Source organism: Parabacteroides sp. AM08-6 (assembly GCF_003473295.1).
In the GTDB taxonomy this organism is placed as follows: Bacteria; Bacteroidota; Bacteroidia; order Bacteroidales; family Tannerellaceae; genus Parabacteroides.
Genome location: NZ_QRMP01000023.1, coordinates 1 through 57,671, shown reverse-complemented (window position 1 = coordinate 57,671; position 57,671 = coordinate 1). Strand labels below are relative to the sequence as shown.

Here is a 57,671-nt window from a genome sequence, read left to right as displayed (position 1 = left end):
TACTTTGATATCTGGGGTGTTTGGTATTATTCTGGCTTTAAAAGGATTTGGTTATTGGGCATTGGCTGTACAAACTCTGGTAGCATCTTCTATGGGGACTATTCTGCGTTGGTATTTTTCTCCTTGGCGTCCTTCTTTTTCTTTTAACTTTAGGCCAATTAAGGAAATGTTTAGCTTTAGTTTTAAAATGTTGATAGCGACAATTGTCTCTCAAGTACAAGCTAACATATATTCTGTGTTGTTAGGACGGTTTTATACACAGGCGGATGTCGGTTACTTTTCTCAAGGGGTTAAATGGGCTGGAATGGGTACTCAGTCTATAAATGGTATGATATATAGTGTTGCTCAACCTCTTTTTGTGAAAGTTCAAGGAGATAAGGAAAAAGAGATACAGGTTTTACGGAAAATGATGCGGTTTATATCTCTTGTCGGATTTCCATTATTATTAGGCTTATCATTCGTTTGTAGAGATTTTGTAACAATTATCAATGTAGACTTTCTTCCCTGCGTTCCTATTTTGCAAATATTTTGTGTTTGGGGGTGTGTTGCTTTGTTCTATACATTGTTTTTGCAAATCTTGATAGCCAAAGGAGACTCTAGCTTTTATTTCAAATATATATTATTCACTTCTATTGGGCAAATCATAGTAGCTGTATTGGTTTATCCATTAGGTATTTATTATCTTGCATTTATAAATTTACTTGTATTCTCATTTTTTTTTCTTGTACTAGTTATTTATATTACTCGTTTTATTTCAATTCCAATCTTGTTTTTCATATATGATATAGCTCCATTTTTGTTAATGGTTTTAGGTAGTATTTTATTCGCTTGGATTTTTGTGTTAAATATTGAGAATTCATATTTTAAAATATTTTCTAAAATATTGATAGTATCTTGCTCATATATCTTGCTGTTATGGTTGTCTTCTCCTGTTATATTTAAGGAAGTATTATGCTTTATTATAAAAAAGAATAAATGAAAAAGAATGTTGATAACTCATATAGAAGGACTGTGTGCCCAATATGTTCTTCAAAAAATATAAAGTCTATAGGTTTAATTAATTATGAGGCTCCTATTTATTATTCTTCTGTAGAGATAGAACTGTCTAATCAGCCAGAATTGTGGTGTTGTGATAATTGTAAATCATGGTTTGTTCAGAATATTGTTTCTCAAAAGGATAGTGTACAGTTATATACGGAGGGAGATGCTTCTGATAGATGGGGAGATAATTTATTTGAGTATAATCATGCGGAGGATACTGTTAAAATTATAAGTCGTTACTTAGGTAAAGGAAAAACACTTTTAGATATAGGTTGTTGTGATGGTTCTTTTCTAGATTATGCTCATAAAAAGGGTTGTATTACTTATGGCATAGAATATTCTGAAAATGCATGTAATAAATTGAGAGAAAAACATCACTCAGTTTTTACTTCATATGAAGAGATAGAAATGAAATTTGATATTGTTACTGCATTTGATTTAGCAGAGCATTTGTATGATTTTCCTAATTGGATTTCAACGGTCAGAAGTAAATTGAAGAAAGATGGAGTTTTGCTAATTATCACCGGTGATAATTGTTCAAAAGAAGCTTTTGAACAAAAGAATGATTGGTGGTATGTTTCTTTTCCTGAACATATTGTTTTTCCTTCTATTGATTCGTATAGAATTATAGGATTTAATATTGTATATTATAAAAAGATATCTCCTTGGTTCAATTCTAAATGGACGATAAGTAGGATATTTAGAAATCTTATTCTGACATTGAATTGGGTGAATTGTTCTGGTTGGCCTTTTGCTCAGCCAAATCATTATATAATTATATTAAAACTAGATTAAGGTTATGCTCTATTTGCTCTTTAGCCGTTTAAAGGCTTCTATAAATCGTTATATGTATTTACATTGGAATGTCTCTTTTTTTTGTTGGACAATTTTCTAATTTGCATTATAGAAAAATGCTCTCAGATTTGCAAGAATTAAAAGGTCAGGCTGAAAAATCAACATTTCAGTTTTTATAATGAAACTGTATCCGTGCTATCTGATATTGGAAGTCGTATAGATGGTTTTGTTGCCCATGTTGCTTCTTATAGAGTTATCGAAGTACTTGATATTCGTCCATTAAAAAATGAAATATCTAATGTCATTTTTAAACAGGCTGATTTGATGGATGAAAGTAATATAGAGTTAGAGATAACTGATTCTATTTCTTGTTTACATGCGTTAGAACATTTTGGTTTGGGGAGATACGGGGATCCAATAAATTTTGATGGGTTTTATATTGGTTTTAAGAATATAACCAAAATGTTGAAAGCTGGTGGTAAATTTTATTTTTCTGTTCCGTTAGGTCCTCAACGTATAGAATTTCATGCTCATCGAGTTTTCTCATTATCTTTTCTGAAGAAAATGTTATCTGAAAGTTACCGAGTAGATGTTTTTTCTTATGTAGATGATAATAACATCTTTCATCCCTCCGTGCAATTGACGGATGAGTTATTGGATAATAATTGTGGTTGTTCTCTTGGTTGTGCTATTTTTGAATTGACTAAAAAATGAAATGTATAAATTTGATATTGTTGTCAGGTGGATTGGGTAATCAAATGTTTCAGTATGCTCTTGCTATGGCTTTGAGTAAAATGGGAAAAGATGTCTATGTGAATGGTTTTATTGCTGATTATGAAAATGATCATAATGGCATGGAATTACATGATGTTTTTAATATAGATACTAGTAATGGGTTTTTGACAAACTTGTTTGTCAAATTTATATATAAATTTGTTGTTAAGTATCGAAAATATTCATCTTTAATGTCTGTAATTGGAGTTGAATGTCTTTTTGATGTGGATAATAATTTTGATTGGATTAAATCTTGTTCTAATTTAAAATTGTTTAATATTTGGTTTGGACGTTTTCAATCGGAATTGTTCTTTTTAAATTGTAAAGATGAGATTTTACGTACGTTTCAGTTTGATGGGAAAAAAGTTTCTTGTGATACTAGAAATGTTGTTGATAATATCATGAGAAATGAAAGTGTTTCAATACATATAAGAAAGGGCGATTATATGGATAGAAAGAATTATGATTTGTATGCAAATATATGTACTGATAAATATTATCAATATTGTGTTTCTATAATAAAAGATAAAATTGATAATCCTATTTTTTTTGTTTTTTCAGATGATAAAAAGTGGGTTTTAGAAAATCTTGAACTGCCAATAAATACTGTCTTTGTGGACTGGAATGTGGGTAGAGAATCTTGGAAAGATATGTATTTAATGAGTATTTGTAAACATAATATAATTGCAAATAGTACATTTTCTTGGTGGGCTGCTTAATTTGAATAAGAACCCTAATAAACTTGTATTATGTCCAAGAAAGTATACTAATGTTGATATTTCTGATTGTTTTTATCATAAAGAATGGATAAAAGTTTCTTCTTTTTAACTTATTAATGCTCTTTTATGCATAATATATATTTGTGTGTTTTTGCTGATACTCGAATGCTCCCTACTAAGAAACGTTTAGAAAAGCAGGTTTCTGAATTTGGAGAATTTAAAGATTGTTTCTTTTATAATGAACATGATTTTGATGATGAATTTCTAGGTAAATTTTCAAAATATCTCATAAAAGGATCTCGTGGATTTGGTTATTGGGTTTGGAAACCATATGTTATATTGAAATCTTTACAAAAATTATGTGATGATGATATTCTGATATATTTGGATGCAGGTTGTCATATTAATAAAAATGGGAAGTTGAAATTTTATGAATATATAAATACTCTTCAATCAGATGAATTAGGATTAATAGTCCAAGAATCTTCCAATTTTGTAGAACGTATGTGGTCAAAGGGTGATTTGTTGGATTATTTTAGTGTTAGAAATGATTTGTCGATAATTGATACTCCCCAGAGAGAAGCTAGTATTATTTTGATGAGAAAAAATAAATTTGTGATTTCATTTGTTGCTAAATGGCTTTCTGTTTTTGAGGAAAATTTTTCATTAGTGGATGATACTCCTTCTGTATCATCAAATTTATCTGGATTTGTGGAAAATAGGCATGATCAGAGCGTTTTTTCTATTTTAACTAAGAAAAATGACAAAATAAAAATAATATCAGAAAATGAATATTATTCTACAAATTGGGACTCTATGTACATTTACCCTTTTCTTTGTAAAAGGGATAAAGTGCTTTCATTGAGATATAGGTATTCTTTGAAACGATTTTTGAAAAAATGTTGTTATAAGCTTTTATTAATTGGGGATTAAATGTTGAGCATTATTACTGTTTGTTTTAATTCTGAGAAAACGATTACTCGCACATTGGAATCTGTGTTGAATCAAAAGATTCTTCCATATGAATATATTCTAATTGATGGAGGATCTGAAGATAATACAGTTGATATTATTAAAAAATATGAGGCTATTTTTTTAAGAAAAAATGTTTTATTTAAATGGATATCTGAAAAGGATAAGGGAATTTATGATGCTATGAATAAAGGCGTGAGTCTTGTCTCTGGAGATTGGGTTCACTTTCTTAATAGTGATGATTATTATGTAAATAATTATTCGATAGAATCTATTGTTTATTATTTGAATACTTCTAAGGCTGATGTAGTCTATGGCAATCTTATAAAGGGCGATTTGTATTATCAAAAAAGTATGTCTGGAATAAAGAAAAATCGACTGTCTTTGAATATGTTGATATCTTGTCCTGTACAACAACCTGTGACTTTTTATAAACGTTCTGTTTTTAATGCTGGATATTCTTTTGATATTAATTATAAAATTTCAGCTGATTATAAAATGTTTGTGCAATTGATCTTGAATAAAGTTTTATTTCAATATGTTCCTGTTTATATAACTTTTTTTACTTTAGGCGGAGTGTCAACAAAACGTCAGAATGATTTGGTAAAAGAGGAGGATTTAAAATTACTTAGGGAATGTAATGTTTCAACTTTTTTTATGCGTTTGAAACATATTCCAATATTTCGCAAATTTGTAATTGTTTTATTTGACTTGTTGTCTAAATGTTAATATGAAAGTTTCAATAATAATACCAATATATAATGTCTCTAACTATATAGAAGAATGTTTGTTGTCTGCTTTAAATCAGACTTATAATAGTATAGAGGTTTTGTTGATTGATGATGCTAGCACAGATGATAGTTTTATTAAAGCTAAAAATATAGTTTTGAGACATACCCGTGGAGAGAATGCTTTTTTTTTAGTGCATGAAAAAAATAAAGGATTGTCAGCAGCGCGAAATACAGGTATAAAAGCTTCAACAGGTGATTATTTGTTTTTTTTGGATAGTGATGATATATTGCCTTTAGATGCAATTGAGAACTTGGTCTATGCTGCGGGTAATGATAATCCAGATTTTGTTATTGGGGAATTTACTTTACAAGGTTCTAGGGATCGGGTTAAATATCCTGTTGTTAAATTGTGCGATGCAACTGTTTTAAGAAATAATAAAATTGCTGATAATCTTTATTTAAAAAAATGGCATGGGATGGCATGGAACAAATTAGTTCGGAAAGATGTTATATTCAATTATGCTTGTTTTTTTTATGAGGGATTGTTACATGAAGATATATTATGGTCATTTTATTTGGCTATAAATTCTTCAAAAATGATTGTGTGTAAAAAAAATACTTATATATATAGAATAAGAAATGGTTCCATAACTCATCAAGTGGAAGGTAAAAGATTTGATTCTTTGGAGATTGTCTTTTCGGAGATGTTAAGAATTTCAAAAGAAAAAGATATAATATCAAATCCATTGTTTTTTAAATATTTGATAGATTTAAAAATATATTTCTTTAAAGAACTGCTTAGAACTAACCAGTCTATATTTGAAATATCAAAAAGAATTACGAAGGTGAATCTAATATTTAGAGAGTATAATAAATGTTTTAATCCGTTGTGTAGTGTGAAATATAATATGAAATTATTGGCATATAAATTGCCTATAAAATTAGCTTGTATATATGTAAAACTTTCTATTTGAATCGTATGAAGAAGATAAAAATAAACTTTGTTGATTTTTGGGATGGTTTTAATTGTTTTGATAATTATTTTGTGAATATATTGACATGCTATTATGATGTGGAGATAGATGCGAAGCCAGATTATTTATTTTATTCTGTATTTGGAGATAATCATTTAGAATATAAGAATTGTATAAAAATATATTATACAGGTGAAAATGATTTTCCTGATTTTAATTTTTGTGATTATGCAATAGGGTTTCAATATTTTACTTTTGAAGATAGAAGTTTTAGATATCCAGAGTATTTATTATATGAAGGGTATAATAAACTTATGGATAAAGAAAAAACTATAGATAAGCTCTTGTCTAACCGTAAATTTTGCAATTTTGTATATTCAAACTCGAAATATGCAATCCCTCTTCGTGAAAAGTTTTTTCATCAACTATCCAAATATAAAAAGGTAGACTCTGGTGGACGTTTATTGAATAATGTAGGTGGTCCGGTTCAGAATAAATTGGATTTTATTAAAGATTACAAGTTTACTATTGCTTTTGAAAACAGTTCTTTGTCTGGATATACAACAGAGAAGTTGATGGAACCTATGGTGGTTAATTCGCTCCCAATATATTGGGGAAATCCAAATGTTCATTTGGATTTTAATGTGGCATCTATTATTAATTTACAGTCGTTCTCTTCTTTTGAAGAAGCTATTGAAGAGATTGTCCGATTGGATAATGATGATGACGCTTACTTACAAAAACTTTCTCAACCTTGGTTGACTCAAGATCAGGCTGAAAAAAATTGGGAGAAAGAACTGGCATTGTTTTTGTGTAATATTTTTGATCAACCAATAGAAAAGGCCCGTCGCCGTACAGATTTTGGCTTTGGTGTAATGAAGAAATTTCGCGAGGCTAGATTTTCAAGATTTTTATCATATTCCATTTTTCGTAGATTGTTGAACTTTTAGTATTCTTTTGTTTGATGTGAAAATTGCAATATTAATACCGATTTATAAAGAATTATTGTCTGATAATGAGGTTCTTTCTTTGTCGAAATGTTTGAAAATATTGTATCGGTATAAGATATTTTTAGTTGCTCCATATAATTTGGAAATAACTGAATATAAAACTATATTTGATAAATATAATATTCCTGTGAATGTTAAATACTTTGATAATTGTTTTTTTGAAAATATAGAGGGATATAATTCTCTTATGCTAAATATTTCTTTTTATACAACTTTTTCAAGTTATGAGTATATTCTTATATACCAGCTTGATGCGTATGTTTTTAGTGATCAACTTGAAATGTGGTGTAAAGAGGGGTATGACTATATTGGTGCCCCATGGTTTGATTCAAAAACGGCATTAAGTGCTTTTTGTGGTAATGGCGGTTTTTCTTTAAGAAAGGTTGATTCTTTTATTCTGTCATTATCTTCGAAAGAACATAATGTTTTAACTTGGAAAGGTGTTTTAACCCATATAAGGAATAGAGGAGTTTTGCATAAAGTAGTATATTTGTTTTATTTTTTATTTGGAGGGAATACTATTAGTGGACATATAAGAATTAATAAAAAAAATGAAGATTTATTTTTCTCCTCGCTGGCTTTTAAACGTCGTAACCCTTTTAGAATTCCGACAGTAGAAAAGGCTGCTTTATTTTCATTTGAAATGTATCCCTCATATTTGTTTGAACTAACTAATCATAATTTACCATTTGGTTGTCATGCTTGGGATAAATGGGAGTATGATATTTTTTGGAAGAAATATATTAAATAACTAAATCTATACGAAGATATGTGTAAGTGTGGAATTTGTGGTAATATAGAAAATAACACTCTATATGTTGTTAAAGAAATGATGTTTGGATATAAAGATCAGTTTAAATATTTTAAATGCCCGCTATGTGGATGTTTACAAATTTTGAATATACCTGAAAATTTGGATAAATATTATCCATCAAATTATTATTCTTATGGTATTTTTAGTGGTCACACTTCATTGCAATCTAAAATTACGGACTTCTTATTATCTCAAGTATTGAAGAGCAGAATTTCTCATTATTGTTTTTGGGGTGAAATAGCATGTTTGTATAAATCGTTATATGCAGATTATTTTTCTGGTGTATCAGGGGCTTATCTAAATTATAACTCAAAAGTTTTGGATATTGGTTGTGGTGCAGGAAAACTTTTGCTAAAAATGAAGAAATGTGGTTTTAAATATTTGGAAGGAATTGATCCATACTTAAAAGAAGATATCAAATATATAAATGGTGTTTGTGTGTATAAAAAAGATATATATCAGCTTGATAAAACGTATGATTTCATTATGTTACATCATTCGTTTGAACACATGCCTGAGCCTAAAAAAGTATTTGAAAAGTTATCTACTATTTTATCGGTTAATGGAATGATTATGTTACGAGTACCGCTTGTTGATAGTTATGCTTGGCGTAAATATGGGATAGATTGGTTCCAGATAGATGCACCTCGTCATTTATTCTTACATACTGTAAAAAGCATTAACATACTTGCTCAGAATAATGGTTTGAAGATACTAAGAACAGTATATGATAGTCGTGCAAATCAATTCATTCAGTCAGAGAAATATATGAGAGATATAGCAATAGCTAATGATAGTGATATTTTTACTTCTAGAGAAATCAGCACTTTTAAAAAAAGTGCTGATTTGTTGAATTCTCTTAAAGATGGGGACCAGGCTTGTTTTTATTTGATAAAAGAATAACCTTATTTCTGATGATTGTTTCATATTTATTACTTGGTTTTGGGGAGAGGGTACTCTAAATATCTTATATTGCTTAGATTTTCTTCTTTTTATTAATTATCTATTTGTCTGATTTTACCTATATTAGATAGGATAAGTACCTGACTTATATTTTGTGCAATTTTAATTGACGTGATAGTTTTGTCTGTGCTCTGATTTCTTACAGATAAATGGAATGGATATGGGGTTGAAAATGTTGGTGTAAAATTAGTTGTGTTCTTATTTCAGATATAACCACTCTTACGTTTTCCCTCAATTTCATCCTTCAACCTTCAAACCCCTAATAAACGCCTATCAATCTGCCAATTACGCTGAATGATGCCCCTGAAGGTATCTTTCATATCATTCAGCTTCTTTCCTGGACAAAAGAATCCCTTTTATTTTATTATTAATATAGCAGGAAACTGTTGTAATTCAAGGAATATTTTGTATCTTTAGATGCTACTTAGTCTCCTTTGCTCCCGGCTCGCAAAGGTTGCTGACCTGGGTCGTTAATCTTGTTTACCTGCCTCGTCAAGCTTGCTGGCCGGAGTGAAAAAGAGAATGGGTGGTATGAACTACCTTGAGTTCTAATATATCACGTCTTACTTTCTAGGGAGGAAGAAGAGATATCTTAATTGGTTTGATTATGACAGCTAAGTATCAGTTTTTTAAGAATCCTCCTTCCGGAATTGAAGACGAAAGTGAGAAATCTGTTTAGTTATTTCCGCTTGCCTGCCGAAGATGAAACGGGACAGAAGTATACGGCGGTGCAATTGCTGGATATTATCTCCAAACGTTCGAAACGTAAATTCAGCAATACCTCTTCTCTGACATTCGGCAGGATGCTGAATGCGTCCGGAATCCGGGGAATGCATACCGTTAATGGCAATGTTTATGAACTGATTTTGCGTTAAGAAAATAGAAAAAGCGGCATTCCTGAATGATTTATCCGGGGTATCCTTCAGCATAAAGTGCATAGTGTTGTTTATGCTTGTCCTGAATGATGAAGGATGATTTTGGTGCAATTACTGGGGCGTGCTGAATTAAAGAGAATAGTGAGGTAAAAGAGTTTTCTGATATTGATGCTCTGTCTGATTTTTTGTTGACGATATAATTCAAAAAGCCGGAAGTTAAATTTCGGCTTTTTATTTGTATTCTATGATTTTGCCATAAATATTAGAATATTCGTCCATGCCTGAAGATTTCTTGTAGTGTGCTGAAAGATTATCGACGAAAACTCTTATGAAATAAGTCCTTTGCAAAAAAGAACGAATTATTTATAAGCTAAATAACCGGACCTCGTTTAGATGGTGTGCCGGTAAATTGTTACCTCTTCAAAACGTTTTTTTCGTTCCTCTTCTGAATAATTGTTAACAAAAACTTCCCGTGCGTATCGGTTGAATTTGGGTATCGGATGTTCTGAAACCCGGTTCAGTGCCCGGATAAATTCATCTTGGGTATTACAACAGGCACCAATCTTGTTGAAGTTGACTTCGTATCCTTCGAAGGCCTCGGTCGTGCCGATGATATTCTTGCCGTACATGAGGGCTTCACAAGTTTTGACTTTCATGCCACTACCTTCGAAAATGGGAAGAAGCATGAAATCGGCATTCTCGATATAGGGTTTCAAATTGGGGACATCGCTGAATACTTCAATATTTTTATAGCCTTCTACTTGTGGAAGAATGGCTTTCATCCCTTTTCCGACAATTTGCAGTTTGATGTTGACTTTGGGGAGTACTTCGTGTACAAACCAAAGAATACCGTGAACATTCATCGGGAAATAAGTCCCCAGAAATAGACAGGTTGGTACCGGCTGTGTGTCACCTGCCGGATATTCTGTCTGTTTGTAAGTATCCTTGAAAACGACAGGCGATAATATATCCGGTTTGCGTTTATAACGTCGGATGATTTCTTGTTCGTCGCGTTTGTTGAGGGCAATTATCACATCGGAATAATCGCATGCCAACTGGTCGTTACGGGTGACGCAATTGACGATAATCGGACACCAGGGTTTATTTTTTCCTATCTTGGCTTCAAAATAAACAGATTCGACGTTGTGAAAAAAAGTAATGATTTTTCCTTTATAAGCCTTTTCTTTTAATTCTTTGGCAATCACTCCGAAAATGCTTCTGTCGATAAATACATAGGGATGTTCCATGCCGAGAGCGGCTATTTCTTTTACTTTTCTGGGGGATAAGCCATAATAGTATCCCCTTAGGAAGTTCAGCAGGATAGAAAATGCTTGTAACAACATTTTTATCTTGCTTTGTTTTTCGTGGATATGGCAGACTGTAATGTTTTCCTTCCCGAATATTTGGCATAAAACGTGATAGTTGGCATTTGTTCCTTGTTCGCCTCCGGCATCAATACTGTCGGATTTGCGATATCTGATAAAGAGTAGTTGCTTCATTTGCTGTCTCTATTTTGTGACAAAAGTAGGATTTGTTTTCTTTTAAATGAAATAGTACGTGTATTTTTAGCTAATTGAGGTAGGCAGCCTCTTTTTGTATCGAAAGGTTTTGTATCTTTGCCAAATAAATATCGAAATGTTGAAAATGAATGATTTAGTATGCTCTACAAATAGTTTTGTAAGTAAAATTCAACAGCTATTTGTAAAGAATTCTGTATTTATTTTACTGCTGTTTTTTTTGAACTTCACGATTGGAGCTCTATATACCATAGCATTGGAAACGCCTTTGTTTGTGGTAATTAAGTTGCCAATGGCTTTTGTGAGTATATTTTTCATTTCTTATTTGATAGCTTGTTTAAGAGAGTGGATACCGGGGAAATTTTTAAAACAATGCGTTACTTGGGCGAGCCTTTTGATTTCTGCGTTGCTGTTCATTACCGAAATGTTTGTATTCTTTAATTTTAAGACGATATTTAATGCATCTACGATACAAATCTTTTTGGAGACGAATGGGCGGGAAGCACATGAATTTATTCAGAATTATTTATCCTTGGAGTTTTTGGGAATCGTTCTTTTACTGGTCATCCTGTTTTATTTAGTATTCAAAATAAGGAAAAAGATAGAAAAGGGCATTACTTCTCTTTTCTCTTTTCGGTTATCCGCATGGATGTTGCTTTTACTTTTGATTGGAGGGGGAGGCGTTTTCGGTTTTGCTGAATATCGTTGTTTCTTTAATTCGCTGATAAGTTATAGGATTATGAGCCCGTTTCAGAGACTTGTCCATTCTTATACATTAGTTCAGTCCGATTTTAAAGCTTACGATGAGTTGTTGGCCAATTTGCAAAAAGATCCGCCACAAATTACAGAAAATGCCTCTACTATTCAGAATATTGTATTGATATTGGGAGAATCACTTTCTCGTAATCATATGAGCCTTTATGCTTATGATAAGCCTACCAACCCTTTATTGACTGCATTAAGGGAAAAAGGCGAACTGATACGTTTTAATAATGTAGTAAGTCCCTCATTGTCGACATTGGATGTAATGTCGCGAGTACTGACTTTCTATGATAACGATTCTAATCAGGAATGGTATAAATATGATATATTAGTCGACGTTATGAAAGAGGCCGGGTATAAGACTTTCTGGTTCTCAAACCAAGAGAGTTTTGGCATTTTTGGAAATTTGCCTGCTGCATTGGCCTCTCGTTGTGATTATCATAAGTTTGTATCTGTGAAAAATATGCAGGAACAATACGGTGATTTTGATGAAAATCTGCTTCCACTTTTGGATGCTCAGATGGATAGCTTGGGTAAAAAGAATTTTATGGTGATTCATTTGCTGGGTTCTCATTTCAGATACATCAACCGTTATCCGGAATCATTTAATAAGTTTTCGGGAAAAGACGTGGATTTGCCATACAACAGCTATAAAAAATCGTTGGTGGCTGAATATGATAATAGTGTTCTTTATAATGATTTTGTAATCAATGAAATAATAAATCGTTTTAAAGATAAAGAAGCCGTTGTGCTCTATTTCTCGGATCATGCAGAGGAAGTATATGATTTTCGTGATAATAATAGTCGTTCTGCAGAATTGTTTTCCGGTTATATGGTAGAGATACCGTTTTTATTTTGGACTTCCGGAATTTTCAGAGAAAATTATCCGGAGAAAGTATCATTGATACTTTCATCCGTCAATCGTTCCTATATGACGGATGATGTGATTCATACAATTCTTGATTTAGCGGATATAAAAACACCTTCTTTTATTCCGGCGAAGAGTGTCATAAATCCGGCTTATGATGAAAATCGTAAAAGACTAATATTAGGTCATGATTATGATGCAACGGAAAATAAAGGTGTCTTATTAAATGATTGATAATAATAAATTGTATAGATATGAAGAATATTCAATGGCGTAAATTAGTGCCGCATGTGGTGGCATTCTGCGTATTTCTGGCATTTACTTATATCTATTTCAGCCCGGTGCTGGATGGTAAAGTGATTCAGCAAGGTGATACCCAACATTTCTCAGGGATGTCGGAGGAATCGTTGAAATATTATCAGGAAGAAGGAGAATCTTCTGCTTGGTTAGGTTCCATGTTTTCAGGTATGCCGGCTTATCAGGTCGCAATTTATGGCCTTCCAGAGAATCATTTAGGGGTCTTGGAATTTCATTCTTTATTTAGTTATTCTTCTATTCGCCCTCTTTTTTTAGGTGCATTATCATTCTATATTTTGATGTGTGTGATGGGATGTAGTTTCTGGTTGTCTTTATTGGGCTCTATTGCATTTGCATTTGCATCTTACAATATAATTATTATTGAAGCCGGACATAATACCAAAGCGTATGCCATTGCTTACATGCCGTTGGTACTGGCGGGTATGACATTGCTTTTTAGGCGAAAGTTGCTTTGGGGTGTTGTTTTATTTACTGTAGGTGTCGCGTTGTCCGTTTTTGAAAACCATCTACAGATTACTTATTATTTGGCGTTATTCTGTGTCTTTGTTTATCTGGGCTTTGTATATCGGGAAATTATTCAGAAAAAGTATAAAGATTTACTGAAAATAACGGGCTTGATGGTTGTCGGTGTTTTGTTGGCTGTAAGTCCTAATTTAGGTAATTTGTACGGAAACTATGAAATGAGCCAGACAAGTCTTCGCGGGAAATCGGAACTTACTAAAATAGAGACAGGTGAAAAGAAAGAAACAGCATCATCCGGTCTGGATAAAGAGTATGCTTTTCAATGGAGTTATGGTTGGAAAGAGTTGATGACTGTTTTGGTCCCGAATGTATATGGTGGTTCTTCCGGCGGTACATTGGATAGCTCTTCCGAATTGTATAAAGAATTGCGAAAGAATGGAGCTCAAGTGGGGAAAGAAGTCCAGACATATACATATTGGGGAGATAAAATCTTTACTTCCGGACCAGTCTATTTCGGAGCTATTGTCTGCTTCTTATTCGTATTGGGTATGTTTGTGATTCGGAACTCCATGAAATGGTGGATGTTTGCCGGTGCTTTGTTTTTCACTTTTCTGGCATTGGGACGGAATTTTAGTCTATTCAATGATTTTATGTTCCATTATTTACCGATGTATAATAAGTTCCGTACTCCGGAAATGGCATTGGTGATACCGGGTTTTGTTTTCCCTATTATTGCCGTTTGGGGCTTGAAGGAGGTTTTCTTCGGAGAGACGGATGAAAAGTTATTTAAGAAAGGCTTTTTCTGGGCGTTGGGAATTACAGGCGGACTTTCTTTGCTGCTCTGGCTGATGCCTTCTTTATTACTCAATTTCCAGTCTACCTACGATGCTCAGTTTCAGAACCAAGTGCCGGAATGGTATTATGCTTCTTTGCTGATAGACCGTGCTTCGCTTTGTTCGGCTGATGCGTTGCGTTCTCTTGCATTTATTGTATTGGGTGCTCTTTTAGTCTTATGGGGATGGAGAAGCAGAGGAAAAAAGAATTCTATTTTATTGGCTACCGTAGGCTTGGCTGTTTTGACTTTGATAGACTTGTGGAGTGTGGATAAACGTTATCTGAATGATAGTAATTTCTCGAAAGTACGTCCACAGGAAACGTATAAAGCAACGGCTGCTGATAATGAAATATTAAAAGATACAGACCCTTCTTACCGTGTTTTGAATATTAATAACCCTTGGCAGGAAACGAATACTGCATTTTTCCATAAATCGATAGGTGGTTACCATGCTGCTAAATTGCGTCGATACCAGGAATTAATCGACCACCGTTTGAATAAGGAATTGAGTGGTATTGTAAAAGCTTTGCAAAGTGCTAAAGGGGTGGAAGACATTGTACCGGCGTTTGCAGCCTCTCCTTCTTTGAATATGTTGAATATGCGTTATTTAATATATAATCCGGGACAGGCTCCTATTCGCAATCCTTATGCTTTCGGTAATGCTTGGTTTGTGGATAAGGTAGAGATTGTGGAAAATGCGGATGCGGAAATTGAAGCTTTGAATACGATTAATCCGCTGGTAACGGCTGTTGTGGACAAACGTTTTGCAAAGGATGTGGAAGGGTTTGTTCCTGAAAGGGATTCTACGGCTACAATTGTGCTGGAAAGTTATCGTCCGAACCGTATGGTTTATAAGAGTAAAACGGATAAGGAGCAGTTGGCTGTGTTCTCTGAAATCTATTATCAGCCGGGCTGGAAAGCAACTATCGATGGCAAAGAAGTTCCCCATTTCCGTGCCGATTGGACCTTACGTGCTATGCGAGTTCCGGCAGGAGAACATACCATTGTGTATGAATTTAAGCCGGAAGGTTATATCACAGCCACCTATATTTCTTCTTATAGTTCGCTATTGATATTGTTATTGCTGGTAGTAGCGATAGGATGGTCTGGTTGGAAATATTGGAAAACGACAAGTAAATGAATTTGCCGGAGTCAGAAAGTCAATATGCCGAATTTAAGCAGTCATTTGGTATTCAACGTGTATTAGATTATTTCAGAAAAGAGGGACTAAAGCTCCCGGTTTTTGAAAATATTTCTGCGGGGTTTATGGTGACTGTATTTTCAGAGAGTGCATCCGAAGATGAAAGTGCAAAAGATATAACCTTGCAAGCTAAAAGGAAAAAGAAAAGAATAAGTAAGAATGAACTGATGGAAATAATTGTGGACGTATGTTCGGAAAAATATTTAACAATCGTCCAAATTGCAACATTGGTGGATAGAAATTCTGCCTATATTAAAAATGAATTGATACCTGAACTACTTGCAACTAGCCGTTTGACGAGATTGTATCCGGATGCTCCTAATCACCCTAATCAGGCTTATCGTGCTAAAAAATAAAAAGAGAATACGGCAATAGATTTTAATTGCAATATTCTCTTTTTTATAATTTGATGTTATAGCTTTCCTGCAAAAGAAATCAATGCCTCCCCGAACTTTTCCCAAGTCAATGTTGCTTTTTCTTTTTGTATATTGGAGATGAACTGCTGACGGTTTTGTTCGTAGAACAGTCGGATGGTATTTGCGATGGAAACTGCACTGATTTCAGAAACCATGAGACCGACTCCCGGTTTTTCTATACTTTCTCCCAAACCTCCGGTGTTTGTAGCAATCAATGGTAGTTCGAAATGATAAGCGATGGAGGTGATGCCGCTCTGCGTGGCTGAACGGTAAGGTAAGATACAAACATCTGATGCTGAGAAGAACAACGGTACTTCATTGTCGCTGATATACCGGTTGAATACTTTGTATTTATTCGGGTTACGACTGTTTTTGATTTGCTCTGTATATTTGTCGAAGCTACCGTAACTTTCACCTGCGATGATGAGCTGGAAACTGTCGTCGAGTTGGTTGACAGCTTCGATTAATAAATCAAGTCCTTTGTAATCGCGGATTAAACCGAAAAATAATAAAGTTTTTTTGTCCGTATCAATTCCCAATGCTTTTCGGGCTTCCAAGGTATCTACTTTTTCACCGAAGTGATTATATAAAGGATGCGCTTTTAATATATGCGGGGCATCCGGACGGAGAGACAACAAATCGTTCCGGACGGACTCGCTCATGGCAATAAAGCCGCTATTTTGCTTCAGGAACCAGCTGGTTAGCGGCTTGTCGAAAAATTTCTGTTCATGGGGGATGACGTTATCCAATATCGTAATGACTTTACACCCCTGCTTTTTCAGTTTACGGGCAACTGTTCCGAGCGAAGGGGCAAAGTAAGACATCCAATACTTCATAATCAGGATATCCGGCTGTTCTTTGGCGATTCGACCGGCACTACTCAGGTAAGTAAAAGGATTTGCCGTGTCCAGTACAGGGATGCTGTCTATGACATGTGCATTATCTTCTGCCGTTACATATTGAGTTTTGCCGGGGAAAAGAAAGTCCGGATATTGTCTTTTGAAAGTAAACGGAATTACTTCGTTATTAGCTTTTAACGCTTCGTATAGATTCGCATTGAACTGGGCAATTCCACCACGAAACGGATAAAATGTCGAGAGATAAGCAATTTTCATATATTAGCTTCTTTCTTGATTAATTCTGCAAAGGTAAATAAATCCGGACATCGTAGTCGGATGCGTAGCCCGTCAAGTTCTGTATCTTTATATTTATTGCCGATTAAGACAGCCGGAATACCGGCATTGTTTGCAAATCGGATATCGGAAATACTGTCTCCGGCCAGCCAACTTTGTGAGAAATCGATGTCCCGAAAATCCTGTTTGGCCTGAAAAGCCATTCCCGGGTTGGGCTTTCTGTCGGGACAGTTGTCGTCCGTATCTGTACAAACATAAATCCTATCGATATGCCCTCCCTGGTGCTGTATGGTATCGAGCATGTGGCGGTGGACTTTTTCAAGGTCTTCCAAGCTCATCAGTCCTCGCCCGACTCCCCGTTGATTGGTGACAATCAGGATATATTTAAAATAAGAAGAAAGCTCTTTCAAGGCTTCGATGGCTCCCGGAATGAATACAAATTCGTCCGGTGATTTGACGTAATCATCCGGACGTTGTTTGTTGATGACGCCGTCCCTGTCCAGAAAAAGCGTATTATATCGTTTTTTATTTTCCATTTTTGAAATCGATTTGTGCCTGTGCGTAATCTTCCGGGATACCGATGTCGATGAAATAACCGTCGCACAGGTATCCGGACAGGATACGAGTGGTGACGTTTTTCTCGAAATATTCTTTTTCCAGAGAAAACTTTTCCGGATACCCGGCCAGTTCATCCCGGTTTATCAGATAAATGCCACCGTTTATCAGGCCGGATTTACAGAATTGCTTCTCGTGGAATTGCAGGATACGATGAGTCTCTGGATTGATTTCCACTGATCCGTAACGCTCGAAATCGTGCATTTCTTTGAGTGCGAGGGTCGCATGGGCTTTTGTATCTTTATGCAACTTCAACATATCGGCATACCGGACTTCCAGAAAAGTATCTCCGTTGAGAATAAAAATCTCCGGTTCTTCGGCTTTCGATAATGCCAGTTTGACCGCTCCTCCGGTACATAACGGGTGGTCTTCGATAACAAAAGAGATACGCATGGAAGTAGAAACCGTCTGTATCCATTCTTCTATCATTTCATGTTTATAGCCCAGCGACAGGATAATGTGGGTGAATCCGGCTTTTTCCAGCGTATTCAGTAAATAATGCAAGAAAGGTTTGCCGGCAACCGGTGCCATACATTTCGGGACATCCGAAACGACGCTTCGGAGCCGCGTTCCCATTCCTCCGGCTAATATTACGGCTTCCATATTACTCTCTTATTTAGCAAAAATAGCCGCTTCCACCAGCTCGCAGATAATATGTCCGATTGTGATATGTCCTTCCTGGATACGAGGGGTATCTATCGAGGGAACATTTATCAGGATACTTGCACTGGTGCGCATTTTTCCTCCGTTCTCACCTGTGAAAGCGATAGTGGTGATGCCCTTTTCTTTACAAACATCGAATGCGTTCAGGATATTTGCGGAATTGCCGGAAGTGGAGAGACCCACCAGCACGTCTCCGGGTTTGCCCAAACCGGACATCAGACGGGCGTAAATAATGTCGTACGAATAGTCGTTGGCTACGGCTGTCAAATAAGAAGTGTTGCAATGCAGGGCTTCCGAAGGCAACACTGCCCGGTCTATATAAAATCTGCCTGAAAATTCGGCAGCCAAGTGTTGTGCGTCGGCCGCACTGCCTCCGTTTCCGCAGAAATAGACTTTACCTCCGTATTTGAAACAGGTAATAATGGTTTCAACAGCTTCGTTGACAGCATCTTGCAGTTTTTCATCTGCCATGATTTTTTGTATGGTGTCCTGATGCTGCGCCAGTCTTTTTTTTATGGTTTCTTTACTGTCCATGTTGTGAGTCCTTTTTTACAAAATTCAAAATTATGTACTTTCCCTACGTGTAGGTTGCCAAGTGCCTCGGATACGGAATAACAACTGTTTCCGGGGCAGTAGAAGAACATGAAACCTCCACCTCCCGCGCCGGAGATTTTACCTCCCAAGGCTCCGTTGGCGATAGCTGTTTCGTATATCTGGTCGATGAATTCGTTCGAGATGTGACGGGCCATTTTCTTTTTACTTTCCCAACTTGTGTTCAGCGCCTTTCCCAGCTCCCACAATTCGTCTCTAAGCAGACAGTTTTTCATGCGGAATGCCTCTTTTTTTACATTATGCATAGCCTCTAAAGAGTCCGAGTTTTGCTTTTTTACATTCTCGGCCTGTTCTTCGATAATATTGGCGGAACAGCGTTGTTGGTCCGTATAAAAAAGAACGGTGTTCATAGCCCACTCCCGGAGAATGTCTTCGTCTATGCGGAGAGGATTGACAATGACACGGTCGTCTGCCAGAAATTCCATAAAGTTAACACCGCCGAATGTAGCGGCATATTGGTCTTGCTTGCCTCCGGCCATTTTCAGGTCGACGCGTTCTATTTCGTAAGCATAATGTGCAATGTCGTATTTCCCTAACGGTAGTTTCAACCATTCGGAAAAAGCTCCCAGAATGGCTACCACCAGAGTGGAAGAGGTCCCCAGCCCGGAGCCGGAAGGAACGTCCATACTGGTAATCAGCTCGAAAGAGAGTGGTTGCCCGTTGTTATATTTGGAGACGATAGAGTTGTATATGCCATGTTGGAGCAGCAGATTGCCTTCCAAAGGAAGTTTATCGGTGGCATCAAACTCTTCGACTATATGGTTGTTGATGTGTATAAAACGTATTTTGCCCGTATCGAGCGGGCGGATAGTGGCATGTGCGTATAAATTGACTGTCACATTTAAAATGGCTCCGCCGTACAATTCCGAATAGGGAGATACATCTGTTCCCCCTCCGGCAATACCCAGACGGAAAGGAGCTTTACTTCTGTATAGCATGTTTTTCATTCTTTAGATCCAACAAATAATATCCGCAAGTCGTATAGAAGTTACGAATATAAGGAATATTTAGTATTCCCCATAATTTGCGGGGACGGAGTTTGAATTTTATTTCATAATTGGGATTGATGAAATACAAGGTCTCCTCTTTAATGTGATAATGTTCTTTGTTTACGATAGAAAGGAAACGTTCGAGCGAAATACCTGTATCCTTGATATCCAGCAGGCCGTCGGGTTGCACATTTCCCCATTCCAGCACTTTTTTATATAAGCTGCGGGGTAAAAGATGAACCCAAGGTAAATGGGATAAGAATTTATTGTTACAAATCTGCTGATGTCCTCCGAAGGGATTTTGCCAGGGCGGAAATGCGACAAAGACAACCCCGTAAGGATTTAAAAACCGTTTGATAAATGGCAAAAAGCGCTCTTGGTTGGGAATGTGTTCTATCACATCCCGTATAATGATGATGTCGAATGTTTCATCCAAATCCGTTACCTTGTAAATATCTTCACAAATAAGCGTCAGGTTTTGCTTATTGGGATGATTGGCGTAGATTTCTTTTGCCTTATTGATTTGGGGTTCGCAAATGTCGATACCCGTGACTTTACATCCTAAATCCAGAAAAGGCTGAAGGTTCCCTCCTTCGCCACAACCGATTTCCAGAACAGACATATCACCTGTGACGTCATGATGTTTTTCGATAAACGGGATAACATATTTCCGGGTGGTATAAATCTGCTCATTAAAATATAAAAGCCTGTCGGAATGTCTTTTTTGCATAGTGCTGGAAATAAAAAAGATTGTCCCATAAGTATGACAATACCGGATTGCGACTTATGGAACAACTCTTTATAGTATTAATATCTGTAATGCTCTGCTTTGTACGGGCCTTCTACCGGAACTCCGATATAATCCGCTTGTTTTTGTGTCAGTTTGGACAATTTAACGCCGATGCGTTCGAGGTGCAGGCGGGCTACCTCTTCGTCCAAACGTTTCGGCAGACGATAAACACCTACTTCGTAAGGCATTGTCCACAAGTCCATCTGAGCCAATACTTGGTTCGTGAATGAATTACTCATCACGAATGAAGGATGGCCGGTTGCACATCCCAGATTCACCAAACGGCCTTCGGCCAGCAGGAAGATAGAGTTTCCGGTAGGGAATGTATATTTGTCTACCTGGGGTTTGATGTTGGTATGTTTGATGTTCGGATAGTTGATTAGATTGTCTACCTGAATTTCGTTATCGAAATGACCGATGTTGCAGACGATAGCCTGATCTTTCATCTGAGCCATGTGTTCGATGGTGATGATATCACAGTTGCCTGTCGTTGTAACGAACACGTTTCCTTCTTTAACCGCTTCTTCCATTGTCGTTACTTCGAAGCCTTCCATTGCAGCCTGCAAAGCGCAAATTGGGTCGATTTCCGTAATCAGTACGCGAGCACCGTACGTACGCATGGAATGAGCGCACCCTTTACCTACATCCCCATAACCGGCTACGACTACGACTTTACCTGCAATCATGACATCGGTAGCGCGTTTGATACCGTCAGCCAGCGATTCGCGACAACCGTACAGATTGTCGAATTTGGATTTTGTAACGGAATCATTTACGTTAATGGCAGGTACCAGCAATTCGCCTTTTTCCATCATTTGATACAGGCGGTGTACACCGGTTGTTGTTTCTTCGGAAACACCTTTCATCTCGGCAACAGTACGATGCCAGCGGGTATTATCTTCGGCCAGGATGCGATGAAGGGTATCCAGGATAACCTGTTCTTCGTGGTTGCCTCCTTTACGGTTGATTGTTTCGGCATCGTTTTCAGCCCGGTATCCCATGTGGACCAGCAAAGAGGCGTCGCCACCGTCATCAACAATCATATGCGGACCTTTTCCTTCCGGAAAGCGAAGCGCCATGTCGGTACACCACCAGTATTCTTCCAATGATTCACCTTTCCAGGCAAATACGGGAACACCATCGGCAGCTATAGCGGCAGCGGCGTGGTCCTGTGTGGAGAAAATGTTGCAGCTTGCCCAGCGAACATCCGCTCCTAACGCAACTAATGTTTCGATTAACACTGCAGTCTGGATAGTCATGTGCAGTGAGCCGGTGATACGGGCCCCTTTCAGGGGTTTCTGGTCGGCATACTTCTTGCGGAGTGCCATCAGTCCCGGCATTTCGTGTTCGGCGATTTCGATTTCCTTGCGGCCGAATTCTGCCAAACCCATATCTGCCACTTTGTAAGGCAGATTAGTTGGAAATAATTGTGACATAAATTGATACTAAAATTGTTAATGCTGCAAAGGTAAGAATAATTATGCTGGAAACAACGGGGAGGTAGCTTTGAAATCAAAATAAGAATGGTTTAGAATCAAAAGAGGGACTTTCCCTGACAAAAGTCTCTCTTTTCTTATGCAGGCACTTGTTTATTTACTAATTTTGCCTGACCTCTTACAAAATAAGAGGATTGAGTTTTGCGGTAAATTGAATGGATATTGATATGAAAAAAAACTGGAAAAAGAGTTTGATTATTCTTGTTTTGTTGCCTTTCTTTTCTTGGATGGATGCCAAAACAATACAGGAAGTAGTTTCTCAACCCTTAGATACGATTGAATACAGGGTATTTGTGGCTGCGGATAAAGCCGGAGTGGAGCATTGGGGAGGAATAGAAGCTTATCGGATAAAGCTGGATTCGTTCTTTCAACAGGTAAATGATTTCTGGAATAAAGCGGGGGACGGACGTTTTAAGTATTATTTTCGTTATGTTCCTGATTTGCAGGTGGTTTATGATTGTTCTTCGCTTCATGTGGAGAGTGTCTATAACAGGAGTGAAGGTTTCCCTAATCATGATGTGCTGTTGATAATTGATTCCATACTTGATTTTGATGATGAAGAAAGTGCACAAGGCTGGTATTGTGGCGGAGGTGCGGGAGACCTGAATATAGTTGTTTGCCGCAGTCGTAGTAAAACGGAGTATGAGGATTTGTTCGGTATCGACTATTTCTATAGGGGAATAGCGCATGAATTCGGGCATTATCGTGGTGTTACGGATTTATATGCCGACAAAATCGAGGCAAAGAACAATCCGATAAATCATTTGCAATATGACCCTGCTTCTTGTGTCATGAATAATCATTTTGATACATATAAATGGAGTTCTTATGCGGTTAATATCATCAACTACACGGCAAAGTCCAAACGTCCGAGCCGTGACTTTCCTGGCTTTTTCAAACAGATGTTCCCTGAAAATATTCAAGTATCTGTAAATGTAAATGGTAAAAGAAAGAAAGGGGTGAAATTGAATTTATATGGTTCGCGTGCGTGGTTTAATGATTTGATAGCAACCCCTTACCGTACTTATGAGACGGATAAAAGGGGAGAATATCTGATTACCGGTGTTCCTGATTTGTACGACCAGCCGGTTCCTCCTTTACATACTGATGAATTGCCTTATAATCGTTGGTTTACTTTCTTGCTTGAAGCTGAGTATAAGGGAGAAAAAAAGTATGTATGGCTTCCTGAGTATGAGGTGCAACAGACATTTTTTGAAAATAAGGATACTTATCAAGTGAAAATCGATTTCTGAGAAAACAAGGCAATAAGTGAGTGAAAGATATGTGCTCGATTTTTTTCTGTTAGGTATATTGCTTTTGTTTGTAAAAGATTGAATAGCTTTCAATGTAAATAAAAAATAGGGCTGGCTAACTTTTATCGTTAGACAGCCCTTGGATATGGGAATTGCTATTTATTTATTCCGGAGTAATTCCCTTTTCTTGCAGTAACTGTAGTCCTAAGTCTTTTAGTTTGAATTTCTGTATCTTACCGCTACCGGTCATTGGGAAAATATTGACAAAGAATACGTATTTCGGTATTTTATGGCGGGCGATTTTCCCGCGGCAGAAATCTTTGACAATGTCTTCAGTCATGCTAACTCCTTCATGGAGAATGATAAAAGCACCGACTTCTTCACCGTATTTCTTGGAAGGAACAGCGGCAACTTGCACGTCTTTAACACCTTCCAGGTGATATAGGAATTCTTCCAGTTCGCGCGGATAGATATTTTCACCACCGCGGATAATCATATCTTTGATACGTCCGGTGATACGGTAGTTGCCGTCTTCATCTTTTACTCCGAGGTCGCCGGAATGCAGGAAACCGTTTTTATCGATGACTTCGGCAGTTGCTTGCGGATTATTGTAGTAACCTTTCATATTGTTGTAGCCACGGTTACACATTTCTCCTTGTACACCGACCGGGCACTCTTCGCCGGTTTCAGGGTCGATGACGCGTACCTCGGTAAATTCGTAATCACGGCCGACTGTATTATAACGGATTTCTGCCGGGTCGTCTATGCGGGAATGGGTCATGCCCGGTGAAGTCTCGGTCAGACCATATACACTGGTTACACGCATGTACATTTTTTCTTCTACCCGTTTCATCAGTTCTACCGGACAAAGGGAACCGGCCATGATACCGGTACGTAGGGAAGTCAAATCGAACATGCTGAACATCGGATGGTTCAATTCGGCAATAAACATGGTAGGCACGCCATAGAGGGCGGTACACCGTTCCTTATGGATAGAGGCCAATACAACCAGCGGGTCGAATCTTTCCACCATCACTTGCGTACAACCGTGTGTCAGGACGTTCATGGAAGCCAGTACAACGCCGAAACAATGGAATAAAGGAACGCAACAACAAAGCTTATCATCTGCCGTAAATTTCATGTGTTCGCCGGTCAGTAGGCCGTTGTTGGCGATATTATAATGTGTCAACATGACTCCTTTCGGAAAACCGGTTGTTCCGGAGGTATACTGCATGTTTACCACATCGTGGGGCTGCACCAGTTTCTTGGCTTCAACCAGTTTGTCATCACTTACATTTTCTCCCAAAAGAAGCAATTCCGGAGTATTGTACATGCCACGGAACTTTTCCTGTCCGATGTAGACAACGTTTTTGAGAACCGGGAACCGTTTGCTTTTCAGATAGCCGCGCTGTGTTTCTTTTAACTCGGGGAGCATGGTATAGACCATGTCGATATAGCTTCCATCGAACACTCCGTCCGTGATGCACAAAGTATGAATATCGGCATTTTCTACCAGGAATTCCAGTTCGCTTTGTTTATAGTTCGTATTGACAGTAACGGCTACGGCTCCTATTTTAGCGGCGGCATACAGGAATGTCAGCCAGTCGGGAACGTTTGTGGCCCAGATGCCTACATGTGTACCATGTTTGATACCGATGGAAAGCATTCCTTTAGCCATGCGGTCTACACGTTCGTTAAACTCTTTCCAAGTGAAACGCAGGTCCCGGTCGGAATATACCAGATATTCTTTATCGGGAGTCGTTTCGGCCCAGTGTTCCATCCACTGGCCCAATGTTTTATTTTGTAATTGCAATTCCATTGTTATCCGCTATTAATATGGGGTGTAGACTACTCCGAGTATTTTAGCCGTACTTTCTGCTGCTGCGTGTACATGGTGGGCCACGATAGAATCATAATAGATACTGTCGCCTTCTTCCAGAATATAAGTATTTTTCCCGTAGTTGATTTCTATAATGCCTTCCAGTACGTAAATGAATTCTTCTCCTTCGTGTGTGGAAAGAACGAAATCGACCCCCTCTTCGGATTGAGAAACGTCAATCAGGAACGGTTCCATGTGACGGCCGGATTTATCTTGCGACAAAGAATGGTATTCCATATGCTTGCGGGCCTGGCTGGAATTATTGGTGAAACCGATGCTATTTGTTTCATTACTGTCTTTTTTGCGGCAGATGACCGGCCCGAGTTCGGATTGGTCGTCCAAAAATGTACCCAAACGAACACCTAATACGCGAGCTATTTTGATTAAGGGGGCTAATGATGGAAAATCCACATTTCCCTCGATACGTTCGATTTGTTCAATACTTAGTCCTGAGCGTTCGGCTACTTCTTCGATAATGAGTTGCTTTGATTCACGGATACTTCTTATTTTGTCTCCGATGATTTTGTTGTTTCCCATAAGTATGATTTGTTTATTGAATACTTTTGATTTGTTACTTTGAGCGGCAAATTTACATTAAATTTTTATATAACAATATTCTAATGTGAAAATAAAAAAGGATGACCTTTTTAGGGGCCATCCTTTTATAATTTTTTGCGAAGAAACTTTTTTACTTTCTGATGCCAAGCTCTTTGATGATTGCACGGTATCTTTCGATATCAGTCTTAATCAGGTAATCCAGTAAACGACGACGTTTACCTACCAGCATTTTCAGAGCTCTTTCGGAGCTATGGTCTTTGTGGTTAACCTTCAAATGTTCTGTTAAATGTGCGATACGAACTGTAAACAGCGCGATTTGGCTTTCTGCAGAACCTGTGTCTGTAGCAGATTTGCCGTACTTCTCAAAAAGTTCTTTTTTCTTTGTTGAATCTAAAAACATGATTCTTTGTACTTTAATAAATTAATACTATGTTATCTAAGCGGGGACAAAGGTAAGGATTACTTTTTTGATTAGCAAGGTTTTTTCGCGAACTTTTTTCATTTTGAAGCATGAATGTCACATACATATCGTAAAAATATCGTACTTTTGCAGCCAATAAATTAGTCTTCGATGCAAAAAATCAGAAACATCGCGATAATCGCGCACGTAGACCACGGCAAAACGACGCTCGTGGATAAGATGTTATTAGCCGGTAAGCTTTTCCGTGAAGGACAGGCAGAGCCGGACCAGTTCATGGATAATAATGACCTGGAACGTGAGCGAGGAATTACTATCCTTGCCAAAAACGTATCTATAAATTATAAAGGTTATAAAATCAACATTATCGATACTCCGGGACATGCGGATTTCGGTGGCGAAGTAGAACGCGTATTGAATATGGCAGACGGTTGTTTACTGTTGGTCGACGCTTTTGAAGGCCCGATGCCGCAGACCCGTTTTGTTCTTCAGAAAGCTATTCAGTTGGGGTTGAAGCCTATTGTGGTTATTAATAAGGTTGACAAACCAAACTGCCGTCCGGAAGAGGTTCAGGAAATGGTGTTCGACCTGATGTTCAGTCTTGATGCGACGGAAGAACAACTTGATTTCCAGACTATCTACGGCTCTGCGAAACAAGGCTGGATGTCATTGGATTATAAAGAACCGAAAGAAGATATCACAGCATTACTGGATGCTATTATTGAATACATCCCGGAACCGCAGGTATTGGAGGGAACTCCCCAGATGTTGATTACTTCGCTGGATTTCTCCAAATATGTGGGACGTATTGCGGTAGGTCGTGTTCATCGCGGAGAATTACGTGAAGGGCAGGATGTTATGCTTTGTAAGCGTGATGGTTCGATGGTGAAATCCAGGATTAAAGAGGTGGATGTTTTCGAAGGTTTAGGCCGTACGAAAGTAAATTCCGTCCAGTCCGGGGATATCTGTGCTCTTGTTGGTATCGAAGGTTTTGAAATCGGTGAAACGATAGCCGATATCAATGAACCGGAGCCGCTACCGACAATTGCTATCGACGAGCCGACTATGTCTATGCTTTTCACTATCAACAATTCTCCGTTCTTCGGAAAAGAGGGTAAGTATGTTACATCCCGCCATATATATGAACGGTTACAGAAAGAATTGGATAAGAACTTGGCACTTCGCGTAGTTCCTACTGATTCGGCCGATTCTTGGTTGGTGTATGGCCGTGGCGTGCTTCATTTGTCAGTCCTGATTGAGACGATGCGCCGTGAAGGTTATGAGTTACAGGTGGGACAGCCGCAGGTAATTATCAAAGAAATTGACGGTGAAAAGTGTGAACCGGTTGAGCAGCTGACAATCAACCTGCCGGAAGAATGTTCCAGCCGTATTATCGATATGGTGACGAAGCGTAAAGGGGAAATGACAATGATGGAAAGTAAGAATGACCGTATGCATTTGGAATTCACTATCCCTTCACGTGGTATCATTGGTTTGAATAATGCTGTTCTGACCGCTTCTGCCGGTGAAGCAATCATGGCACACCGCTTCTTGGAATACCAGCCTTGGAAAGGTGAAATAGAACGTCGTACGAACGGTTCTATTATTGCAATGGAGACGGGTACGGCTTATGCGTATGCATTGAACAACCTGCAATCTCGCGGACGCTTCTTTATAGCTCCGCAGGAGGAAGTCTATGCCGGTCAGGTAGTCGGTGAACATACGAAGGATAATGACTTGGTTGTAAACGTAACCAAATCAAAGAAACTGACCAATATGCGTGCCTCAGGTTCGGATGATAAAGTATCATTGGCTCCTCCTACGGTATTCAGTTTGGAAGATGCGTTGGAATATATCAAAGGTGACGAATATGTGGAGATTACCCCGAATAGCATGCGTATGCGTAAGATTATTCTGGATGAAATAGAACGCAAGCGTCAGGGCAGATAAAGAACTAAGGACTTTTGTTATAGAAATATTTTTTATACAAAAGTCCTGCTTTTTTCATAAGGTTCTTTGTTTATATAGTTATAAAAGTAAATAAGAGCTGATACGATTTGATGAAAGGCATAATACAGATAAGGAAAATGCTGCTTCTATGGGGAACCATGTTGTTGTTGTCTGGTTATGTTTTTGCTGAAGGATACGGCTTTTTCTCCCCTTTGGAAAATGAACCGGATTCTACTTCCTTTTTATTTATGAATAAGAAGATTTCTCACCGGATAGGTGTGGAGGTCCGTCCCGGATATGTTATTCCTACGCATAGTTTTTTGGAAGGGGATAATTATAAAATGAAGAGAATACGCAATTCTCTTTCCGCTCATCTGAAATACTCTTTTCAGTTCTTGCCGGGTACTTATACGGATCGGATTTATGGGGGAGTTTATCAAGGAATTGGTATAGGTTATCATACTTTTGGTAATCGGATGGAGTTGGGAGACCCGATTACATTTTATCTGTTTCAAGGAGCCAGTTTGGCTAAGTTTACTCCCCGGCTTTCATTCAATTATGAATGGAATTTCGGAGTGTCGACAGGATGGAAGCCTTACAATGCCGATTATAATCAGTACAATCATATTCTCGGGTCGAAGGTGAATGCTTATCTCAACGTTAATTTTTACTTGCGTTGGATGCTTTCCCGGCAATTCGATTTAACGGCGGGTGTAGATGCTACTCATTTTTCTAATGGCAATACGAAATTCCCGAATGCCGGATTGAACATGGCCGGGTTGAAGTTGGGCATAGTCTATAAATTCAACAGATCGGAATATTCTTCTTCAAAATCTCTGTATCGCTATCCGATACCTGATTTTCCCCGTCATATCAGCTATGACTTGGTTCTGTTCGGGTCGTGGCGCCGGAAGGGAGTACCTTTCGGGGGTGAAGAAGTGGCTTCTCCGGATGCTTATCCGGTATTCGGATTTAATTTTGCTCCGATGTATAATTTCGGATATAAGTTTCGTGCCGGTGTTTCGATTGATGGCGTGTATGACGGAAGTGCGAATGTTTATACGGAAGATTACATAGTAGGGACTGCCCAGCAGTTTTACAAGCCTTCGCTCGACAAACAGTTGGCTTTAGGACTTTCCGCAAGGGGAGAGTATGTGATGCCCTATTTTACAGTTGGAGTGGGACTGGGTGTCAATGTGCTTCACGGTGGAGGGGATTTGAAAGCCTTCTATCAGATTTTGGCGTTGAAAACGGAAATAACGCGCAATACCTTTCTCCATATCGGGTATAGTTTACAAAATTTCCATACTCCGAATTTCCTGATGTTAGGAATCGGTTTCCGTTTCCATAATAAATATCCGGCCTTCCACCGTTAATCACGATTTTGTTTCATCTTAAAAAGATTGTTTTTACAGTTCTATCACTAACAATATCGGATTGTCGTCTTCTTTCACTCCCGGTATTTCCCCGAGAACATCTTCAGCATTAATTAATAATATCAGTTGATTTTTTGAAAGGTATAGAGTGCTGGAGCCTATATGAATTTTCTTCCCGGAAGGGAGTTTGTATGTTAAATCCCGTTTTGTGGAACGGTAAATAATCTGATTGTCGGATTTCCTCCATACTTCTTCTCTGAAAACACGGTTTCTAATGTATGTTATTAAATAATAATCGGGAGTAAAGCCGATACCCAAGCGCATGAGGTAGTTCTCACTTCCAAGTTGCATGAAATCCTTTATTTTTTCTTTTGGCATGGCAGCAGCACCTTTCTTTAAAATCAGGAATGGTTCTGCTCCTTTTTCAGTTATTTGGAACACCGTGTCGTTGTCGGCATGGTTGAAAAGCATCACATCGGCATTTCTACTGCGGGCAGTTTGCAGTCTTATTGCGGATTGTTCCCATTCGGACATTGTCGTGTCGAATGGGCATAGGTATTGTTTAATATTGAACTGACGGTCTGTAATGCAGAACTGATTAGCAGAATCGCCTGAGACAATAAAATTGTCTGCAATAAAAATAGGGCTTCTGGCTGTTTTATCATTTAAGGATACTTCTTTCAGGAAATTGCCGTCAAGGTCATAAGTTATCCATTTTTGATTGCCATCATCAAGTATTTGAATAGTAGAGTCTTGAGGATTAACGTATGAAAAGGAGCAGAGGGAATATTCACCGGGACCATGTCCTAGGTGTCTGAACCTTTTTAATATCTTGCCATTTGAATCCAGCCGGTAAAAAACTTGGTCTTTGGTGGTGAGTATTAAAATAATCTGGTCATCTGCATAACAAATCTTGAGCGGTACTCCCATTACTGTCTGTGATGTAGTGGAAATAGGTATTAATCTGGCATTTTTGGCAATACTGTTTAGTGTAAAGGTGTCAGGTATTTGTTTGCTAATGACACTTGCCAAGTCTAATACCGGGATTTCTTTTTTAGGTTCTTCAAGTGAAACCTCTTTGTTCGATTGCTGATGGGGAGCGCCGGTACAAGCGAGGAGCAGACTGATAAGGAAGAATAGAATGTATCTTTTCATGATATTATCTTTTTAGGTTTGAAAAAAAACTTACGAAAGATACGTAATATTCCGAATAAAGCAAAAAAAGCAGCCTCTTTTTTTAAGAGACTGCTTTTTTATATAGAGATAAGTTTGTTATTACTTAACCAGAGAAGAGAAATCTGCGTTAGTTGCATATTTCGCAAATTCCAAGTCGGTAGCAGCTTCTTTAGCCAAGCTTCTGTCGGCAGCGATAGCAGCTTTCAGGTTGCTGATAACACCGTTAGCATCATTTGTACGAGCAGCTACGATAGCTTTCAAATAAGAAGTTGTAGCATCCGGTTTTGCAACAGCGTTCAGTGTCTGAGAGGCTTTGCTGTAGTCCTTAGTCAGGATTTGAGCCAATGCAGCGTTGTTGGATTTAACTGAACCGAAAGAGTTGGCAGCTTTTGCCCATTCGCCTTGTTCCAGATACAGAACACCCAGAGCTTCGCCTAATTCAGTAACGCCGGAGGCACTACCGAACAACTGCTGAGCTTTAGCTTGGTCACCCTTAGTCAAAGCAATCAGACCTAAGTTCATATTAGCTTCCGGATTTGTTTTAACTGAGTTAGACTTGTTGAACATTTGTTCAGCTTTAGCCAAGTCACCGGCACGGAATGCCATCATACCGATATTGTTCCAAGTGCGGTAGCAGCTCGGATACAATTCTGAAGCTTTTGTATAGATAGCCATCTTTTCTGCATCGTTGTTAGTCAATGTAGCAGCGTACAGGATTTCTTCGATGTTCAATTCTTTAGGATTACTCTTAGCCAATGCGCTGATTTCATCGTCAGATTTACCAATGATTTCGATATTGGCAGTCAAACGGGAACGACGAAGTTGAGGCAGGATTGTTTCAGCCAAGTCAGAATAAACAGCAGAGATGTTTTTGATTTCTCTTTCTCTTGTTTCCGGATCCTGATACATAGAAAGAACTCTCAGTACAAGATCTTTGTCCTGCAGGTTGGAAGCCTGTACCAATTCTTTGAAACCTTCCCAGTCCTGAGCAGTATAACGAGCGTCAACCGGAGCGTCAACTTTCATTTTCTTCAATTCTTTGGACAGATATTTTGAAGTATTCTTTTCACGGTTTTCAGACAATGCGTCATTCAGTTTGAAACCACCTTCAGGAGAAGCGTATGCAGAAATTTCGATTGCTACATTCTGGTTAGGAGCTTCGTCTGCATTTTTAACAAGTTCTTTCCATTCTTTGATTGCATCGGAATTTATTTCTTTAGCACGTATGTTTGCCTGTTGCAGGAGGAACATGATGTTTGCATCATGAGCTTCTTTGATGATACGCTGGAATTTATCTGCTCCGATAGCTGCGTTAGCAGTAGCTGCATCAGCCAGTTCGGAAGTAGCGATAACGCCTTCACCGATTTTTACATCCGGCAATTTAACTGTCTTGTTTTTGATTTTTGCATCGAAAGTCAGATACAGTTCTGATTTTTTCATTTCAGGTTTGTAAGTGAAAGCCGATTTCATGGTTACATTAGCACCTTCTTTCTGCGGAACTACCTGATTGTTTCCTTTTACTTTCTCACCTTGGTAGGTATAAGAAGTTCCCCATGCTTCACCTCCTTCATAACGAAGAACCGGAGTTACAGTTACAACTGCTTTTTTGTTGAACCATTTTGCCGGGAATGTAGCATTGATTGTCACAGGAACTTTGCCTCCGATAGCCTCAAGCGGCTGCGGCTCAGCTTTGATGTACTCTTCAGCCAACGGTTTCAACTTGTTTGAACAAGAAGAAAAAGTTAGAATTGATGCCAATACGAGGAATGGCAATAAATACTTTTTGTTCATAATTTGATGTAAGTTTAAAATGTTACTATGTTTATATATTCACTTTCAATTATTCCTTCGCCATCAACATGCAAAACTAAAGCATTTTTTTGTTATGAATAGCAAAGAAGAGACAAAATCTTTATAATTAATACTTATTAATGAATGGATTTCCTATTTCACACTAATTTGGCGGTAAAAGAATGGTGTATAAGACACTTTTATGGCCTTCCATATTCTTCTTCCGTGTTAAATTTTCTCTATTTAGAGGCTCTTTCAAGGTGGTTTTACATCGAAACATAGGCTGCTTATTGTAATATTTTAATCAAAATAAAATCTTTTGAGTATAAAGTTTGTTATCAGATGCAACCTTTACGATATACACACCGGGGGGGATGGAACCAATTTGCAGAGTGGCTTGTTGTTCGGTGATTGACCAGTCCCTGATGTTCTTCCCATCTATGGAGAATAAGGATAGACGGGCATTGTGGATGTCGTCCGGCAACAAAATATGAATCGTCCGTCTTTCTGCTCCGACAAATATCTGTACCGGATTCTTGAGAGTTACGATTTCGTTGTCCGTACTACTTGTGTATTGTATGACCGGATCTATAAATAAGGAGGTGGAGAACCCTTGAAGCGGGTGGCTTTTGGCCTCTATCCACTCATTGTTGTACTTAACCCATGCTGTGTTGTGGGTCGTTTCGCCTTTTGCGAGATTGAAAACGGCAAAAGTAGCATGACCGGTTGCCGTAATTTTGTATCCGATAAAGAATGAATTTTCCACGTAGACCTCTTTCGTGAATGGTATAAAGCTTTCTTGATCGCGATTAAGCGGTTTTATGGAGTTCTGAAAATCGTTTGTCGTGTTGTTTTTATATAGGAATACAGGATTGAAAACCTCCGTGTGAAGGATATTCCCGGGTTTGCCGTTGGAATCTTCATATACGTTGATTTCCACTTGGAGGTTCTCTTTGGCGGAAATGCTCGGATTAACCATGTAGGTTCCGTAAAGCATTGCTTTCCCATTTATTTTGTACGCTTCTGCATAATCTGTTGTGCCGGAAGAATTTGTTCCGAACTGATACTCGTTTTCTCCCGAAGGTAAAAGGGTCGCTTCGATGGCATCTACTTTCCCGTTTTCCCGTATGTTGCTCAGACGGAAACAGGGTTGTGTAGCATAAGGGTCTGTACCGTCGCAGATTAATTGTTCGTTATTGCCGGGGTTTAACCAGTATTTGAGTTGTTTGTTTGTTTCATCGGAAGGTTGCCAGCTTTTACATAAGGCATAGTAATAGTCTTCCACCGGATTCGAACAGGAAGAGTAAGGGTCTCCTCCGGTTAATGCTCCAATCACCCGGTTGTTTGCATCATACAATGGAGAGCCGGAAGAACCTCCTGCTGTTGCTCCGGCTGTCCATTTGTCGATACGCCAGAAGTTCTTCTCAAGAAAGTCGAGAGCTTTGGAATAGAAATTACTTAATGCGGGCGTTTTGTCGTATAAACTGATTCGTTTGACGGAGCCTAAGGGGTGATGGATACCTGAGTAGGGTGCTTCTCCGGCATCCTGCGCATTCCATCCTGAATAATAAGGCTGATAATAACAGGGGGGAGTTTCCTGCAATTCGAGCAATGCCATATCCGTTTGTTCGTTTACTGCTCTATAGTGTGCGGAAGCTGTAGACATCTCTTCCGTTCCCCGCATAACGGTTTTACAAAGCGGACTGTTGTAGTTGAAGAAACAGATGATATTGCCGGCTATCTCTTCGTAATCCGGATTTTTGATGAAAAAGTTGTTGTTCAGGCAATGGGAAGCTGTCAATAAATAAGGCTTCTTTTCGGCTGAAGTATTATTAATTAATGTACCCGTACATAAAAGTTCTCCATTAATAATTAAAAGAACAACGCTATGGCCGATATGGTTGTAGATATCTGTCTGTTGCTCGTAGCATGCCAGTGGAGGCATACAGGAGAAAGCGGGCATATCCGGTAGAGGTTCGCTGGCCGACTTGAAATCGCGATAACCATGATTTACCTCTCCAACGGTGAGTTTCCCCCGAAAATCTGCATTTGCCGGCTCTTGATACTCGATAATCAGTTTGTCGCCTTTTACGGGACTGACAGGTAAGATATTCCGTTCGGAGTTATTCAGGTAGTTGAATGCGCCTAACACTTGTGTCTGGTCTGCATTATAAAGGAAAAGGCGTGCCCCTTCCGGTAATTCATATTCGGAGAATAGGATATTCAGGGTAAGAGCGTTGGCGGAATGTATTCCCAAGCGCCATACACGCGTCCCGTCGGTTGTGGTAAAATGAATACCGGAGTTTTCGGGTGTGTAGTTCGTGATGAATTTGTAGGCGAAATGGTATCCTCCTTTCAGGCCGGTGTCATTCAGTGAGTCTATACGGAGTTGTTCGGCTATGTCAAAAGCCGGCATTTCCACAAATAAATCCGCCCCCGCACTTTTAGTCGTCACAAAAGGCAGAGGCTGACCTCCATGGCTGACTTGTGCTTGCAGGAAAGTTGGTAGTTGTAGGCAAACAAAGAATACAAATATGATAAGTGTCTTTCCCATAAGTCTGACAAAGATAATGTTTCCTTTTTATAGTCCTATGAGAACTTTGAAAAAAATAGTTTTTTCGGAATTTATTATATTGACTCCATTGATTTTAAAGCTAAACTATTCCTGTTTCTCACGAATTTTGGTTAAGTTTGTCGGTCGTTACAATGCGAAATTTTAGAACCAATAATTATATAACTAAATTCTAAAGATATGGCAACACCTCCTTTCAAGTATCAGGCGCCGTTCCCATTAGGTCCGGATACGACAGAGTATTATCTGCTTACTAAAGATTATGTTTCGGTTTCCGAATTTGAAGGAACTCCGATTTTGAAGATTGCAAAAGAAGGATTGACGGCGATGGCAAATGCTGCCTTTCGTGACGTGTCTTTTATGCTTCGCCGTTCTCATAACGAACAAGTGGCTAAAATCCTGAGTGACCCGGAAGCAAGTGACAATGATAAATATGTGGCGCTTACTTTCCTGCGTAATGCGGAAGTGGCGGCTAAAGGCGTACTTCCTTTCTGTCAGGATACCGGAACAGCTATTGTACACGGTGAAAAAGGACAGCAGGTATGGACGGGTTATTGCGATGAAGAAGCGTTGTCGGAAGGTGTATATAAGACCTATACCGAAGAGAACTTGCGTTATTCGCAGAATGCCCCTCTCAATATGTACGATGAGGTGAACACGAAATGCAACCTGCCCGCCCAGATTGATATAGAGGCCACGGAAGGTATGGAGTACAAATTCCTGTGCGTTACGAAGGGTGGCGGTTCCGCTAATAAAACTTATCTGTATCAGGAAACAAAAGCTATTTTGAATCCGGGTACACTGGTTCCGTTCTTAGTAGAAAAGATGAAGACTTTAGGAACAGCGGCTTGTCCTCCTTACCATATCGCATTTGTGATTGGCGGTACTTCGGCTGAAAAGAATCTGCTGACGGTAAAGTTGGCTTCTACTCATTATTACGATAATTTGCCGACAACCGGTAATGAATATGGCCGTGCTTTCCGCGATGTCGAACTGGAAAAGCAGGTGTTGGAAGAAGCTCATAAGATTGGTTTGGGTGCACAGTTCGGCGGTAAATATCTGGCTCATGATATCCGGATTGTCCGTCTGCCCCGTCATGGTGCATCTTGTCCGGTGGGATTGGGTGTTAGCTGTTCGGCCGACCGTAATATAAAATGTAAGATAAATAAGGAAGGCATCTGGATTGAAAAGTTGGATACTAATCCGGGTGAGTTGATTCCTGCGGAATTGCGTCAGGCAGGTGAAGGTGATGCAGTTAAGATAGATTTGAACCAGCCGATGGCAGATATTCTGAAAGAATTGGACAAATATCCGGTTGCTACTCGTTTATCTTTGAACGGAACGATTATTGTAGGTCGTGATATTGCCCATGCAAAACTGAAAGAACGGTTGGATAAGGGTGAAGATTTGCCTCAATATATTAAAGACCATCCGATTTATTATGCCGGTCCGGCTAAGACTCCGGCTGGAATGGCTTGCGGTTCGATGGGCCCGACAACGGCCGGCCGTATGGACCCGTATGTGGATTTGTTCCAGAGTCATGGTGGTAGCATGATTATGTTGGCAAAAGGAAATCGTAGCCAGCAGGTTACGGATGCTTGCAAGAAACACGGTGGTTTCTATCTGGGCAGTATCGGTGGCCCGGCTGCTATTCTTGCTCAAAATAATATCAAGAGCATCGAATGCGTAGAATATCCGGAATTGGGTATGGAAGCTATCTGGAAGATAGAAGTCGAAAACTTCCCTGCATTTATCTTGGTTGATAATAAGGGGAATGATTTCTTTAAACAAATCAAGCCGCGTTGTACTTGTAGTAAGTAACACATTCAAACTTTCATAAAAGGGGCGATATTCAGTACTTTCCGTACCGGATATCGCTTTCTTTTTGAGAAATATGTGTATATCTGTCTGAAAAAATCTCATACTTTTTGCCTTTCGATAACCGTCGTAAGGCCTTTTGACAATTGTCGTAAGGCCTTACCATAATTATCGAAAGACCTTACGACGGTTATCGAAAGGCAGAATCGTTGGTTTTGAATCGGGAAATCATTGGGGATAATTTCCGGAAGAATAGGCATAAAAAAGAGGATAAAAGCAGGATAAAATAAAAAGGGCCACCCTTTCGAAAGAGTAGCCCATATCTATTGTTGTACGAGAAATCGCTTCTTATTCCCGGTCACGACGCGGACCGCGATCCTGACGGGGACCTCTGTCTCCGCGTTCCGGTCTTGGGCCTCTGTCCTGACGTGGAGGACGTTCTTCGTAACCTTCCGGTTTCGGTAACAATACTTTGTGGGAAAGTTTGAATTTGCCGGTTTTAGCATCGATGTCAACCAATTTGACTGCAATGACATCACCTTCTTTCAGGCCGGCCTGTTCTACTGTCTCCAAGCGTTTCCAATCGATTTCGGAAATGTGGAGCAATCCGTCTTTGCCCGGCATGAATTCAACGAAAGCACCATAAGGCATGATGGAAGAAATCTTGCCTTCGTAAACTTCACCGACTTCGGGTACGGCAACGATACCTTTGATGGCACGAATTGCAGCATCGATAGTTTCCTTGTTGTTCCCGGATATTTCGATTCTTCCGCTACCGTCAACTTCTTCGATTGTGATAACAGCACCTGTCTTTTCCTGAATACCCTGGATGATTTTACCGCCCGGGCCGATTACCGCACCGATGAATTCTTTACCGATAATCATCGTTTCAATTCTCGGAGCATGAGGTTTCAAGTCTGCTCGTGTTTCGGGTTGTGCTTCCATTATCTTGCCTAAAATGTGCATACGGCCTTCTTTTGCCTGTGCCAGTGCGTTTTCAAGGATTTCGTATGACAAGCCGTCTACTTTGATGTCCATCTGGGTTGCCGTGATACCGTCTTTTGTTCCGGTAACTTTGAAGTCCATATCTCCTAAATGGTCTTCGTCACCTAAAATGTCGGACAGAATGGCGTAGTTCTTTCCCTGATTCTCAGAGATAAGCCCCATTGCAATACCGGATACCGGTTTCTTCATGGGTACACCTGCGTCTCTTAAAGCCAGAGTTCCGGCACAAACTGTTGCCATGGAAGAAGAACCGTTTGATTCCAGGATATCGGAAATAACGCGTACTACGTAAGGATAATCTTCAGGAATCATGCGTTTCAATGCGCGATGGGCCAAGTTTCCATGACCTACTTCGCGACGGCCGACACCGCGGGAAGCTTTTGCTTCACCGGTTGAGAATGGCGGGAAGTTATAATGAAGTAAAAAGCGTTCTTTACCGTGGTTCAGCACGTCGTCTATCATTTTCTCGTCAGCTTTTGTTCCTAACGTAACGGTAGACAATGATTGTGTTTCGCCACGAGTGAAAATAGCGGAGCCGTGAGGACCTGGCAGGCAATCTGTTTCAATCCAGATAGGACGGATTTCCGTGGTCTTACGACCATCCAAGCGTTTGCCTTCGTCCAAAATAGCGCGACGCATGGCTTCTTTTTCTACATCGTGATAATAACGGCCAATCATTTCGGCTTTTTCGTCAGTCAGTTCTTCTTCGCTGAACTGTGCTTTGTATTCTTCTACGATTGCATCGAAAGCATCCGCGCGCTGATGTTTGTCTGTTCCGGAAGTAGCAACGGCGTATGCTTTGGCGAAACACTTTTCATGTACATCCTTACGCAGTTCTTCGTCGTTTACTTCATGGCAATATTCGCGTTTTACCAGTTTGCCGCAAGCTTCAGACAATTCGAGCTGAGCTTGGCATTGTATTTTGATAGCTTCGTGAGCCACCTTGATAGCTTCCAGCATTTCGGATTCCTGAACTTCGTTCATTTCGCCTTCCACCATCATGATGTTGTCCAATGTAGCTCCCACCATAATGTCGATATCTGCTTTTTCCAATTCGGAGAACGTGGGATTTACAACAAACTTACCATCGATACGGGCTACGCGACATTCTGAAATCGGTCCGTTGAACGGTATATCCGAAACGGCCAAAGCGGCTGAAGCGGCTAAACCTGCCAAAGCATCCGGCATATCTTCGCCATCAGCGGAAAATAATATAACGTTTACATATACTTCAGCGTGGTAATTGTCAGGGAAGAGAGGACGGAGTGCGCGGTCTACTAAACGCGAGGTAAGAATTTCGTAATCGGAAGCTTTTCCTTCTCTTTTTGTAAAACCTCCGGGAAAACGGCCAAATGCCGAAAATTTCTCTTTGTACTCAACTTGCAACGGCATAAAGTCAACACCCGGGTTTGCATCTTTTGCTGCACAAACAGTAGCGAGCAATACAGTATTGCCCATACGTACGGTAACTGAACCGTCCGCCTGTTTGGCTAATTTCCCGGTTTCGATGGTGATGGTTCTTCCATCAGCCAGTTCGATTGTCTTGTTAATTGGATTAAGCATAATCTATTCTTATTTTTCTATCTGTAAAAATTGGTGCAAATGTAATGAAAGTTTATCTGTAAACGTGTGAAAATGAAAATAAAAAACATGAGAAAAGCTCTTTTTTATAAAAATCGCGGGAAGATTTCTTGAATAATAGTGTCACAATTGTAAAATAATGTATATTTGCATCGGATTAATAACGAAGTAAGAAAAGATGAAACAAATATCCATACGATTGCTGGCTGTAGCAGGACTGTGTCTATTCCTGTTTTCTGCTTGTCAGAAATCAACTGAATTTACGGTAAAAGGGGTTATCTCCGGTGCTGAAGGGCAAACTATGTATTTTGAAAACGTCGGGGTATCGGCCGTTCAGACATTGGATTCCATAAAATTGGCTGCCGGTGGTAAGTTTAAATTTGTGGAAAAGCGTCCTGATTATCCTGATTTTTATCGTTTGCGTTTGAATAATCAGCTAATAAATTTCTCGATAGATTCAACGGAAACTATCTCTTTTGTGGCAGACGCCGGGACATTTGCTACGTCTTATTCGGTGGACGGTTCTGAAAACTGCAAGGCAATCAAAGCGATTACTTTAGCTCAACTGGATGCGCATCAGGCTATCAGCCGTTTGCGGAAAGATTATGAGGATAAGATGATTCCGGATACGACTTATCGCGCGGAAGTCTTGGCCGCTGCTGATGCTTATAAAGAAGTCGCCCGTAAATATATTTATTCGGCTCCGATGTCGGCAGCTGCTTATTTTGCTTTATTCCAGCAGTTTGACGGCTTGCTCTTTTTTGATTTGTATGATAAGAACGATATACGGGCCTACGGTGCTGTGGCAACTAGTTTTGAGCATGCTTATCCGGATAGTCCGCGTGCCAAACATTTATCGAATCTGACATTACAGTCGATGAAAGTGCTTCGTAGCCAGCGCCCGATGGATTTGTCGTCTGTTGAGCAAAAGGAAGTCTCTTTTCTGGATATAGAATTGCCGGATATTCATGGTGAGGTTGTAAAACTTTCGTCTGTAATGCCGGAAAAAGTTGTATTGGTGAATTTTACGGCTTATCAAACGGAATGGTCGGCGCCTCTTAATCTGACATTAGGCGATTTGTATACCAAATATCATAAACAAGGATTGGAAATTTATCAGGTATCGCTCGATTCCGACGCTCATTTCTGGCGGAACGGAGCATCCAACCTGCCTTGGATATGCGTGCGCGACCCGCAATCTGTTTACTCACAAGTTGCTGGCATATACAACGTAAAGCAACTTCCTGCACTTTTTATTCTTGACCGTAAAGGCAACCTGGTAAAACGTCTGGAAGATGTTAAGACGTTGGAGGCAGATGTGAAAGCTGTACTTTAAGGTATAATTGTTAACATTCAGATTTATATGTTGTAAAGCACTTTGCCGGAGTTGCGCATATTAAAAAGAAGCGCTATATTTGCAAAGTCTTAAATAGGAAAAGAAGGAGTTCCGGCCAAGTTGTTGGTCGGGATTCTTTTTTTTATTTGCGAAGTAATCATAATAACATTTTAATATTAGGAGGATTTAGTATGGCTGTCAGCTATATGACAAAGGAAGGCTACGATAAAATTTTAGCCGAAATCAACTACCTGGAGACTGTAAAGCGTCCGGAAATCTCTGCTCAGATAGCGGAGGCTCGTGATAAGGGTGATTTGTCTGAAAATGCAGAATATGATGCTGCCAAAGAGGCTCAGGGTATCATGGAAGCGAAACTGGCCCAGTTGAAGGGGCTGATTTCAAATGCGCGTTTGATTGATGAATCGCGTGTTAAAACAGACGAAGTTCAGATTCTGAATAAAGTGAAGATTAAGAATGTGAAAAATAATATGGTAATGACATATACACTGGTTTCCGACTCGGAAGCGAACCTGAAAGAGGGTAAGATTGCTGTCAGTACTCCGATAGCTAAAGGGCTGATGGGGAAGAAAGTCGGTGATGTTGTGGATATTCAGGTACCGTCAGGGATTATGCGTTTTGAAATTATGGATATATCGATTTAATTTTATTTAATATGGCATCAATATTCAGCAGAATTGTGGCAGGCGAAATATCTTGTCATAAAGTGGCGGAAGACGAAGAATTCTTTGCCTTCCTGGATATCAATCCGGTGGCTATGGGGCATACGTTGGTAATTCCTAAGGAAGAGATAGATTATATTTTCGACATAGAAAATCCTATGCTCGGACGTATGATGGCTTTTGCCAAACGGGTAGCTGCTGCACAGGAGACGGCTATTCCTTGTAAACGGATTGGATTGGCAGTGATGGGGCTGGAAGTTCCGCATGCGCATATCCATTTGATTCCGATTACGAAAGAATCTGATATGTATTTCGGTGGTAAAAAATTGGATGTTACACAAGAGGTTCTTGCCGACACAGCGGCGCGGATAAGAAATGCTTTTAAATAAAGATTGTAAAATGTTTTATATTAAAAAAAATCACGTATATTTGTAACCGCTTCTTTCCGTGTGTTAATTTTCATAGCATGGAAGAGCGTTATTGAACATGATTCATTAGTGGTTTTTACTCATAAATTTGTTAACCTTAGAAGAAAGGCCCTCCTGAGACAGGACGGCCTTCTTTTTTTAACACACAATCAAATTATAAACAAATATTATATATCAAAAAGATGTTGCCAATGTAGGCAGCTCCAACCGTTTATTCCGGTCTGGTAGAAATAGACGATGCAAAGTATCAATGAAATAACCCATAGGATAATGAGCGTCCAACGTGCCGGTTCCGGTAATTGTCTCAACTTGAACAACTGTCCGCATATCGCAAAAGCCAGTGCGAATACGGGGATGCCAATCAATAGGATAATGCCGATGCACCCCATGATTGCTAATGGTACCGGAACGCCTGAATATAAATCCATTCCGAATGGAGATAGGTGATAAAGGATTCCGGTTCCCCCTACAAACAGTGCGAACATCATGACAATCAAGACGAAAACAATCAATAGCAATATCGGTAATAGGATAATACCTACCAATATGGCCAGGAATTTGAGTAAGAACCCGATTACCGTGACAAACAGGTCTGCCAGTTTTTGCAAAGTGGAGCGTGGTTTGTCGGAACTCATATAATCGTTTACATTATTGGATACCTTTTCGAAGCCGTCGGTTACCGTTTTTCCTATATTTTCGAGGGTGACGCTTTTTCCTCTCATGATTAATTTGTCGGCTGCCGTACGCGCTTGAGGCATAACCAGCCACAAAATGATATACAGCAGTACAACCGGTGCATAAGGTACGAACAACAATAAAATCATAAACAAGCGAACAGTTGTGGTATCCCAGCCCATATAGGCGGCAATACCTCCGGCTACACCTCCTAATATATAATCGTCCGGATCACGCATCAAGCGTTTTTTGCCTCCTTGCACTTCCCCTTCCTGAAAAATGTGCGATTTGGCCTCTTCCTGGCTCTCTTCGTGTTCGTTATCGAAAAGGTCTTCCGGTTTTCCCATGCGTTTAATAACCTCTTCAACATTTTCGAGTGTGATAACTTCATACCCCAAGCGTACTCGTTCGCTCAGTAATTCCGAAATACGCATTTCGAAATCGTTCATAATTTCTTCCGAACCTTCTTCTTTGCGGAAGTGTATCCGCAAGTTCGACAGATATTTGTCTAATAATTGGTATGCATCTTCGTCAATGTGGAAAACCGTTCCTCCCAAATTAACCGTAAGTGTCTTCTTCATTGTTTTTTTAATTTAATTGTTTCTGATGTGGTTGATTGTATCATTCAGCTCTTGCCAGGATATTTCCAACTCTCCGAGGAATTCTTCGCCTTTCGGGGTGAGCTGGTAATACTTTCGGGGTGGTCCTTGCGTGGATTCTATCCATTGATAGCTTAATAGTTCGCTATTTTTCAATCGCGTCAATAAAGGGTATAAAGTACCTTCCACTACAATCAGTTTGGCTTCCTGCAACTTCTGGATAATGTCAGAGGTGTATGCCGGTTCTTTTCGGAGAAGCAACAGGATACAATATTCCAGCGTCCCCTTTCTCATCTGTGATTTTACATTCTCTGCATTCATTGTATATAATTTTATATTGCAAAAATATGTATTACCTATGTACTATGCAATACATACTACTATATTTATCATAAATTAACTATATATTCCTTGATAGAATAGCAGAAAAGAGCACTTTTCGTTCCCGAAACTGCACAAAATGCCCGTTAGTGTGTAAAAAAGAGGCTGAACTGGTGACTATTTAGAATAGAAAAGATTATTTTTGCCCAATCAATCAAAATGAAGAATTATGATTTACTATCACTATGCCGAGTTGATTCATCGTCAAGCAGATAAATATGGCTCCCGTACTGCCTTAAAACACCGTGATAATACAACCGGGAAATGGTTGAAAATCTCTTGGAGGGAATTCTCCGACAAGGTTATGCTGACAGCTAAAGCTATGGCTGAGTTTGGCATAGGGGTTCAGGAGAATATCGGGGTTTATTCCCAGAATATGCCTCAATGTTTGTATACGGATTTCGGAGCTTATGCAAATCGTGCCGTGTCCATTCCCATGTATGCAACGAACTCGCCGGGGCAAATCGAGTATATAATTAATGATGCCGGAATACATACATTGTTTGTGGGGGAACAGTTACAGTATAACAATGCTTTTAAGGTTCAGAAAGACTCACAAATACTGAAACGGTTGATTGTGTTCGACTCTGCCGTGAAGTTGAATCCGGAAGATAAGACTTCTATTTATTTTGATGATTTTTTGCGTTTGGGTGACAACGCTCCTATTGAATCTACGGTAAAAATCAGGATGAACGAGGCTGTACCTGAAGACTTGGCTACCATTATATATACATCCGGTACGACAGGCGAGTCCAAAGGAGTCATGTTGCATCATTCCAATTATCAGGAAGCGATGCGAATTCATGATGTTCGTTTGCCGATGGTTACAGATAAGGATTTATCCATGTCTTTTTTGCCTCTGACACATATTTTTGAAAAGGCATGGACTTACTATTGCTTGCATAAAGGGGTGACTGTCGCGATTAACCAGGACCCCAAGATGATACAGAAAACGTTGCCGGAAGTGCATCCTACTTTGATGTGTAATGTCCCCCGGTTCTGGGAAAAGGTTTATGCCGGTGTGCACGAAAAGATTAATACATCTTCTCCCTTAATGAAAAAGATTTTTTTGGACGCAATCGAAACAGGCCGTTTATATAATCTGGAATATAAGAATAAGGAAATTAAGGCTCCTCTGGGACTGGCCCTGAAATTTAAGTTTTATAATCATACGGTATTCAATTTACTGAAACGCGTATTGGGTATTGAACGCGGGCGTTTCTTCCCTGTGGCCGGAGCACCTTTGTCGGATACGATAAATGAGTTCCTTCAATCGGTAAATATTCCGATTGCATACGGTTACGGCCTGAGTGAGACAACAGCAACCGTATGTTTCTATCCTGAAATAGGCTTTCAGTTCGGTTCGATAGGCAAAGTAATGCCGGGGGTGGAAGTAAAGATAGATGAAACAAATGGAGAAATCTTGGTAAAAGGAAAAACTGTGACTTCCGGTTACTATAATAAGCCGGACGAAAATGCCAAATCTTTTACCGACGACGGATTTTTCCGGACTGGCGATGCCGGCCGTTTGGAAGGTGACACGTTGTTCTTTACGGAACGTATCAAAGACTTGTATAAGACATCCAACGGCAAATATATAGCTCCCCAGGCAATTGAGTCGTTGATGAGTGGAGACCAATATATCGAACAGATTGCAGTTATCGGCGACCAGCGTAAATTTGTCAGTGCATTGATTGTCCCGGCTTACCCGCTGCTCGAAAAGTATGCGGAAGAAAAAGGCATCCGATACAGTAGCCGCGAAGATTTGGTTAATAACAAAGAGATTATCCGGATGATTGAGACGCGCGTGGAAGAACATCAGAAAAATCTGGCTTCATACGAGAAGATTAAGCGTTTCACCCTCTTATCCGAACCGTTCGTGATGGGTAGCGAGCTGACGGATACACTTAAGCTGCGTCGTCCGGTCGTTCTGCAGAAACATGCTGAGAAGATAGAGAAAATGTACGAGGATTAAGTCTCGTAAAAATTAGTATCTTTGTCGCCTCGAATTATAAAATAAAAAGAAAGAATATGATAACATCAGACCAGCTACGTAACGTGTTGGAGCGCGAGCAAGCGCTGAGGGGGTATCTTTGACATAGATGGCAAGACCATCCAGTTGGAAGAAGAAGAATTGCGAACTCATGACCCCGGCTTCTGGGAGGATGCCAAACGCGCCGAAATCCAGATGAAGAAGGTAAAGGAATTGAAAAAGTGGATTCAACTTTATAACGAGGTACATGCGGCGGCGGAAGAGTTGCAGTTGGCTTATGATTATGTGAAAGAAGAAATTACGACCGAAGAAGAGGTGGACGAAGCGTATGGGAAAGCCATTCTGCTGATTGAAAACCTGGAATTCCGCAATATGTTGCGCCAGGAAGCCGATCAGATGAGTTGTGTCCTGAAAATCAATTCCGGCGCCGGAGGCACGGAAAGTCAGGACTGGGCTTCGATGTTGCTTCGCATGTATACGCGTTGGGCGGAATCAAACAATTATAAAATATCGGTAGCCAACTATCAGGACGGCGATGAGGCCGGCATTAAGACCGCTACTCTCAATATTGAGGGCGAATATGCTTATGGTTACCTGAAATGTGAAAATGGCGTTCATCGTCTGGTACGCGTCTCGCCTTATAACGCGCAAGGTAAACGAATGACCTCTTTTGCTTCCGTTTTTGTCACTCCTTTGGTTGATGATACTATCGAAGTAAAAATAGACCAGGCAGCTATTTCCTGGGATACTTTTCGCTCGGGAGGCGCCGGTGGACAGAATGTAAACAAGGTAGAGTCCGGTGTCCGCCTGCGTTATCAGTTTAAAGACCCGTACACGGGCGAAGAGGAAGAAATCCTGATTGAAAATACGGAAACGCGCGATCAACCTAAGAACCGTGAAAATGCGATGCGCCAATTGCGTTCCATCTTGTACGATAAAGAATTGAAGCACCGCATGGAAGAGCAGGCGAAAGTAGAAGCCGGCAAGAAGAAAATCGAGTGGGGTTCCCAAATCCGCAGTTATGTTTTCGACGACCGTCGCGTGAAAGACCATCGTACAAACTATCAAACCTCCGATGTGAATGGTGTGATGGATGGAAAAATCGATGATTTTATCAAAGCATACCTGATGGAGTTTGCCGCAGAGGATGCCGCAGCCGAAAAATAGGTCTGCGGACCAAGCCTTTTTTTGTTCCGAATGTATTCGCAGTGCCATCGTAGTGGCACAACAATGCCATGCCTGTGGCACTCCAGTGCCACTACGATGGCACTGGGGGATTGTCGGTGGCGTTCTGATATTAAAGGAAGGAGATTGGGTTCATTCCACTAAGGCGAATCCAAAATAACGCAAGTTTTCCAACTTAACATTTGCATATCTCGATAATAAGTCGTAATATTGCACCCGATTTCAGAGCCAGCCTCTGAAAAGGTCCCATAGCTCAGTTGGTTAGAGCACCTGACTCATAATCAGGGAGTCCTTGGTTCAAGCCCAAGTGGGACCACGAAGGCCGTTACAGAATTATTTGTGACGGCCTTTTTAGTATTCTTTAGGATAAATTTCCGGCCATTTCGTTTGGGAAGAGGATACAAAATAAGACCTTTGAACAAAAAACGTTTTCGATTGTTTTTGTTATGAACAAAAAGTAAATGTATTATTCATCTAAACTTGATTTTTGAGATTGTATGGAAATGCTTGAGTTTAAGCAAATCACATTAAATGATCTCCCCGTGATAAAGTCGTTTCTTTATAATCAGACTTACAGGACATGTGATTTTACGATAGGGGGTATTTATATGTGGGTTTCATATTTTAAATATGAGTATGCTATATATAAAGATACCCTTTTCATCAAAGGAGTGTCCGAAGATAATCTGTCTAAAGTTGCGTTTTCCCTGCCTTTGGGAGCTTTGTCGCTTGCCGATTCGCTGGAAGTGCTTCATACGTATTGTAAATATCATCATTTGCCGTTTTTGCTTTCTGCTGTCCCGGAAGCGATGTTGGAACAAATACCTCTTCCACATGTAAGTAAACCGCTGGAAGACTGGTTCGATTATGTGTACGATATAGAGGATTTGGCAGAATTGAAAGGTAAGAAATATAGTAAGAAACGGAATCATGTGAATAGCTTCAGGGCCAGTTATCCGGATTATTCTTATGAGAGAATTGATGAAAGCAATCTTTCGGATGTGTTGGACTTTTATCAGGAATTCTGCCGGCTGAATGAAAAGGGCGGTGCGATATTCAATCAGGAGCTGTCGATGACTTGTGATATATTGAAACACTATTTCTATATGGGGTTCGTCGGGGCCTGTATGCGGGTGGAAGGTAAGGTTGTAGCCTTTACAATGGGTGAAATCATCGAAGATGTCTTGTATGTCCATATCGAAAAAGCGGATCGGAATTTAAACGGGCTTTATGAAATGATAAATATGTCTTTTTCAAAAGATATGAAAGAAACATATCCTTCTCTTGCCTATATAAACAGGGAAGAGGACGCGGGAGACCCCGGACTCCGGAAAGCGAAGGAATCTTATCATCCCGTGATGCTATTGAATAAATACAATGTCCTAATAAACGATTATGATTAAACTGATAGACAACACACATATCCCTCTTGTTGCCGACTTAGCCGGCGAATGTTTTATAGATGACCCTTTTTACCTGCATCTGTCTGCCGAAAGAGAGAAGCGGATGCAACTCATACGGGATATTTTTGCCGAAAGTATCCGTATATGCGTGGAGCATGGATATGCTTACATGAGAATGGAGGGAGAAATGGTTGTGTCGTTTGCTCTATGGTTTAATTATGGCAAGTTGAAGTCCGAATATCCGGATGACTTTAATTTTATATTTAAAGGTAGCGAGGTTGCGCAAAATATAAAAACTTCGCTGAGCGATGAGTTTTACAAGATAGACAATTATCTGAAAGGGAACCGGGAATATTTATATTTGCTGGCGATAGCCGTCCGGAAAGAGTATCAGCGGAAAGGATATGCAACCCAAATGGTACGTATTGTACAGGACTGTTTCCCGAATTATAATCTGTTTTCCGATATATCGAATAAAGATTCAGTGGCTTTATATTTGAAGCTTGGCTTTAGGGTTGTCGGCGAATATGAGCATTGCTCGTTTGTCCGGTATTTGTCGGAGCAGGATACTTTGCCGGTTATCAGCGCACAAAACAAAATTTGGTTGGCCGTTCCATCCGGTTTGTCGTTGAAAAAGATGGATATAAACGCGACTAAAAGGGATACGATAAGACTTGAATATGTAAAAGATGAAGGTGGCTATTTCAGCCCTTCTCCGGTCGGCGGAGATAAAGCGGATTTATATTATTTGAGTTATAAAGACCTGATAAAGTACCAGAGATATATAAATGTCCAGTTTTTCCAAGAGATAAAATTGCAAGAGGAAAACCGTACAATAGTCTATTATACTTCTGTCGAACCTTCTTTCCCCGGCTTCCGAAATTATGAAGAATTTCTGGCTAATTATGATGCTCACCATAAAGAATGGAGTATTATCCCCGATGTTTATATCTCCATTCCGATTCAATATAATGACAGGAAGCGGTTTGCAGGAGTGATTGAAAGAACATTTGTCTCTAACCGGGTATTGGAAGCATTGAATTTCCGGACGACATACGAAGCGGGTATCCCGGTAAAGAATATTGATGATAAAATGTTCAAATACCGGATAGAACGGTTTTATCTGGGAAGGGTTTCCGTACAGATACAGGAGGAAAAACAATTATCATTTAATGGCCTTGCCGGAGAAAGTCAACCTTGTGGAGATGCTATCAGTGTGGATTTGATTTTATCCATAGACAAGGAAACCCGGATGGGGGTTTTACATCTTGTTTCTTTATCATGCGGGTTATTAATCACTCAACTTCTCGACTCCACTTCAAGAAACCAAATCAATGTTTTGAATAAAGGGGAAAGCCTGAATTTCTATAAATACCTGGAAACGGAATTTGGAATTGAAAAGAAGGGGAGTGCCAAGAGCTTTTTAACCATTCCTCAGAATAGAAAAGAGGTCCCACAGGATTTTCTTGCTTCTGTTTTGTTTGCCGAAACGTTGTATGAGGAGGGGGAAGTTTTGGGAAAAGTGGTCGATAAGGATATCTGGAAGTTGCTTTCAAGTCCCTATGGGATTGCTCAATATGATTATGCGACTGTCTATACTTTTAAGAATGTTGTAGTTCAGATGTCGCAATCGTTTCAGGGGGATATGGCTTCCCGTCTGGCAATGGAAAGTGTAACGCTTTTTTATATCGAACTGATATTATTTGAAGAAGCCGCTATTGAGATTGCGAATGAGGAGATTGTGAAGTTTCTGGTAAATATCAATCAGTATACGCATCGGAACGTACTGAAGTCTGTAAACCAGATTTTAACTACCCATGTGAAATCGATAGAATTTTGGGATATTCAGGTTAATTATCCTTCTTCCGTTGCATCCATTAATAATATACGAAACGCTTTCGGCATAGGGAAACTAAGAGCTGCTTTCCAAAGAAATAAAGAAGAGATATTGACAATCTATAATATGCGGAGTGATATTGTGGATAAGGCGGAGGCCAACTTTATCGCTCTCATTGGGTCTATATTTACGATAGTTTCCGTCATTAATTTTATATTGGAGCCTAAGAACCATTTTGTATTTATTTCGTTTGGATTGTTTGTATTGGTTTTGCTCTTTCTTTATAAAAGATATTTAGTGAAATTCCTTTATGCCAGAGAGGGCTTTTGGAAGCGGTATATTAAGCGTTATTTCCGGAAACATTGAACGGAACATATCGTAACAGACGGGATAATACGGTATTGTTATATCCCGTGTTATCCCGTCTGTTACGTATTCTGATAAATGATTATTCATTTATCAACCGGCAGTAACCGAATACAGCCGGTTTGTCTGTTGCCCCTTGCTGGTATAATCCCGGACGGGAAATGCGGTCCCAGCGGACGAGAGATTTTAAAGTTGATTGCGGGAGGTTGTATTCAATTTCCTTCCATTTTTTGCCATCTTCGCTATAAGTGAATGAACTATGGATGCCGTCTGTTACTTTCAGGCGTAGATATAAGGAAGGAGCAGGAAGTCTCATATCCGCTAATATAGATTCTTTTCCATCGTGCACTGCCTTTAATTTCAGCTGATTGGCTTCGCAACCTAATGTAATCAAGTTATCATTGTCGCCATACATGACGAGTCCTTTCCAACTGTCATTTTGGTTTACAACGGCTGTCTCCAATATGTAATTCGCGGCTGTCGGGCGTAGGCAAAGCGCACTGCCTGTATGAGTTCCTGCTTTAGGAGAACCGCTTAGGTATAAGTTGCCGGCTTTAAGTTCCGCTTTCACATCGGCATACGGATAATTCCACGTCCATTCGGGCCGCAGAGTTGTTTCTGTAAAATCATCGGAAAAGTTAAAAACAGGCTTTTGTACGCACTCTACGAATGGCATTGGCTGTACCAGGCTTGCATATTCGCCTGTGACGAAATAAGGCCAGTTGTCTTCACCTATTTTCATTTCCTGAAGATGTGGCTGGCGTCCCTGGTAGAAATCTGCATCTTTACTGTAGGCATGGCACAGATAAAACATGCGCCCATCCGGTGTTGTTGTCAGTGTTCCGTGGCCAATGGAAAGGATTTCTTTTCCGCCGTGCAGGATAGGATTACCTTCATATTTCTCGTATGGACCTGCCAACTTTTTGGAGCGGGCTACTGCTACTGCATAATCGCTGTTCGGACCGCAGCAACCGTTAACGGCATATATAATGTAGTAATAGCCGTTTTTTTTAAACCAATGTTGTCCTTCCATTCCCCTTCTTTCATCGTCACGCAACAGGCTGAAAGGTTCTCCATCCAGATGAAGTCCGTCGGCTGTTAGTTTGCAAGCCAATAGTTCGATGGGCCGCTGGTCCAGTCCGTAAGCTTTCCAACTGATATACAGTTTGCCGTTATCTTCCAAAACAAAGGCATCAATCGCCTCTTTTCCGAATTCGACAACCGGGCCGTAATCTTTGAACTTTCCTGTTGGAGAGTCCGCAACGGCAACTCCGATACATGAGATATTGTCCGCTTCTTTACGAGCTGTATAATAAACATATACTTTCCCTTTATGATAGAACCATTCCGGAGCCCAGAAGGAGGATTTTATCCAAGCCGGTTTCTCGTCGAATACATGTCCGGTCTGTTTCCAGTTCACTAAATCGGAAGATGCAAAGATAGGGTAATGCGGGGCCCATTCCGAAGAGGTTCCGGTTGCATAATAAGTTTCACCAATCCTTATGATAGAAGGGTCGGCCATATCCCCGTGGATGACAGGGTTAGAAAAATAATTTTGCTGTTGTGCCAGTCCCAGGGTTACGGAAGCTGTACACAAAAGTGCTGCTAAAAGAGTTTTCATTGTCGGTCTATTCAAATTATTACTATTGGCTCCTACCAGAAGATGCCCCTGATAGAGAAATTGAGACTATTTATTGACTACGAAATTCCGTATCTGGCATTCTGTTCCTTTGGAACGTTCGTTTTTATGGGAAGAGATACGAAGTACGAGCGTATGGTCACCCTCTTCCAACTCCGTTTCAAGCATATATACCCAAGGAATGTATAGTCCGGAACTCCATTCCGTAAACATGTCCAGTTCTTTGTAAGGAGCGCCGTCCACGCTGTATTCCAGAATACCAGCGGAAGGACCCGCCACACAGAAGATACCGATTGCTTTTCCCTTGAAATTCAGCTTCAACCGGTCACCTGGCCGGGTTGCTTCCAACATAGGAACATCGACAAAACCATTTCGTTTTCCTGCTTGATTGTCCGGATGCCAGTTGGTTATCAGTTTCCAGCCTTTATTGAGGCGGGCTTCCCGGATGTCGATGAAATCACCGTTATAATAGCTGAATTTATCTAATGGCTGTGCGGGTATTTCATGCGGGCGGATAGTTGCAGCCGGCGGGATATTCGCCCACATGGTATCAAACAGGCGGGCAATGGCCGCAGCATAGAATTTATGTCCGAATGGCAACGGATGTGTGCCGCCGAATTCTTCCCAAGTAAATTCTCCGTCCTGCATCCGTTTGCCGATTTCCTGTGCCAGGTTGATAGATGGAAGCAGGTAATGGTTTGCCACCCGTTCGTGGTTGAGGATTACGTCCGGTATCTGTTGTTTTGCCAACATCGGGATAAACGGATCATATATAAAGTGCAACATGACGATATCCATATCCGGATTACTCAGGAGGGCATGACGGACTTCCCCTTCCATACCACGAACCTGCTCGGAGGCGGTGAACCCGTTCGTATGGTCGTTTACAGCAGCTTCTACGAACAGCAGGTCTATTTTTCCTTTCGACAATACATCACTTTGCAGCCGGAAAGCTCCCGGAGTCGTCCCGGTAGAACCGATACCCGCTTCCACCCATTCAAATTCCGTATACGGGAAACGCTGTTGCAATTGCTGTTCCACGAGGTTCCGCCAGCCGTCCATCTCAGTGATGGAGCCGCCTAAGAAAGCTACTCGCCCCCGGCGTTCTTTTTCGAACTTGATGAAAGAGTTTTGCAAGTCGCCCCTCAAGTTGGCATGTTGGTATTCCTTATATTCCGGTTGTTGGCGCAGGATAAAGTCGACTACCGGTTCCGGGTTTTCGAGACTGTGCGGGTGATGATCGCCCCCTTTCTTGATAATCACCTCCACCGGTCCTCCCAGTGCAAGATAGCGGGAACGCACCACATCCATATTTTCTTTGAAAGGAACCGTCCGGTCGCTATCCCCGCAAACGCTGATAATAGGAATGCCGGCTGCCGCCAGTGGCGCCAGGTTATCAATCGGGTTCTCTTTGAAGTTTGCCATCTCTTCCTCTGTCTTTCCCCATTCCTTGAGCATATCGTTCCAGAGTTGCGCCTCTTTCCTTCCCGGCCAACTGAACAAATTGCAAACAGGAGCATCTACATAGATACAAGCTACCTTGTCCGTGTTTTTGGCCGCCCAGTTAAAGGCAAACAACCCGCCGCGGCTGAAACCTTCGAGTGTCACTTTCGGCGACAGCTGATAGTATCTTCTCATATAGTTGTAAAAGTCCGTACCCAATGCCACGGCATGCGGACTTCCGTACAAGTGTGTCACATCATAGTAAACCACATGAAATCCTTTTTCCAGCAAAGCTTTGTCCACATTCGGGAAAGCATCGAAGAACGCCGGCCGCCATATCCAGGGATTTCCTTTCCGCGCCTTACGGGGAGCAACGACTATGGCTTGCCGGTCATTGAAGGTAAAGTCGTAACGGTCGTAGCCGTTCCATTCGCTTTTGAAGCCGGGGAAAGCCTGCATTTCCCGTGTCGCCTCTTTTCCGGTAATCGCTTTATAAACAGTTTCCGCTATCCGGTGCGCACCGACCGGGTCGGGATGGATATTATCCGGGAAATGTTCTTGCATGCCGCTGGTTGCCGTATGCAGGTCGATTATTTCCAGTTTGTTTTGTGCCGCCAGCCGGTCGATGATGGGGATGATACCGTTTGTAATGACACTGTCGTTTATCCCGTACTGAGATAGGTAGGCCTTAGCCGGATAACAGAGATAGATAGTCGGTTTGGCAGGCAAATCCCGGAAAGTATTAATCATCGTTTGCATATCCCGGGCGAAGTCTTTTTTGTGTACCCAGTTGTACGGCTTGCTATCGTTTGTCCCAAGTTTCATGACGACAATATTCGGGTTAAAAGTTTGGACATCCCGGAACATTTGTTCTTTCATATAAGGGAGGTCTCCTTTCATCAGCATCGTGCGGGCACTGAAACCATAATTCCTGACGTCGTATTTCCGTCCGAGCATTTGTCCGAGTACTGCCGGATAACTGTCTCTGTCCCGGTTGTCTATCCCGGCTCCATACGTGATACTATTGCCGACACAAGCTATCCGTATTGCATCGGTTGTCTCTTGTGCCCGTCCGCATAAACTCAGGGCGAGCAACAAGTAAGCAATATACAAAATCCTTTTCATCTATTTACTCTTTTATTGTTGTCCGTTCGAAAGAATAAGTCTTTCCCGGTTCCGTCAGGATGTCGTACTCATATACCTTATATAATAGCGGCTCCTGCGGAACTGATATTTCGGAGGAAATAAGTGCATCCTTAATCTTTGCCTTTTTGAATAACGGGTTAGGGTTCTCACCGGTTGCCTTTTTCAGTCCTTCTCCTTTGAGCGGGACATACGAACGGAGGCGAAGATTACCACCTGCCTTGGAAAGAATAGTCGCTTTACTCAGTTGTACGCCATCCCATTCCATGCTTACTTCGAAAGCCCCCCGTGCCATCAGGCCGCTGACACTTCCTTTCCGCCATGCGTCAGGTAGTGCGGGCAGCAGTTGTACGGCCCCATCGTGGCTCTGTAGCAACATTTCGGCAATCCCGGCGGTATATCCGAAATTCCCGTCAATCTGGAAAGGCGGGTGAGCATCAAACATGTTCGGGTAAGTACGTCCGTTCGGGTCCGGTTTCTTTTCCTGCTTGTCGGAGGAACGGAGCACCAGCATGTTACGGATAATCCGGTAAGCATGATTACCGTCCAGCAACCGGGCCCAAAGGTTTATCTTCCAGCCGATAGACCAGCCCGTAGCTTGGTCGCCCCGGTAAACTAACGTATTGCGGGCTGCTTGAAAGAGTTCGGGAGTGCTGTAAGGTGATATTTGATTGCCGGGGTAAAGTCCGTATAGATGGGAAACATGCCGATGTTCATCTTTGGGGTCGTCCAAATCCTTCAGCCATTCCTGTATTTGGTTGTGGCGTCCAATCTGCATGGGAGCTAAGCGGGCAATCATACTTTCCAGCCGTCCGGCATATTGTTTGTCCTCGTCTAAGATACGAGTAGCTTCGAGAGCATTGTTCAACACATCGAAAGCCAGTTGGTTATCCATCGTACAACCGGCAGTCAGCGCAGTCGATTTTCCTCTCGGCGTGTTTTCGGGAGAAACAGAGGGTGAGGTGACCATCCATTTATGTACCGGCTCTTCCGTCAGGAAATCCAGATAGAAGTCGGCTGCTCCTTTCAAGGCCGGATAAGCTTCGCGGAGGAATGCCTCGTTGCCACTGAACAGGTAATGTTGCCACAGGTGTTGACTGAGCCAACCGCCGCCGTTCGGCCACATGCCACTGTTCGGGCCGTCCACATGGCCGGTGCACCGCCAAAGGTCGGTGTTATGATGCGCCACCCAGCCGTTGCAGCCATACATTTCCCGGGCTGTTTCCCGCCCGTTTTCCGAAAGTTCCTTCACCATCGTAAACAAGGGCTGATGTGTCTCGCCCAGGTTGGTGACCTCGGCTGGCCAGTAGTTCATCTCCGTATTGATATTAATTGTGTACTTGCCGTCCCAAGGAGCCAGCAGCTTGTCATTCCAGATACCTTGCAGGTTGGCCGGTTGTCCACCGGGTTGAGAGGAAGAAATCAGCAGGTAGCGTCCGTATTGGAAAAGGAGAGTGGCCAGCGACGGGTCCTTTCCGTTTGCGAAGTTGCGGATACGTAGCGGTGTTTCTTCGCGGGCAGCGTTCGAAGTCCCTAAATCTAACTTCACACGTCCGAATTGTTCCCGGTAGTAGTCGATATGCTCCTGCAGGGCTTGTTCGTACGTTTTCTTCAGGGCTGCCTTCATATACGCGTTCGCCTTTTTGTGCGCATTTGCGCTGACATCTTTATAGTTTACGAAATTGGTAGCGGCGGAGATGTAGAGGGTAACGGCATTTGCGCCCGAAACCTGTATTCTATCCCCTTCGTATTTCACCTTGCCTCCTTCCGCTTTTATCTCGGTTTGGCATTCCATGCGGATAGCGCCTGCCACGCCTTCATGTTCGGCGCCTTGGCCGGTAAGGATGAGCTTGCCTTCCTTTGTGAACTGTTTATTCTCCAGGGGAGATGTATAGTTTGCGGTGAAATCGAGTGCGTCCGGCTTATCCGCCGTAATGCGCATAATCACGACATTGTCGGGAAAAGAGGTAAATAGTTCGCGCGTATAGGTTACGTCTCCCACTTTGTAGCGTGTAGTAGCCACTGCCCGTTCGAGGTCCAAATCGCGGTAATAGTCCGTGTATGACTCGTGTCCTTCAAACTTTAGTCGCAGGCTTCCGATGGTTTGGTAAGGCATCCCGTTGCGCGGTGTCCGGAAATCTTTGTCTATGATGCCGTAGGCTTGTTCTTCCTTCCCTTCGAAAATCAGGCGGCGTACTTCCGGCAGGGCTTTCAGGGCATCCGGATTGTCATTGCGGTGCGGCCCTCCGCCCCATACTGTTTCTTCGTTCAACTGTAGTTCTTCGTTGGCTGGATTGCCATACACCATTACGCCCAGGCGGGAATTGCCAAGCGGTAGTGCTTCAACCCATTCGCCGGCCGGTTGTTTGTACCATAACTTTAAGTCGGAAGCATTTGCAAATAGACAGCAAAAGAAAAAAATAATTCCTGCTGTCCCGATTTTCCTGATGTTCATAAATATAATGTTTTTCTAGTATTCAGATTCCCGAATATTTAAGTGTTTCCGATTACAAATATAGGAATAAAGTGTTCAGCTCCTAAAGGATACTGACAATTTTTGCGGGATTGCTTTCTTATCCTCCTGCATCTTTTTCCCGTTTGCTGCCCGGCTGTTTTCGTTTTAACCGAGTCAACCTGACTTATATATAAGACGGATAGTAGTCAACGATAATCGTTAACATACATTTGCTGCCCGATTCAATATCCGAATGCTGCCGACAACCTCCAGTGCCATCGTAGTGGCACTGCAATGCCATGCCTGTGGCACTCTAGTGCCACTACGATGGCACTGCGAATACATTGTATGTTAACGATTATCGTTGACTACTATTCGTCTTATAT

45 protein-coding genes and 1 tRNA gene (1 of these 46 running past the window's edge) are annotated in these 57,671 nt (G+C 40.5%); 26 read left to right on the top strand and 20 right to left on the bottom strand.

The window, feature by feature from the left end; translation table 11 throughout:
- The 11 genes from DW103_RS13315 to DW103_RS13265 form a co-directional block, all read left to right on the top strand.
- Window positions 1-979 carry the 3' portion of a lipopolysaccharide biosynthesis protein gene (locus DW103_RS13315; protein WP_122276944.1) on the top strand. 461 nt of this gene lie to the left of the window's left edge, so only the last 979 of its 1,440 coding nucleotides appear in the window; the start codon falls outside the window, past its left edge; it ends in the stop codon at window positions 977-979.
- On the top strand, window positions 976-1,836 hold the full coding sequence (locus DW103_RS13310; protein ID WP_122276942.1) for a class I SAM-dependent methyltransferase: 861 nt from the start codon (window positions 976-978) through the stop codon (window positions 1,834-1,836). The genes DW103_RS13315 and DW103_RS13310 overlap by 4 nt, the downstream gene beginning before the upstream one ends.
- A gap of 192 nt (window positions 1,837-2,028) precedes the next feature.
- The gene (locus tag DW103_RS13305) at window positions 2,029-2,550 is read left to right on the top strand and encodes a DUF268 domain-containing protein (protein ID WP_233545687.1); all 522 of its coding nucleotides are present in this window, start codon (window positions 2,029-2,031) and stop codon (window positions 2,548-2,550) included.
- The gene (locus DW103_RS13300; RefSeq protein WP_122276938.1) at window positions 2,547-3,329 is read left to right on the top strand and encodes an alpha-1,2-fucosyltransferase; all 783 of its coding nucleotides are present in this window, start codon (window positions 2,547-2,549) and stop codon (window positions 3,327-3,329) included. The genes DW103_RS13305 and DW103_RS13300 overlap by 4 nt, the downstream gene beginning before the upstream one ends.
- 126 nt (window positions 3,330-3,455) lie before the next feature.
- The gene (locus tag DW103_RS13295) at window positions 3,456-4,262 is read left to right on the top strand and encodes a hypothetical protein (RefSeq protein ID WP_147381214.1); all 807 of its coding nucleotides are present in this window, start codon (window positions 3,456-3,458) and stop codon (window positions 4,260-4,262) included.
- Window positions 4,263-5,030 (top strand): glycosyltransferase family 2 protein, encoded by a 768-nt coding sequence (locus DW103_RS13290; RefSeq protein WP_122276934.1) that lies wholly within the window; start codon window positions 4,263-4,265, stop codon window positions 5,028-5,030. It abuts the gene before it with no gap.
- Between the two features lies 1 nt (window position 5,031).
- A complete protein-coding gene (locus DW103_RS13285; protein ID WP_122276932.1) occupies window positions 5,032-6,006 on the top strand; it encodes a glycosyltransferase family 2 protein in 975 nt (324 codons plus the stop codon).
- A 5-nt stretch (window positions 6,007-6,011) separates the two neighbouring features.
- On the top strand, window positions 6,012-6,956 hold the full coding sequence (locus tag DW103_RS13280) for a glycosyltransferase family 10 domain-containing protein (RefSeq protein ID WP_147381213.1): 945 nt from the start codon (window positions 6,012-6,014) through the stop codon (window positions 6,954-6,956).
- Window positions 6,957-6,972: 16 nt separating this feature from the next.
- Window positions 6,973-7,767 (top strand): DUF5672 family protein, encoded by a 795-nt coding sequence (locus tag DW103_RS13275; RefSeq protein WP_122276928.1) that lies wholly within the window; start codon window positions 6,973-6,975, stop codon window positions 7,765-7,767.
- Between the two features lie 18 nt (window positions 7,768-7,785).
- On the top strand, window positions 7,786-8,733 hold the full coding sequence (locus DW103_RS13270) for a class I SAM-dependent methyltransferase (RefSeq protein ID WP_122276926.1): 948 nt from the start codon (window positions 7,786-7,788) through the stop codon (window positions 8,731-8,733).
- Window positions 8,734-9,455: 722 nt separating this feature from the next.
- Window positions 9,456-9,668, top strand: coding sequence for a DUF3874 domain-containing protein (locus tag DW103_RS13265; RefSeq protein WP_158576701.1), 213 nt, complete (start codon window positions 9,456-9,458; stop codon window positions 9,666-9,668).
- 389 nt (window positions 9,669-10,057) lie between these two features.
- Here DW103_RS13265 and DW103_RS13260 read toward each other — a convergent pair whose 3' ends face one another.
- Entirely contained in the window at window positions 10,058-11,167 is a 1,110-nt protein-coding gene (locus tag DW103_RS13260; RefSeq protein ID WP_122276922.1) for a glycosyltransferase family 4 protein, read from the bottom strand.
- A 238-nt stretch (window positions 11,168-11,405) separates the two neighbouring features.
- Here DW103_RS13260 and DW103_RS13255 point away from each other — a divergent pair, with 238 nt between their 5' ends.
- Genes DW103_RS13255 through DW103_RS13245 form a run of 3 tightly spaced genes read left to right on the top strand, consistent with a single transcriptional unit; the run spans window position 11,406 to window position 15,987 of the window.
- Window positions 11,406-13,049, top strand: coding sequence for a phosphoethanolamine transferase (locus DW103_RS13255; protein WP_158576700.1), 1,644 nt, complete (start codon window positions 11,406-11,408; stop codon window positions 13,047-13,049).
- Window positions 13,050-13,069: 20 nt separating this feature from the next.
- Window positions 13,070-15,571 (top strand): YfhO family protein, encoded by a 2,502-nt coding sequence (locus tag DW103_RS13250; protein ID WP_122276918.1) that lies wholly within the window; start codon window positions 13,070-13,072, stop codon window positions 15,569-15,571.
- A complete protein-coding gene (locus DW103_RS13245; RefSeq protein WP_122276916.1) occupies window positions 15,568-15,987 on the top strand; it encodes a hypothetical protein in 420 nt (139 codons plus the stop codon). Before DW103_RS13250 ends, DW103_RS13245 begins: the two co-directional genes overlap by 4 nt.
- A gap of 56 nt (window positions 15,988-16,043) precedes the next feature.
- Here the strand turns inward: DW103_RS13245 and DW103_RS13240 are convergent, their stop codons facing one another.
- The 7 genes from DW103_RS13240 to ahcY form a co-directional block, all read right to left on the bottom strand.
- Complete coding sequence (locus tag DW103_RS13240; protein ID WP_122276914.1) at window positions 16,044-17,162, bottom strand: glycosyltransferase; 1,119 nt, start codon at window positions 17,160-17,162, stop codon at window positions 16,044-16,046.
- Window positions 17,159-17,716, bottom strand: coding sequence for an HAD-IIIA family hydrolase (locus DW103_RS13235; RefSeq protein WP_122276911.1), 558 nt, complete (start codon window positions 17,714-17,716; stop codon window positions 17,159-17,161). The genes DW103_RS13240 and DW103_RS13235 overlap by 4 nt, the downstream gene beginning before the upstream one ends.
- On the bottom strand, window positions 17,706-18,398 hold the full coding sequence (locus tag DW103_RS13230; RefSeq protein ID WP_122276909.1) for a nucleotidyltransferase family protein: 693 nt from the start codon (window positions 18,396-18,398) through the stop codon (window positions 17,706-17,708). Before DW103_RS13230 ends, DW103_RS13235 begins: the two co-directional genes overlap by 11 nt.
- 9 nt (window positions 18,399-18,407) lie before the next feature.
- Window positions 18,408-18,992: an SIS domain-containing protein gene (locus tag DW103_RS13225; RefSeq protein WP_122276907.1), complete on the bottom strand. Its 585-nt coding sequence runs from the start codon at window positions 18,990-18,992 to the stop codon at window positions 18,408-18,410.
- Window positions 18,971-20,008: a dehydrogenase gene (locus DW103_RS13220; RefSeq protein WP_122276950.1), complete on the bottom strand. Its 1,038-nt coding sequence runs from the start codon at window positions 20,006-20,008 to the stop codon at window positions 18,971-18,973. Before DW103_RS13220 ends, DW103_RS13225 begins: the two co-directional genes overlap by 22 nt.
- Window positions 19,992-20,789 (bottom strand): bifunctional 2-polyprenyl-6-hydroxyphenol methylase/3-demethylubiquinol 3-O-methyltransferase UbiG, encoded by a 798-nt coding sequence (locus DW103_RS13215; RefSeq protein ID WP_122276905.1) that lies wholly within the window; start codon window positions 20,787-20,789, stop codon window positions 19,992-19,994. Before DW103_RS13215 ends, DW103_RS13220 begins: the two co-directional genes overlap by 17 nt.
- A gap of 77 nt (window positions 20,790-20,866) precedes the next feature.
- Window positions 20,867-22,285, bottom strand: coding sequence for an adenosylhomocysteinase (ahcY, locus tag DW103_RS13210; RefSeq protein WP_122276903.1), 1,419 nt, complete (start codon window positions 22,283-22,285; stop codon window positions 20,867-20,869).
- Window positions 22,286-22,512: 227 nt separating this feature from the next.
- On the opposite strand from ahcY, the gene DW103_RS13205 reads away from it, so the two are divergent.
- Window positions 22,513-23,598, top strand: coding sequence for a hypothetical protein (locus tag DW103_RS13205; RefSeq protein ID WP_122276948.1), 1,086 nt, complete (start codon window positions 22,513-22,515; stop codon window positions 23,596-23,598).
- A gap of 163 nt (window positions 23,599-23,761) precedes the next feature.
- Here the strand turns inward: DW103_RS13205 and DW103_RS13200 are convergent, their stop codons facing one another.
- The 3 genes from DW103_RS13200 to rpsO all read right to left on the bottom strand — a co-directional run bounded on the left by DW103_RS13200 (window position 23,762) and on the right by rpsO (window position 26,435).
- Window positions 23,762-25,417: an AMP-binding protein gene (locus DW103_RS13200; RefSeq protein ID WP_122276901.1), complete on the bottom strand. Its 1,656-nt coding sequence runs from the start codon at window positions 25,415-25,417 to the stop codon at window positions 23,762-23,764.
- Between the two features lie 12 nt (window positions 25,418-25,429).
- A complete protein-coding gene (locus tag DW103_RS13195; RefSeq protein ID WP_122276899.1) occupies window positions 25,430-26,014 on the bottom strand; it encodes a helix-turn-helix domain-containing protein in 585 nt (194 codons plus the stop codon).
- 151 nt (window positions 26,015-26,165) lie between these two features.
- Window positions 26,166-26,435 carry a 30S ribosomal protein S15 gene (rpsO, locus tag DW103_RS13190; protein WP_122276897.1) on the bottom strand — a complete coding sequence of 90 codons (270 nt, stop codon included), beginning with the start codon at window positions 26,433-26,435 and terminating at the stop codon, window positions 26,166-26,168.
- Between the two features lie 171 nt (window positions 26,436-26,606).
- On the opposite strand from rpsO, the gene typA reads away from it, so the two are divergent.
- On the top strand, window positions 26,607-28,403 hold the full coding sequence (typA, locus tag DW103_RS13185; RefSeq protein ID WP_122276895.1) for a translational GTPase TypA: 1,797 nt from the start codon (window positions 26,607-26,609) through the stop codon (window positions 28,401-28,403).
- Between the two features lie 110 nt (window positions 28,404-28,513).
- Entirely contained in the window at window positions 28,514-29,779 is a 1,266-nt protein-coding gene (locus DW103_RS13180; protein ID WP_122276946.1) for an acyloxyacyl hydrolase, read from the top strand.
- Window positions 29,780-29,812: 33 nt separating this feature from the next.
- Here DW103_RS13180 and DW103_RS13175 read toward each other — a convergent pair whose 3' ends face one another.
- From DW103_RS13175 to DW103_RS13165, 3 genes are all read right to left on the bottom strand, one after another.
- Complete coding sequence (locus DW103_RS13175) at window positions 29,813-30,934, bottom strand: 6-bladed beta-propeller (RefSeq protein ID WP_122276893.1); 1,122 nt, start codon at window positions 30,932-30,934, stop codon at window positions 29,813-29,815.
- Window positions 30,935-31,054: 120 nt separating this feature from the next.
- Window positions 31,055-32,746, bottom strand: a complete 1,692-nt coding sequence (locus DW103_RS13170) for a hypothetical protein (RefSeq protein ID WP_122276891.1) — start codon at window positions 32,744-32,746, stop codon at window positions 31,055-31,057.
- A 304-nt stretch (window positions 32,747-33,050) separates the two neighbouring features.
- Window positions 33,051-35,300: a T9SS type A sorting domain-containing protein gene (locus tag DW103_RS13165; protein WP_122276889.1), complete on the bottom strand. Its 2,250-nt coding sequence runs from the start codon at window positions 35,298-35,300 to the stop codon at window positions 33,051-33,053.
- A 198-nt stretch (window positions 35,301-35,498) separates the two neighbouring features.
- On the opposite strand from DW103_RS13165, the gene DW103_RS13160 reads away from it, so the two are divergent.
- Window positions 35,499-37,139: a fumarate hydratase gene (locus DW103_RS13160; protein WP_122276887.1), complete on the top strand. Its 1,641-nt coding sequence runs from the start codon at window positions 35,499-35,501 to the stop codon at window positions 37,137-37,139.
- Between the two features lie 345 nt (window positions 37,140-37,484).
- Here DW103_RS13160 and pnp read toward each other — a convergent pair whose 3' ends face one another.
- Window positions 37,485-39,704 carry a polyribonucleotide nucleotidyltransferase gene (pnp, locus tag DW103_RS13155; RefSeq protein WP_122276885.1) on the bottom strand — a complete coding sequence of 740 codons (2,220 nt, stop codon included), beginning with the start codon at window positions 39,702-39,704 and terminating at the stop codon, window positions 37,485-37,487.
- 196 nt (window positions 39,705-39,900) lie between these two features.
- On the opposite strand from pnp, the gene DW103_RS13150 reads away from it, so the two are divergent.
- The 3 genes from DW103_RS13150 (at window position 39,901) to DW103_RS13140 (ending at window position 42,127) form a co-directional block, all read left to right on the top strand.
- Window positions 39,901-41,058 (top strand): TlpA disulfide reductase family protein, encoded by a 1,158-nt coding sequence (locus tag DW103_RS13150; RefSeq protein WP_122276883.1) that lies wholly within the window; start codon window positions 39,901-39,903, stop codon window positions 41,056-41,058.
- 191 nt (window positions 41,059-41,249) lie between these two features.
- Window positions 41,250-41,720 (top strand): transcription elongation factor GreA, encoded by a 471-nt coding sequence (greA, locus tag DW103_RS13145; RefSeq protein ID WP_122276881.1) that lies wholly within the window; start codon window positions 41,250-41,252, stop codon window positions 41,718-41,720.
- 11 nt (window positions 41,721-41,731) lie between these two features.
- Window positions 41,732-42,127, top strand: coding sequence for an HIT family protein (locus tag DW103_RS13140; protein WP_122276879.1), 396 nt, complete (start codon window positions 41,732-41,734; stop codon window positions 42,125-42,127).
- Window positions 42,128-42,333: 206 nt separating this feature from the next.
- On the opposite strand, the gene DW103_RS13135 is transcribed toward DW103_RS13140, so the two are convergent.
- Together DW103_RS13135 and DW103_RS13130 are read right to left on the bottom strand one after the other, a co-directional pair.
- Window positions 42,334-43,422, bottom strand: a complete 1,089-nt coding sequence (locus tag DW103_RS13135; protein WP_122276877.1) for a PspC domain-containing protein — start codon at window positions 43,420-43,422, stop codon at window positions 42,334-42,336.
- Window positions 43,423-43,434: 12 nt separating this feature from the next.
- Window positions 43,435-43,761 carry a PadR family transcriptional regulator gene (locus DW103_RS13130; RefSeq protein WP_122276875.1) on the bottom strand — a complete coding sequence of 109 codons (327 nt, stop codon included), beginning with the start codon at window positions 43,759-43,761 and terminating at the stop codon, window positions 43,435-43,437.
- A 229-nt stretch (window positions 43,762-43,990) separates the two neighbouring features.
- Between DW103_RS13130 and DW103_RS13125 the strand changes: the two genes are divergently transcribed.
- The 5 genes from DW103_RS13125 (at window position 43,991) to DW103_RS13105 (ending at window position 50,605) form a co-directional block, all read left to right on the top strand.
- Window positions 43,991-45,796, top strand: a complete 1,806-nt coding sequence (locus DW103_RS13125) for a long-chain fatty acid--CoA ligase (RefSeq protein WP_122276873.1) — start codon at window positions 43,991-43,993, stop codon at window positions 45,794-45,796.
- A gap of 56 nt (window positions 45,797-45,852) precedes the next feature.
- A protein-coding gene (prfB, locus tag DW103_RS13120) for a peptide chain release factor 2 (RefSeq protein WP_122276871.1) occupies window positions 45,853-46,981 on the top strand; the annotation gives its coding sequence in 2 pieces (ribosomal slippage) (window positions 45,853-45,915 and window positions 45,917-46,981; 1,128 coding nt in all).
- 260 nt (window positions 46,982-47,241) lie between these two features.
- Window positions 47,242-47,315, top strand: a tRNA-Ile gene (locus DW103_RS13115).
- 226 nt (window positions 47,316-47,541) lie between these two features.
- Complete coding sequence (locus DW103_RS13110; RefSeq protein ID WP_158576699.1) at window positions 47,542-48,402, top strand: DUF2156 domain-containing protein; 861 nt, start codon at window positions 47,542-47,544, stop codon at window positions 48,400-48,402.
- On the top strand, window positions 48,395-50,605 hold the full coding sequence (locus DW103_RS13105; RefSeq protein WP_122276867.1) for a GNAT family N-acetyltransferase: 2,211 nt from the start codon (window positions 48,395-48,397) through the stop codon (window positions 50,603-50,605). The genes DW103_RS13110 and DW103_RS13105 overlap by 8 nt, the downstream gene beginning before the upstream one ends.
- A gap of 82 nt (window positions 50,606-50,687) precedes the next feature.
- Here the strand turns inward: DW103_RS13105 and DW103_RS13100 are convergent, their stop codons facing one another.
- The 3 genes from DW103_RS13100 to DW103_RS13090 form a co-directional block, all read right to left on the bottom strand.
- The gene (locus tag DW103_RS13100; RefSeq protein WP_122276865.1) at window positions 50,688-52,226 is read right to left on the bottom strand and encodes a family 43 glycosylhydrolase; all 1,539 of its coding nucleotides are present in this window, start codon (window positions 52,224-52,226) and stop codon (window positions 50,688-50,690) included.
- Window positions 52,227-52,292: 66 nt separating this feature from the next.
- On the bottom strand, window positions 52,293-54,812 hold the full coding sequence (locus DW103_RS13095) for an alpha/beta fold hydrolase (protein WP_122276863.1): 2,520 nt from the start codon (window positions 54,810-54,812) through the stop codon (window positions 52,293-52,295).
- Between the two features lie 4 nt (window positions 54,813-54,816).
- A complete protein-coding gene (locus tag DW103_RS13090; RefSeq protein WP_122276861.1) occupies window positions 54,817-57,285 on the bottom strand; it encodes a glycoside hydrolase N-terminal domain-containing protein in 2,469 nt (822 codons plus the stop codon).
- Window positions 57,286-57,671: the final 386 nt, after the last annotated feature.

Bases quoted from the DNA above. Each gene is read 5' to 3' on its own strand.
- DW103_RS13165 (WP_122276889.1), bottom strand. From the start codon at position 35,300: ATGGGAAAGACACTTATCATATTTGTATTCTTTGTTTGCCTACAACTA.
- DW103_RS13270 (WP_122276926.1), top strand. From the start codon at position 7,786: ATGTGTAAGTGTGGAATTTGTGGTAATATAGAAAATAACACTCTATAT.
- DW103_RS13300 (WP_122276938.1), top strand. From the start codon at position 2,547: ATGAAATGTATAAATTTGATATTGTTGTCAGGTGGATTGGGTAATCAA.
- DW103_RS13175 (WP_122276893.1), bottom strand. From the start codon at position 30,934: ATGAAAAGATACATTCTATTCTTCCTTATCAGTCTGCTCCTCGCTTGT.
- DW103_RS13140 (WP_122276879.1), top strand. From the start codon at position 41,732: ATGGCATCAATATTCAGCAGAATTGTGGCAGGCGAAATATCTTGTCAT.
- pnp (WP_122276885.1), bottom strand. From the start codon at position 39,704: ATGCTTAATCCAATTAACAAGACAATCGAACTGGCTGATGGAAGAACC.
- DW103_RS13105 (WP_122276867.1), top strand. From the start codon at position 48,395: ATGATTAAACTGATAGACAACACACATATCCCTCTTGTTGCCGACTTA.
- DW103_RS13095 (WP_122276863.1), bottom strand. From the start codon at position 54,812: ATGAAAAGGATTTTGTATATTGCTTACTTGTTGCTCGCCCTGAGTTTA.
- DW103_RS13180 (WP_122276946.1), top strand. From the start codon at position 28,514: ATGAAAGGCATAATACAGATAAGGAAAATGCTGCTTCTATGGGGAACC.
- DW103_RS13200 (WP_122276901.1), bottom strand. From the start codon at position 25,417: ATGGAATTGCAATTACAAAATAAAACATTGGGCCAGTGGATGGAACAC.
- rpsO (WP_122276897.1), bottom strand. From the start codon at position 26,435: ATGTTTTTAGATTCAACAAAGAAAAAAGAACTTTTTGAGAAGTACGGC.
- DW103_RS13205 (WP_122276948.1), top strand. From the start codon at position 22,513: ATGAAAAAAAACTGGAAAAAGAGTTTGATTATTCTTGTTTTGTTGCCT.
- DW103_RS13245 (WP_122276916.1), top strand. From the start codon at position 15,568: ATGAATTTGCCGGAGTCAGAAAGTCAATATGCCGAATTTAAGCAGTCA.
- DW103_RS13160 (WP_122276887.1), top strand. From the start codon at position 35,499: ATGGCAACACCTCCTTTCAAGTATCAGGCGCCGTTCCCATTAGGTCCG.
- DW103_RS13195 (WP_122276899.1), bottom strand. From the start codon at position 26,014: ATGGGAAACAACAAAATCATCGGAGACAAAATAAGAAGTATCCGTGAA.
- DW103_RS13295 (WP_147381214.1), top strand. From the start codon at position 3,456: ATGCATAATATATATTTGTGTGTTTTTGCTGATACTCGAATGCTCCCT.
- typA (WP_122276895.1), top strand. From the start codon at position 26,607: ATGCAAAAAATCAGAAACATCGCGATAATCGCGCACGTAGACCACGGC.
- DW103_RS13090 (WP_122276861.1), bottom strand. From the start codon at position 57,285: ATGAACATCAGGAAAATCGGGACAGCAGGAATTATTTTTTTCTTTTGC.
- DW103_RS13260 (WP_122276922.1), bottom strand. From the start codon at position 11,167: ATGAAGCAACTACTCTTTATCAGATATCGCAAATCCGACAGTATTGAT.
- DW103_RS13250 (WP_122276918.1), top strand. From the start codon at position 13,070: ATGAAGAATATTCAATGGCGTAAATTAGTGCCGCATGTGGTGGCATTC.
- DW103_RS13135 (WP_122276877.1), bottom strand. From the start codon at position 43,422: ATGAAGAAGACACTTACGGTTAATTTGGGAGGAACGGTTTTCCACATT.
- DW103_RS13230 (WP_122276909.1), bottom strand. From the start codon at position 18,398: ATGGAAGCCGTAATATTAGCCGGAGGAATGGGAACGCGGCTCCGAAGC.
- DW103_RS13170 (WP_122276891.1), bottom strand. From the start codon at position 32,746: ATGAACAAAAAGTATTTATTGCCATTCCTCGTATTGGCATCAATTCTA.
- DW103_RS13130 (WP_122276875.1), bottom strand. From the start codon at position 43,761: ATGAATGCAGAGAATGTAAAATCACAGATGAGAAAGGGGACGCTGGAA.
- DW103_RS13150 (WP_122276883.1), top strand. From the start codon at position 39,901: ATGAAACAAATATCCATACGATTGCTGGCTGTAGCAGGACTGTGTCTA.
- DW103_RS13290 (WP_122276934.1), top strand. From the start codon at position 4,263: ATGTTGAGCATTATTACTGTTTGTTTTAATTCTGAGAAAACGATTACT.
- DW103_RS13285 (WP_122276932.1), top strand. From the start codon at position 5,032: ATGAAAGTTTCAATAATAATACCAATATATAATGTCTCTAACTATATA.
- DW103_RS13125 (WP_122276873.1), top strand. From the start codon at position 43,991: ATGATTTACTATCACTATGCCGAGTTGATTCATCGTCAAGCAGATAAA.
- DW103_RS13220 (WP_122276950.1), bottom strand. From the start codon at position 20,008: ATGCTATACAGAAGTAAAGCTCCTTTCCGTCTGGGTATTGCCGGAGGG.
- DW103_RS13240 (WP_122276914.1), bottom strand. From the start codon at position 17,162: ATGAAAATTGCTTATCTCTCGACATTTTATCCGTTTCGTGGTGGAATT.
- ahcY (WP_122276903.1), bottom strand. From the start codon at position 22,285: ATGTCACAATTATTTCCAACTAATCTGCCTTACAAAGTGGCAGATATG.
- DW103_RS13100 (WP_122276865.1), bottom strand. From the start codon at position 52,226: ATGAAAACTCTTTTAGCAGCACTTTTGTGTACAGCTTCCGTAACCCTG.
- greA (WP_122276881.1), top strand. From the start codon at position 41,250: ATGGCTGTCAGCTATATGACAAAGGAAGGCTACGATAAAATTTTAGCC.
- DW103_RS13280 (WP_147381213.1), top strand. From the start codon at position 6,012: ATGAAGAAGATAAAAATAAACTTTGTTGATTTTTGGGATGGTTTTAAT.
- DW103_RS13310 (WP_122276942.1), top strand. From the start codon at position 976: ATGAAAAAGAATGTTGATAACTCATATAGAAGGACTGTGTGCCCAATA.
- DW103_RS13235 (WP_122276911.1), bottom strand. From the start codon at position 17,716: ATGGAAAATAAAAAACGATATAATACGCTTTTTCTGGACAGGGACGGC.
- DW103_RS13225 (WP_122276907.1), bottom strand. From the start codon at position 18,992: ATGGACAGTAAAGAAACCATAAAAAAAAGACTGGCGCAGCATCAGGAC.
- DW103_RS13215 (WP_122276905.1), bottom strand. From the start codon at position 20,789: ATGCAAAAAAGACATTCCGACAGGCTTTTATATTTTAATGAGCAGATT.